We start from the raw sequence: 55,223 nt of genomic DNA on the forward strand, positions 1-55,223 counted from the left end.
ACGTTGCCGTGCCCGAAGATGCCGAAGCAGCCGGGGATCAGGCGCTGCTCGACGCCGTCGCGCTCGCTGTACTGGGCCGCCAGGAACCGGACGAGCGCCTGGGCGACGGTCAGCCGGACGGTCATGAACGCTCCTCCGTGGTCGTCAGCGGCAGCCGAGGGTCGATCTCCTGGGCGTCCCACGTGCCGCGGACCCATCCGTGGGCCGGGTCGTCGCAGATCAGCCACGCCCGGTCCGGGCTCGGCCCGGCCATGACGTTGAGGTAGTACAGGTCGTAGCCGGGCACGGCCATCGACGGCCCGTGCCAGCCGTGCGGGATGAGCACGGTGTCGCCGCTGCGCACCTCGGCGCACACGTCGATCTCGCGTCCCGGCCCCGAGGAGTAGACGCGCTGGTAGGCGATGCCCTCTCCGGCCGGGCCGGGTGCGACCTCGAAGTAGTAGACCTCTTCCAGCCGCGCTTCGCCCTCGCGCTCCTCGTCGTGCTTGTGCGGCGGGTAGGACGACCAGTTCGCGGCCGGGGTCAGCACCTCCACGGCGATCAGCTTGTCGGCATCGAACGCCTCGGGGGTGCAGAAGTTGTTGACCTGCCTGCTGGCCTGCCCGGCTCCGCGCAGCTCGACCGACACGCCGTCGGCCGGGCCGTACCGGGCCGCCAGCCTGCGGGAGGCACGGGCCGCAGGCAGTGCGAACCGGCCGCCCGCCACGGACGAGACGGTGACCCGTGCGTCGCGCGGGACGTACGCGAAGTCGGTGACCCGGGAGAACGCGCTCTCGCGCCCGGCCAGCTCGAAGGTCTCGCCGTCGCACTCCACCGCGCAGGCACCGGACAGCGGGAGGACCACCATCTCGTCCTCGCCGGTGTCGAAGCCGACGCTCCCACCCGCGGGCAGGTCGAGCACGCGCAGGCTGCTGTAGCCCCAGCCCGCGGTCTCCGGGGTGATGACGAGGGAGAACGTGCCGTCGGCCGTCTCACCTCTGCGGACCACGGGGCCGACGGTCGGCGTCTCGCTCACGAGCTCGGTCACAGCAGGCTCACCGCCGCATCCACGGCTCCGGCGACGTCGTCGTTCGGCGGGTAGAGCAGGGAACGGCCGATCACCAGGCCCTGCACCGTCGGCAGGGCCAGCGCCTTGCTCCAGCTCGCGAACGCGGCGTCCTGGTCGTCGGTCACCTCGCCGCCCAGGATCAGCGCGGGCAACGTCGTGGCGGCCATGGCCCGCTCCATCTCGTCGACGATCGGCACCTTCAGCCACGTGTAGGCGGACGTGGCTCCCAGCCCCGCCGCCACGCACGCCGCGCGGATCATGGCCTCGGCGGTGAGCTCGTTGCGCACGCGCCCGTCCACGCGGTGGGAGATGAACGGCTCGACCATCGCCATCAGCCCGTTGCGGGCCAGCTCGCCGACCGCACGCGCACCGGCTTCGAGCGTGGTGGCCGTGGCGGGGTCCTCCGGGTCGATACGGAGGAGCATCTTGCCGCCCTCGAACCCGGACGCCGCGATGCTCGGCACGTCGTAGGCGGTGAAGCGGTCGTCGATCTCGAAGCTGGTGCCTGCCAGCCCGCCCCGGTTCATCGAGCCGACCACCACCTTGCCGTCGAGGGCACCGAGCAGCAGGAGGTCCTCCAGGACGTCCGGGGTGCCGAGCACGCCGTTCACGCCGGGGCGGGACAGCGCGAGGCACAACCGGTCGAGCAGGTCGGCGCGGTCGGCCATCGCCAGCGGCCTGCCGCCGGCACGGAGCGCGCCCCTGGCCGGGTGGTCGGCGGCGATCATCATCAGCTTGCCGTGCTCGGCGAGCAGCGAGCCGGGCCTGCGCCGCCGTGCCGCGGCCTCGGCCACGGCACGGGGCCTGCGCACGCGGCTGTCGATCAGGTTGCGGAGCTGCTCCTCACGCACGGATGACCTCCCCCAGCCCCGCCTCGACCTCGTCGGTGGTGGGCATGGCGTCGGAACAGGCGAGCCGTCCCGCGACGATGGCGCCTGCGGTGTTGCAGAAGCGCATCGCCCGTTCGAGGTCCCACCCCGCCAGCAGCGCGTGGCACAGCGCCCCGCCGAACGCGTCACCGGCACCGAGCCCATTCACCACCTCGACGGGCACCGGCGGTACCTGCACCTCCTGCGTGCCGTCGGAGGCGAGTACCCCGGCGGGCCCCTGCTTGATAACGGCCAGTTCGACGCCGGAGTCGTGCAGGGCCTGGGCGGCGGCGCGGGGCTCACGGACCCCGACGGCGGTCTCGCACTCGTCGAGGTTGCCGACCGCCACCGTCACGTGGGGCAGCGCCTCCTGCATCCACCGGCGAGCCTCCTCACGGGAGGGCCAGAACATCGGCCGGTAGTCGAGGTCGAGGACCGTGATGCCGCTCTTGGCCCGCTCGCGGAGCGCGGCGAGCGTGGCGCCGCGGCTCGGCTCCTGGGAAAGGCCCGTGCCGGTCACCCAGAAGATGTCGGCGGACCGCACGGCGTCCATGTCGAGCTCGTCGGTGTGGATCTCGAGGTCGGGGGCTTTGGGGAGGCGGTAGAAGTACAGCGGGAAGTCGTCGGGCGGGAAGATCTCGCAGAAGGTGACGGGGGTGGGCAGCCCGGGCACCGCAGTGACGTACCGGTCGTCCACGCCGTAGCCGCGCAGCGCGTCGTGCAGGAACTCGCCGAACGGGTCCTCGCCGGTGCGGGTGATCACCGCGCTGCGCCTGCCGTGGCGTGCGGCGGCGACGGCGACGTTGGACGCGCTGCCCCCGAGGTACTTGCCGAACGTCTGCACCTCGCGCAGCGACACCCCGATCTGCAACGGGTAGATGTCCACCCCGATGCGCCCCATCGTGAGCACCTCGAGGGCGCTCGTGCGGTCGCTCCCGGCGTCTGGCGGTGCGTGCCCCGCGTCGGCCCCCGGCGTCATCGCTGTCCTCTCCGTTCGCGTCGTGCTCCGGTAGTGACCCGGGACACTCGGACAGATGTACTCTGACCTGTGTTACCTGTCAACACTTTGTCCTGACATAACTGTCGAAGGAGTACCCCGTGGAGCATTCGGGCCCGAGGGGCCTGATCCCGGAGGTGGGGTTGGATCGCACCAGCCCGGTGCCCCTGTACTTCCAGGTGGCGAGCCGGATGCAGCAGCTGATCGAGAGCGGCGGGATGCCGGTCGGGGGGCGGCTGGAGAACGAGGTGGAGCTGGCCGGGCGCCTCGGAGTGTCACGGCCGACGATCCGCCGGGCCGTGCAGTACCTCGTGGAACGGGGCGTGCTCATCCGCAAGCGCGGGGTGGGCACGCAGATCGTGCATCCGAAGGTCCGCCGCCCGGTGGAGCTCTCCAGCCTCTACGACGACCTGGCGAAGTCGGGACAGAAGCCGCACACGCAGGTCCGGACGCTGGAGGTGCGGCGCGCGCCGGACCACGTGGCGGAGGCGCTCGGGCTCGACGAGAACGCTCAGGTCACCTGGGTGGAGCGACTGCGGTTCGCGGACGGTGAACCGCTCGCCATCATGCACAACGCGGTGCCGGTGGACGTGCTGCCGCTACGGCGCGAGGACCTCGAGGGGCGAGGGCTCTACGAGCTGCTGCGGGCAGCGGGGTATGCACCGCGAATGGCCACGCAGGTGGTGGGAGCACGAACCGCGACCGCGGCCGAGGCCACGGTGCTCGAGGACGTCAGGGGTGCGCCGTTGCTCACGATGACCCGCACGGCCTGGGACGCGAGCGGCCAAGGCGTGGAGTACGGCTCGCACATCTACCGCGCGAGCCGGTACGCCTTCGAGCTGACGCTCTCCACCTGACACGGGCCGGCACCTGTGAGTGCCGGCTCGTCGTGAAGCTGTCGCACCACCGTCATGTCACCCCGCGGGGAGCCCGACGCAGGTGACCCGCCGGCCCTGCTGGGGCCCCGGCGTCACCTGTACCGGCGGCTCGGGGCCTCGTCCTCGTCGTCCGCCTCCGGAGCGTACGGGTCGACGTAGTCGTCTTCGGCCCCACCGTTGCGGGGTGCCGTCCCACTCCCGATCTCGCGCTGCAGCGCGTCGAGATCCATGGTGGGGGAGCTGTACTTGAGCTCTCGGGCCACCTTCGTCTGCTTGGCCTTGGCTCGTCCGCGCCCCATGGCTGGTCCCCCTTACAACAGGGAAGGGGCGGCCGGATAACTCGGCGGCCCCATTCACATCTCATCAATGTCCTGGTGACCACCGTACCTTGCGGATGGGGTCGTGTGCGATGTGGCACCAGTTGTGTGACTTCACACGCTCTCTGCCGCTCGGGCGCGTCGGAACCGGAGCGTCTGGATCAGCCGATGTCCGCAGGTGGAGACCGTGAAGGTCAGGCGCCGGCGCTGCGTCCGGCCACGGGCTCGGCCAACCGGATCAAGGCGACGAACGCCCCCAGCGCGGCCACCGCCCCCATCCCCAGCATCGCGGGCCAGCCGGCCACCTCGGCGACGAAGCCGCCGAGTGGGGGAGCCACCGCGGCGGCGACGTAGTTGGCGGTGTTGGACACGGCCATCGCGGTGGCGGCCCGGTCGGGCGGAGCGAGCTCCCCAGCAGCGGTGAAGACGAGGCCGTTCCAGCTGATCGCCACCGCGGCGGCGGGCACCAGCACGGCGGCGAGCACGGGTGCCGGTCCCGGTTCGAGCGCCGCGGACAGCCCGAACCCGACGGCCGCCACGACGGCGACGACGCGCAGGGGTCCGAGCCTGCTCGACACGCGGTCGGACCAGTAACCGTTCCCGAGCCTCCCCAGTGCGCCGAGCACCTGGGTCAGCGCGAGCAGCCCGCTGGACAGGCCGAGGTCGAGCCCGGAGCCGTCATGCAGCACCTCGACGAGGAAGACCGAACCGAGGAACTGGGGGACGACCAGCAGCAGGCCCGCGAGGCTCAGCCGCAGCAGCCGCCGGTCCGCCACCACGGTCATGACGCCGGTGGCCGGCCGGGTGCCGCGGGCGGGACGGCCCGGTGGCTCGCGAACCCAGATCGCCACCGCGGCCGCGGCGACGAGGCAGGTGACCGCCAGCGTCAGGAAGACGGCCGGGATCCCGCCTGCGGTGGCGATCGGCGGCAGCGCCGCGGCCGCCAGGGCCGCCCCCACCGGCACCGACGTCTGGCGGACGGCCATCGCCATCCCCCGGCGTTCGGACGGGAACCAGGTGAGCACCGCCCGGCCGCTGGCCGCGTTCACGCTCGCGCCGGAGGCGCCCGCGAGGACCAGGAGGGCGCCCGCGGAGAGCGGGCTGTGGACGAACGCCGCCCCGGCCAGCGCCGCGGCCGCCCCGACCAGCCCGACGCTCATCACCCCGCGCTCGCCGAACCGGTCGGCCGCCCCTCCCCAGGCGATCAGGGTGAGGACGAGACCGACGGAGATCGCTCCGATGAGGGTGCCGACCGCGGCGAGCCCGAGTCCGAAGTGGTCACGCAGGGCCGGGGTGACGGCGGAGAGCCCGAGGAAGTAAGCGGCTGTGGCGGCCTGGGCCGCGGTGCCCACCGCGAGCACCACCCACCGATACCCAGGGCCCCTCACCACGCGATCGACCCTAGGCGGTCATCCCGAAGGGCAGGAGCGTCTTCCCACGATGCGGACTGTGGGACGGAGCACGCAACGGCGTGGGCTCAGCCCCGCAGCCCGCCCCGGATCTGGGCGGCACGACCGGGGGGAGGGGCGTCGTCCTCGGGCGGCACCGAGGACGGGTCGACCGCCGCGGGTGCTGCGCGGTCCTCGGTGCCTGCCACCAGTTCGGCGTCCACCGGCACGGACCGCTTGAGCAGCGCGAGCGCCACCGGGCCCAGCTCGTGGTGCAGGGCCACCGTGCCGACCCGGCCGACGGGCCTGCCGTCGCGCAGCACCGGGTCGCCCGGCAGCGGCAAGCGCTCGTCGCCGCCGTCGAGGTGCAGCAGCACGAGCCGCCGCGGGGGCCGCCCGAGGTTGGCCACCCGCGCGACCGTCTCCTGCCCGCGGTAGCAGCCCTTCGTCAGGTGCACGGCCGAGCCGATCCAGCCGACCTCGTGCGGGATGGTGCGGTCGTCCGTGTCGACGTGCAGCCGGGGCCGCAGGGACTCCACGCGCATCGCCTCGAAGGCCATGGTGCCCGCCGGCCGTGCGCCTGCCGCCGTCAACCGGTCCCACCAGGCGGCCTGTGCCTCCCGCGGGACGAGCAGGTCGGCGGCATCGGTGCCCGGCCATCCCATCCGCCGCACCACCCCGCCGTCGGGCAGGGCAATTGCCCCCTGCGGTGCGGCGGGCACGGCGCAGCCCGCCTTCTCGAGCACGTCCGCCGTGGCCGGTCCGACGATGCTGAGCACCGCGAACTCGTCCGTGGCGTCGCGCGGTTCGACCTTCGACCAGAACACCATCTTCTGCAGATAGCCGAGCAGTTCGGGGACGTCGCCGGGCTCGGTGTCGAGGTACACGGTGTCCCGGGCGTGTGCGACCACCATGTGGTGGAGCACGCGGCCGTTGATGTCGAGGATGAGCGCTTCGGTGCCGGTATCGGCCGGTAGCTCGCTGACGTGCTGGCTCAGCAGCAGGTGCAGCCAGCTCAGCCGGTCCTCACCGGTGACGGCGATGACGCCGCGGTGCCCGCGGTCGACCACCGCGGCGGTGCGCGCCATCGCCCGCTGCTCGGCCAGCGGGTCGCCCCGGTGGGCGGGCACCTGCGGGTCGGAGTCGGCGCCGGGGAGCGTCTGGTCCGTGCTGGTCATGACAGCTCCTCTGGCGTGGTCTCGCGGCAGGTGCTGCACATTCCGGACAGCGCGACATGGGAGGGGTCGAGCTCGAAGCCGATGTCGCTGCGCAGCCGCCGGGTCAGACCGTCCATCAGGTCGGTCGGAGCCTCGGAGACGGTGCCGCAGGAATGGCAGACCAGGTGGACGTGCTGGTGTTCCTGCTCGGAGTAGGTGGGGGCGCCGTGTCCGAGATGGGTGTGGCGCACCAGGCCGATGCGCTCCATCAGGTCCAACGTGCGGTAGATCGTGGTGATGTTCACCGCAGGTGCGGCCCGCTGGACCTCGGCGCAGATCTGCTCCGGGGTGGCATGGCCGAGGGTGCGGACGGCGTCGAGGACCAACTGCCGTTGCGGAGTCATCCGAAGGCCCCGTTGGTGCAGTGTCCGGCGCAGCGCCGATGATCCGCCAGCTGGATCGAGCATCGACGGAGTGTCCACCGGTTCGATGGTAGGCCGTCGCGAGGTCCCTGTCCGGGTGCCCGTCGGGCGGCCGCTCACGAGCCACCGACGGGGTCAACTCTCCCCTATCGGTATGCTCCGTCAGGGTGAACGACCAGGTTCGGTGGCGAAGATCTACCTACCCTCGGCGAAATGCAGGGTGACCATACGCTCGGGAGGGGCCGACGATGACGACTGACCCGGGCGTGTCCGGCGCCCCACGGTTCGACGTCGTCCTCCGGGGATACGACCGCCGGCAGGTCGACGAGCACGTGGCTCGTCTCCAGCGCGCCGTCGCCAGGATGCGGGCCGATCTCGAACTGGCGCGCAGCCAGCCGATTCCCGTGGTCTCGTCTCCCTCCGGCGGCCCGTCACCGGGGCAGGCCCCGCCCGGTGCGCGGCCCCGGCCCACCCCGCGTCCGCGGCCCGGCGGCCCGATGCCGCACGGCGAGTCGCCCGACATGATCGGGAACTTCACCGATCGGATGCAGAGCATTCTGCAGGCCGCCGAGGAAGAGGCCGCGGAGATCCGCAAGAAGGCCAGGGTCGCCGCCCGCGCCGAGGAGGACAAGGTCCGGGCCCAGCTCGCCGACCTGGTCCGTCAGCGCGACGCGATGGTCGCTGAGCTCACGCGGATGCGCGGCCAGCTCGAGGGCATGCTGGCGGCGCCAACGGCCCGCATCACGCTGCCACCCCGCGACGGTGCACCGCAGGCCGCCCGGCCACGGGACACCGCCGTGCCGGGTTCGTCCCAGCCGGCCGGCTCCCACGGTGCACCGCACCAGGGGTCCTCCGCGTCCGCGCCCCCTGCCGCCGGACCGCCCTCCTCGGGCGCCCCTCGCGGCGCAGGCACGCCATCGGGCGGGCAGGCCGCCAGGAGTGGTGACGGCCCTGGCAGCCACGGCTCGAGGCCTGGCGGCGTACCCGCCGCCGACGGAGCGCAGGGCGGCCCGGCCCGGCCCGCGCAGGGCGCGCCCACCCGTTCCCCGTCCGGTTCGTCCGGCGGTACGCCGAGTGGATCGGCCCGCGCCGACGTACAGACCCTTCCCCCGCCGTCGAAGCCCGTCCCGCCGGGCGATCCGACCGGCGCGGTTCCCCACGTCGCAAGCGACCCGCGCCCCGTCGACCGTAGCTCTGCGGCATCCGGCAAGCCTGCCGCCCACCGGCTTCCCTCCGGCGGCTACCAGGCGGTCGGTGCGGCGGCGGGCGAGCAGTCCGGATCGATGCGTCCGACCACGGAACCCGAACCGGAGCCCAGCGAGCTGTTCCGCCCCCCTGCCGGGGGCCGCGAGGACAACGAGCCGCAGACCAGCGCGGTGCCGCACGCCACCCGCTCCGGCCCCGCTCCGGGGGCCGAGCGCACCACGGTCGTGCCGACCGTCCGGCCCGCCGACAAGCGCGGCCCGAGTGCCGGCGGCGACAAATCCGCCCGGAAACCGGTCCCCCCGGACTCAACCGTCAAGGTGAATTCGGTAAGGCCGCCGAGCGGCTCGGATGCAGGCAGGCCGGCCCCACCGCACGGCCCCGGTCAGGGCCGTTCGGAGCAGCAGAATGCGCCGTCCGACGAGGTGAAGGACGGTCGGCGCGGCGAACGCGGGCCAGGTGCGGGAGGCGGTTCCGATCGCTCGGGACGCTCCGCCTCGCCGTCACGTTCGGGTTGATTTCGATTGCGCACAGTGAGCTGAATTCGCGTACGGTCCGCATCCATGCAGCTGCCCCTTTCGACGAACGGGCTGGTCCCGGTGGGTGTGGGCGTAGTGGTCGCCCTCGCCCTCGCCCTCCTGATCGTGTTCGCGATGAGACGCAGGCGCCCAGTGGGCGCCCCACACATCCGGGATCGCGGTATGCGCGACTGGACCGGATTGGAAGCCCAGCACGTTCTCGCCCCGCCGCCGCCTTCGGCGATGCCGGCGGTCCAGTGGTCCACGGGCCTGGCCACGCCGCAGGCACCCAAGGACGCTCCGGTGCGCGGGTGGGCGGAGGCGGCGCCCAAGGGCTACCCGGACTCCGCCCCCGACACCGGCAACGTGTCCCGGGCGGCAGACGGGCCCTCAGGTGTCACCTACCCCGTCGCCGGACCGGGCACAGCCGCGGCGCCACCCTCCGCCCCGGCCGACAACAACCACACCGTGCGGCCGTTGCTCAGCTCGCTCGACGCTGCGTCGCGGAGCGGGTTGGGCTCCCGGACCAACGCGGCGGACTCCGCCGGTTCCGGCCGCACGGTGGCGGCTGCGGTGGCACAGGCGTTCGCCGTCCGTGCGGCGGCCGTCCGTAACGGTCGCCTGGAGCAGATTCCGGGCACGCCCGACCGGAACGGGTCCGCCGCTGTTTCCGCCACCCCGCCTGCGGCTGTCCCGCCGCACTCCGACCCGTCCGCGGCGAGCGCGCCGGTGCCCGCACAGCCGTCCACCGCGCAGGCCGACGTCCGCGACCGGCTGCTCGCGGTGCTGCTCGAGGATCCGGCCCGGGCGGTCGGTGCCACCGCCGAGCTGGAGGCGTGCCGAAGCCGGCTCCAGGACGTGCTGCACCGGCTAGCCAGCAGCGGTCTGCGCCCGGAGCAGCTCGCACGCCTCGTCGAGCTCCCGGTCGAGGAGGTACGCGCGATCCTCGCGTCAGCCGCCGGTTCCCCCGCTCACTAGCCGGCGATGCGGCTCAGCCGGGCCGAGAGGTGGGGCTGCAGGGGCTGGCCCTCCATCGCCCGCTCGTCGACGTAGGCCAGGTCCCCGCCCTCGACGAGCCCGTACAGCCGATGCGACGCCGTCACCTCCTTGGCGGAAGCCGTGCGCACTATCGCGTCGGCCTCGATCTCCCAGGACGTCAGGTTGCGTGCGCGGCCGTAGAAGATCTCGCTGATCCCGGTGGCGTGGGTGATGAGCACCTCGAGCTCGCCGTCGGGCTGAGGCCGCCAGAAGCCGGTCTCCCGCGCCGCAGAACGCAGCACCTCGCCGTCCGGGCCGAGCAGCCACGACCTGGACTCGTAGGACACGAACGGACGCCCGTCGTGGGCGAACACGATCTGCTGCCCGTAGGCGTACGGGCCGTCGATCGTCGGGTAGACGACCTCGCCCGCGCCGCGCCACACGCCGATCAGGGGGAGCAGGCCGAGGCACTGCTCGTGCAGGTCGGGGCCTTCCCGAAGGTTCGCGGTGTCGTCCGGGACCGGGAGGTCGTCGAAGCGGGGCCGGTTGCGCTGCGGTGAGTCGGGCGCGGCGTTGGCTGGACCGGTGATCTGGCCGGGCAGCTCGGCCTCCGGGCCCGTCACGGAGCGACCTCCCGGGTGACGTCAGGGGTGCCCGGTTCCGTCGTGAAGAGCCGCCGGAGCAGGTAGCCGGTGAACGCCGCGATGCCCGCGCTGGCCGCGATCAGCAGACCTGAGAAGAACCAGTTCACGGGCGCGCAGCTTAGCGTCTCGTGCGTGTGGCGAGCGGTGCCGGGCGTGGCACAGGAAGGCCCCGGGCGCCATGACGCGGCACACGGGGCCTTCCGGCTCGTTGCTGGTACTACGACGCCACCGCGACCTCGGCCTGGTGCAGGCCAGGGCCGTCGGCGCTGAGCACGGTCTCGCCGTTGCCAGAACGGGACAGTGCGCGCAGCGTCCACGTCCCGGGCGCCGCGAAGAAGCGGAAGTCCCCGCCTGCCGACGCGACAACCTCGGCGGTGAACTCACCCGTCCCGTCGAGCAGGCGGACGAACGCCCCGGGCACGGGCAGACCGTCGGCGACCACTCGGCCGGCGAGCACGGTCTCCTTGGTCAGGTCGGTACCCGGCGGCAGTGCGACCGCCTGGTCGGGCGCTCCGCACATCAGCGGGTCACCTCCAGCTCGATCGGCACGCCGACGAGGGAGCCGTACTCGACCCAGCTGCCGTCGTAGTTCTTGACGTCGCTCCGGCCGAGCAGTTCGTGCAGCACCACCCAGGTGTGCGAGCTGCGCTCGCCGATGCGGCAGTAGGCGATCGTCGCCTTGCCCTCGTCGAAGCCTGCCTCGCCGTAGAGCGCCGTGAGCTCCTCATCGGACTTGAAGGTGCCGTCCTCGTTGGCCGCCTTGCTCCACGGGATGTTGATCGCGGAGGGCACGTGGCCGCGCCGCTGCGACTGCTCCTGCGGCAGGTGCGCGGGCGCCAGGATCTTGCCGGAGAACTCGTCGGGCGAGCGCACGTCGACCAGGTTCTTCTTGCCGATCGAGTCGACGACCTCGTCACGGAAGGCCCGGATGCTGAGGTCCGGCTCCTGCGCCGTGTAGGTGGTGGCGCTGCGCTCGGCGACGTCGGAGGTGAGGGGGCGCCCGTCGAGCTCCCACTTCTTGCGGCCGCCGTCGAGCAGCTTGACGTTCTGGTGGCCGTAGAGCTTGAACTCCCAGTACGCGTAGGCCGCGAACCAGTTGTTGTTGCCCCCGTAGAGGACGACGGTCTCGTCGGTGCCGACACCCTTGGCCGACAGGAGCTGCTCGAACTGCTCCTTGGTGACGACGTCGCGTCGCACCGGGTCCTGGAGATCGGTGGTCCAGTTGATCTTGACGGCACCGGGGAGGTGGCCGCCGTCGAAGGCGGTGGTGTCCTCGTCGACCTCGAGGAAGACGATCCCGTCGGTGCCGAGGTTCTTCTCGGCCCAGTCTGCTGTGACCAGGACGTCCTGACGGCTCATGCGGTGGCTCCCTGTTGGTTGTTCTTCCGGAAACGGGCGATGACTGCGTACAACTCGCAGCCCAGGCAGAAGCCGAAGGCGGCGTTGAGGAAGGCGGCGGCCAGTGCGAGCGCGGTGGCGACGATGCCGAGGCCGGTGAGACCGGCGAGGTAACCGACAGTACCGATGACGGCGAACACCAGGCCGACGGTTTGCGAGAACCGCACAGGGGCGGCCTCTTCCCGCTCCGTGGGCGGTGTGAGCCGCGGTGCGACCAGCAGCCGGAACAGCACCGCGTACGGCGAGAACCGGAGGCCGGCGATCGAGCCGAGCGCGAACGCGAGTGCTTGTGCGCCCAGCAGCCAGCCGCTACCGCTGATGAGCACCAGCGCGAGAACGAGGGTGGTGAGTGCCGCCGAGAACCGGACACCGCGCCGATCGACGGGTGGATCGCGGCGCGCGGGGGTGGCGGGTCTGGACATGGGGATGCTCCTGAGGATGGGTGCGAGGGGACGCGGTTCTCAGGAGGTGCGACAGAGGCAGCTACCGACGCGGCACAGATCGACTGCGCGTCGTCGGGTCAGCGGCCAGCACACGGGGGCGAGGGTAACCGAGGATTGCGACTTTCGGGAGCGGGGTGTAGCTGCGCATATCGCCCGTGTGGTGGGGGAACGGCTCAGATCGGCCCCGTGCCGGTCAGGCGGGGCGCGATCGCGGCCTCCAGTTCGGGGAGCCGGGGTACGCCCGAGACACGGAGCAGCTCCGTCCCGTCCCGGGTGAAGGCGACCACCGTCGGCGTCCGCATCACCGAGAGTTCGCGGGCGACATCGGGGCGCTCGGCGACGTCGACCTCGCGGTGCACCACGCCGGGGCGGCGTGCGGTGAGCTCGGTCAGCAGCTCCGCCGTGCGGCGGCACGGGGTGCACACGGGGGAGGACAGCTGCAGCAACAGGACCTGGTCCGAGGCGGCGGGGGCGGCACCGGTGAGCGCCCATCCGCCGGACGTGGCGCCGCCGGTGCGCATCCGGCCGGCGCGGGCCCGCACCACCAGACCCACCACCGTGGCGAGCGCGAGCGTGCCCACCAGGACCAGGAGACCGGTGTCACTGATCATGCCCGGTGGCAACGCGACGGGTGCTCGGCTTAGTCCCGCTTGTCCGGATCAGGACGGTGTCGGCGCACCGAGGGTGAGGTTGCGGGCCGAGCCACTGATCTCGAGCTGCCCGTTGTTCGCCCGCAGCGCGGTGGGGGTGACCTGCAGCGGGAGCGAACCGGGGTCGATGCGCACGGTGAACAGCTGCTGCAGGGTCCGCTGGATCGCCTGCGGCACGGGCTGGTTGTCGTCGCCGAGGCGGATGTCCTGCGGGACGATCTGCGCCTGGCCGCCGTCCAGCTGCAGCTCGGCGATGACCGAGACCGGCGTCTCCTGGCCCAGGAACGAGCCGGTGCCCGAGAGCCGGGCGACGTTGTCGGGATCGAGCCGCGTGAGCGACGGATCGCCGCCGTCCTCGACGGCCTGCTGCAACGCCTCGTCGTCGAGCGAGTCGATGCGGAGGTCCTTGATGCCCGGCACGAGCCGTTCGACGTCGGTGGCCGACACGCTCACCGTGCCCTCGGCGTTTCCCACCTGCAGTGTCTTCGGGCCGGAGCCCAGCAGCATCGACAGCGGCGCCGTGACGTTGCGGAGCTGCGCCGAGACGTCGAGCTCTTGCAGCTGTCCGACGCGGATCCGGGTCGCGTCGACATCGATGCTGCGGTACCGGCCCGACAGCGCCTGCGTGAGGAACGGGAAGCCGTTGATCCGGACCGATGGGTCGTCCACGAGTCCGATCTGCTGGCGCATCTCCCGCGACACGGCCGACTCGGCGAGGGCGGCGGACCCGTAGTCGACGGCCACGAGCAGCCCGACCAGCACGAGCAGCCCGATGACCACGCGCTTCATCCGACCTCCGACCCTGGTGCCCGGCGCTCTGCCGGGGTGCGGGGTCCGACCGTAGAGCCGCCGCCGTCGGCGCGTTCGCCCGGGATGGCACTCGACGCGGCGGTGAGCGCCCACACGGCGATGCGCTCGGCGAGTTCGGGGCCGGTGCCGCTCTCGCCGTGGCCCTCACCCGGCTCGGTCCACAGCTCCGCGTGGCCCCCGGACGCCGCGACCAGGGCTTCGGCGTGCGCCGCGGAGAAGTAGTGGTCGCCCGCGAAGTGGACGAGCAGCAGCGGCACGGGAGCCACCGCCGAGACGACCTCGACCGGTGAGGGCGGCACCACCTCCCACGCCGAGTCCAGGCGCACGCCGAGCAGGCGGCCGACGGCGCGGCCGTGCGGCTGCTCCAGCAGCCAGTGCACCCGCCGCATCGCCGGGGTCTCGCGGGAGTACCAGCGCGCGGGGCCGCTGACGGCGACGACGGCGTCGGGACGGGCCGTGCCGGCGGTGGCCTGGCGCAGCGCCACCGCCCCGCCCAGGGAGAAGCCGACCGTGGCCACCCGGGAGTAGCCGGCGTCGCGGGCCCACCGCACGGCCGCGTCGAGGTCGAGCAGCTCACGGTCGCCCACGGTGGTGCGCCCGCCCGACTGCCCGTGCCCTCGCATGTCGAGCGCGACCACGGGCGCCTGCTTGCTGAGGGCTTCGAGCACCACCCGGGTGACGGGTCGGCGGGTGTGGTGGGTGAACCCGTGACACACGGCGATCGCCGTGTCCCCGCCCGGTCCTGGGAGGTGGATTCCGGAGAGTGAGACGCCGTCCGAGGTGGTCACGTTTAGCGCATGGTGCGTGACCTGCACCGCGCCGCTCTTCCGATCGGCCCTCACCCGGTTATCCTGCATCGATCCGCGTGATGTGTTCCGACCGGGTCACGCGGGTGTGAACGGTGCGTCAGCGTCGCCCGCCGTGATCGGACGAGGGGTGCCGCTCCGGCGCCTCGGCTCCCGGTGTGGAAAGGAGGCACCACGTGGAACTCCTTCTGCTGACCGCCGATCCCGATCCGGGATCCGTGCTGCCGGCCCTGACGTTGCTCCCCCACGGGGTCCGCACGGCCGCGCCCGAGGTGGCCGCGCTGCTGGACGCCGGCCCGCACGACGCCGTACTGGTGGACGCCCGCACCGATCTCGTGGCCGCGCGCAGCCTGTGCCGCCTGCTCGGCAGCACCGGCATGGACGTGCCGGTGATCGCGGTGCTCACCGAGGGCGGCCTGGTGGCGGTGTCGGGTGAGTGGGTCGTCGACGAGATACTCCTGCCCGGTGCCGGGCCGGCCGAGGTGGACGCGCGGCTGCGGCTGCTCAAGTCCCGCCCGGGCGGAGACGCCGGCCGCGACGGCGGCGCGCTGGTGCTCGGCGAGCTGGTGATCGACGAGGCCACGTACGCGGCCCGCCTGCGCGGCAGGCTGCTCGAGCTCACCTACAAGGAGTTCGAGCTGCTCAAGTACCTCGCGCAGCACGCAGGCCGCGTCTTCACCCGCGCGCAGCTCCTCCAGGAGGTGTGGGGCTACGACTTCTTCGGCGGCACCCGCACCGTCGACGTGCACGTGCGGCGGCTGCGCGCCAAGCTCGGCACGGAGCACGAGCAGATGATCGGCACCGTGCGTAACGTCGGCTACAAGTTCGTCCGGCCCAGCCGTGGCCACCTGGGCGCGCCCGCGGTCAGCATCGTCGACGACGACGGTGGCGACGACGGCGAGGAGACCGACCGGGTCAATGGTCGTGTCTCGGGTGTCGCCGGGCTGGCGTGATCGACAGCAGCTCCACGTCCTGTCCCGGGGTAGCGGGGTAGCGTCGCGTCCGTGACCGATCTGTCATGGCGTGCCGGGTTGAACCAGCCCACGATCGACGAGGTCACGGCCCTCGCGGCCGCGGCCACGAAGGCGGACGGCACGGCGCCGTTGGGCGAGCACGTGCTCCTGCACCTGTCCGACGACACGGCCGTGCACCTGCTCGCCCGGGATCCCGCCGGTGCCCTCGTGGGGTTCGCCCAGCTGGACCTGACCGACCCGGAGGAAGGCGGTGTCGCCGAGCTGACGGTGGATCCCGAGCACCGCCGGGCCGGCCTCGGCACCCGCATCGTCGAGAAGTTGCTGACGCGGACGGAGAACGGGCACCTCCGGATCTGGGCCCACGGGCAGCATCCGGGCGCGGTGGCCCTCGCCGCGCGCCTCGGGTTCACCCCTGCCCGGGTGCTCTGGCAGATGCACCGGAGCCTGCGTACCCCCGTCGCCGAGCCCGAGTTGCCCGCCGGGGTGCGGTTGCGCTCCTTCGTGATCGGTTCCGACGAGGCGGAGTTCCTGCGCGTCAACAACGCGGCGTTCGACTGGCACCCCGAGCAGGGCGGCTGGGACATCGAGCAGATCAGGATGCGCGAGACCGAGCCCTGGTTCGACCCGGCGGGCTTTCTGCTGGCGGTCGACGAGTCGGACCGGTTGCTCGGCTACCACTGGACGAAGGTGCACGACGGGCCGGGCGAGCACGGGACCGAGCCGATCGGTGAGGTGTACGTGCTGGGCGTCGACCCTGCGGCCTGGGGCAAGCGGCTGGGCGCGGCGCTCACACTCGCCGGGCTGCAGTACCTGCGCGACCGCGGCCTCGGCGAGGTGATGCTCTATGTCGAGGCTGACAACACCGCGGCTGTCCGGGTTTACGAACGTCTCGGATTCACCCTGTCGGGCACCGACGTTTCTTACGCGCGGTGACAAGCGTTCACCGCGCGGCAACCATTGTGGCCGAAGGCACGATCACGTCTCCGCAGGTCACAGCAAGATCACGGTGCCCGTTTGAGCGATTCATGGCCTATCGCCTTTACGCTGTTCACTCCGCGTTTACCTGATCGGGGGAGTGTGTCAACCCCGCTTACCTACCGTCGCTGACGTACGGCCACCCCGAGCCGTACGTCCCCGGTCAACGGGAACTCATGACGGAGGAACACAGGTGAAGACCGTGCGGCACGGAGCACGTGCCCGAATCGCCGCGGTGGGTATCGCCGCCAGCGGCGCCCTGCTCATCGCCGGCTGTGGAGCGGCCAACGAGTCGGCTCCGTCGGGCGATGCTGGTGGGTCGGCTGCGCCGAGCGTCTCCGGAACGATCGCCGGGGCCGGATCCAGCGCGCAGCAGGCTGCTCAGGAGGCGTGGATCGCCACGTTCACCGGCCAGAACGCCGACGCGAACATCACGTACGACCCCAGCGGCTCGGGTGCGGGACGCACCCAGTTCCTCGGTGGCGGAGTGGCCTTCGCGGGTAGCGACGTCTACCTCAAGCCGGAGGAGCTCACCCAGGCCAACGCGCGCTGCAAGAGCGATGTCGTCGAGGTGCCGGACTATGTCTCGCCGATCGCGGTGATCTACAACATCGAGGGCGTCAGCAACCTGCAGCTCGCTCCGGCCACCATCGCGCAGATCTTCGACCGGAAGATCACGAAGTGGAACGACCCGGCGATCGCCGCCGACAACCCCGGCACCACGCTGCCCGACCTCGCGATCACGCCGGTCAACCGCTCGGACAAGTCCGGCACCACGCAGAACTTCGCCGAGTACCTGAAGGGTGCCGCCGGCTCTGCCTGGCCGTACGACGTCAGCGACACCTGGCCGGTGCAGGGCGGGGAGGCCGCCCAGGGCACCTCGGGCGTCGTCGGTGCGGTGAAGGCCGGCAACGGATCGATCGGATACGCCGACGAGAGCCAGGCCCGTGACATGGGCCAGGCCAAGGTCAAGGTGGGCTCGGAGTACGTCGGCCCCACTCCCGAGGCCGCGGCGGCGGTGCTCGACGCCTCTCCCCGGGTGGACGGGCAGGGCCAGTCCGCCTTCGCCTACAAGCTCGCCCGGGACACCACCGCGTCGGGTACCTACCCGGTGGTGCTCGTGTCCTACCTGCTGGCCTGCTCCAAGTACCCGGACGCCGCCACGGCGGACCTGGTGAAGGCCTACCTGAACTACGTGGTCAGCTCCGACGGCCAGTCCGTCGCCGCCGACAAGGCAGGAGCTGCTCCGCTCAGCGACTCGCTGCGCTCGCAGATCACCCCGGCGATCAACGCCATCGCCGCCGGATCTTGAGCTCTTCGTCACCTAGCCGCCGGGACCGGGCGATTGTCACGATGACAGTCGTCCGGTCCCGCCGGTGTGTTCCTGCCCACCCGTAGAGGGGATGCCGTGACCACGACCACCGAGAAGGTCATCGCGAAGGCGCCGCCGAAACCGGTGCTGCAGTTGGGTGACCGAATCTTCGCCGGCTCCGCGAAGGGCGCCGGGATCCTCATCCTCGTGGTGCTCGCCGGCGTCGCCGCATTCCTCGTCGCGCAGGCGATGCCCGCGATCGTCGCGTCGCCCGCCGACCTCCCCGGCGGGAAGACCCTCGTCGCGTACATCGGCCCGCTGGTGTTCGGGACGATCCTCGCCGCGCTGATCGCGCTCCTGATCGCCACCCCGCTCGCGGTGGCGGTCGCCCTGTTCATCACCCACTACGCGCCGCGCAGGCTCGCCCAGGGCCTCGGCTACCTGATCGACCTGCTCGCCGCCGTGCCGAGCATCGTCTACGGCCTGTGGGGCGTCGCGGTGCTCGCGCCGGCCACGCTCGGGCTCTCCACGTGGCTCAACACCTACCTCGGGTGGCTGCCCTTCTTCGCCGGCCCGGTGTCGGTCACCGGCCGCACGATGCTGGTAGTCGGCGTCACCCTCGCGGTCATGATCCTGCCGATCATCACCGCGGTGGCCCGCGAGGTGTTCCTGCAGACCCCCAAGCTCCACGAGGAGGCCGCCCTCGCACTGGGCGCCACCCGCTGGGAGATGATCCGGATGGCCGTGCTGCCGTTCGGCCGGTCGGGGATCATCAGCGGCGCGATGCTCGGGCTCGGCCGCGCACTCGGCGAGACGATGGCGGTGGCGATCATCCTCTCCGCGTCCGGCGCCGTCACGTTCAACCTGATCAGCTCGGACAACCCGTCGACGATCGCCGGCAACATCGCGCTGCAGTTCCCCGACTCCACCGGGCTGGCCGTCAACACGCTCATCGCGTCCGGTCTCGTGCTGTTCGTGATCACCCTGCTGGTCAACGCGCTCGCCCGCTACATCATCAACCGACGCCGCGAGTTCTCGGGGGCCAACTGATGTCCATCGACACCGAGCGCCAGCAGAGCGGCGCACAGGTCACCGACCCACCGGTCCCGTCGCTCGTCCGCGCGGAACTTCCGACGTGGGCGCCATGGGCGGTGCTGGGCGGCTCGTTCGTCCTGATCGGCGCCCTGCTCGCGGCCACCGGTGGGTTCAGCATCGGCATGCTCGTGATCGCGTCGGCGGTGGTCTACGCCGTGGCCACGTACGTGCTGTCCCGAGTCGTCGAGGGCGGCCGCAAGGCCACCGACCGGCTCGTCACCATCGTGGTCACGCTGGCCTTCCTCATCGCGCTCGCGCCGCTGGTCTCCGTGGTCGTCACCGTGGTGGGCAACGGTCTCGCCCGGTTCGACGTCGAGTTCTTCAACTCCTCCATGCGCGGGGTCATCGGGGCGGGCGGCGGCGGGTACCACGCCATCGTCGGCACGCTGATCATCACGGCGCTGGCCGCGGTCATGTCGATCCCCGTCGGCCTGCTCACCGCCGTCTACCTGGTGGAGTACGGCAAGGGCAGGCTCGCCAGGGCGATCACCTTCTTCGTCGACGTCATGACCGGCATCCCGTCGATCGTGGCCGGCCTGTTCGCCTTCGCGCTGTTCGCGCTGTTCTTCGGCCCGGGCGTCCGGCTCGGCTTCGCCGGATCCGTGGCGTTGAGCGTCCTGATGATCCCGGTGGTCGTACGGGCCACCGAGGAGATGCTCAAGATCGTGCCGAACGAGCTTCGGGAGGCGGCGTTCGCGCTCGGCACCCCGAAGTGGCGCACGATCATGAAGGTGGTCATCCCCACCTCGATCGCCGGCATCGCGTCCGGCGTCACGCTCGCGATCGCCCGCGTCATCGGCGAGACGGCACCCCTCCTGATCGTGGCCGGCCTCACCACCGGCCTGAACTTCAACCCGTTCGAAGGGCGGATGGCCACGCTTCCGGTGTTCGCCTACACCTCGTACGCGGCGCCGGGCGTCCCCCGCGATCCCTACCTGGACAGGGCGTGGACCGCTGCGCTCGTCCTGATCATCATCGTGCTGGTGCTGAACCTCGTGGCGCGGCTGATCGCCCGCCTGTTCGCCCCCAAGACCCGATAAGAGGAGCAACAGTGGGCAAAGCGATCGACGCCAAGAACCTGAACATCTACTACGGCTCCTTCCTCGCCGTCGAGGGCGTCTCCATGGCCATCCGCCCCCAGACGGTCACCGCGCTGATCGGCCCGTCCGGCTGCGGGAAGTCGACCTTCCTGCGGTCGATCAACCGGATGCACGAGGTGATCCCCGGCGCGCGCGTCGAGGGCAGGCTGGAGCTCGACGGGAAGGACCTCTACGGGCCGGGCATCGACCCCGTCGGGGTGCGCCGCCAGATCGGCATGGTCTTCCAGCGCCCCAACCCGTTCCCCACGATGTCGATCTACGACAACGTCATCGCGGGCCAGCGGCTGAACAACAAGAAGATGAAGAAGGACGCCACCGACTCGCTCGTCGAGCAGTCGCTGCGGGGCGCGAACCTGTGGAACGAGGTGAAGGACCGCCTCGACAAGCCCGGCTCGGGCCTGTCCGGCGGCCAGCAGCAGCGCCTGTGCATCGCGCGTGCCATCGCGGTGCAGCCCGACGTGCTGCTGATGGACGAGCCGTGCTCGGCGCTCGACCCGATCTCGACGCTCGCGATCGAGGATCTGATCAACGAGCTCAAGATGGATTACACGATCGTCATCGTCACCCACAACATGCAGCAGGCCGCCCGGGTCAGCGACTACACCGGGTTCTTCAACATCGAGGGCACCGGCAAGCCGGGGCACCTCGTCGAGATGGACGAGACGAAGACGATCTTCTCCCAGCCCAAGGAGAAGGCCACAGAGGACTACGTCTCGGGTCGGTTCGGCTGATCACCGCGGCGGGACCGGGCGCGCTCAGATCGGGATCGCGTCCGGCTCGTCGCCGGTGACCGCGTAGACGGTCTGGTTGGCCACCACCACCGCGTGGTCGGCGAACCGCTCGTAGTACCGGGCCAGCAGCGTGATGTCGACGGCCACCGGCACGCCGTGCGGCCACGACGGGTCCATCAGCACGGTGAACATGTGCCGGTGCAGCACGTCCATCGCGTCGTCGTCGGCGTCGAGCTCAACGGCCAGCAGCACGTTGCGGGAGCGCACCACCTCCGCGGCCTTGAGCGCGAGCTGCACCGCGAGCGCTCCCATGCGGGCGAAGTCGTCCCGGACCTCGGGGGGCAGCGCCGGGCCGGGGTGACGCATGCACACCACCTGCGCGACATGCAGCGCGAGGTCGCCCATCCGCTCGATGTCGCTGGAGGCGCGGATGGCCGACACCACGGTCCGCAGGTCACCCGCGACCGGTGAGTGGAACAGCAGGGCGTCGGTGGCAACCTCCTCGACCCTGGCTCGCAGGCCGTCGATCGCCGAGTCGCCGTCGATCACCTGCTCGGCGAGGCGCACGCGCTGGTCGAGCAGGGCTGTGGTGGCACGGTTCAACGCTCCCGCCGCGGCACTGCACATCTGGCCGAGCAGCTCCGACAGCTCGCTGAGCAGGTACGGCAGCGGCAGAGGAGGCACAGCGGAAGAGTAGGGCCTTCCAGTGGGAGCAGAGATGAACGACCGGTGAAGCAGGACTGTCAGACTGTCAGCGGCCCGGGCATCCGGCCGGTGACCACGTAGACGATCCGGCGCGCGACGGCCACGGCGTGGTCGGCGTAGCGCTCGTAGAAGCGCGCCAGCAGCGTGATGTCGACGGCCGGCCCGACACCGTGGCTCCAGTGCCGGTCCATCAGCACCGTGAAGATGTGCCGGTGCAGGTCGTCCATGGCGTCGTCGTCGCTCTCGAGCTGCGCCGCGGTGGACAGGTCGCGGCTGCGGATCACATCGCCCGCCTTCAGCGCCAGTGCGACCCCGACCCGGCCCATCTCGGCGAAGTACGGAGCGACCTCGGCGGGGAGCACCGGCTGCGGGTGGCGGCGCCGCGCGGCCTGCGCCACGTGCAGGGCGAGGTCGCCCATCCGCTCGATGTCGCCCGCCCCGTGGATGGCCGAGACCACGATCCGCAGGTCGGTGGCCACCGGCGCCTGCAGCGCGAGGAGGGCGAAAGCCCGCTCCTCCGCCGTGGCCCGCAGGTCGTCCACCCTGATGTCCTCGGAGATCACCTCTTCGGCGAGCTGGAGATCGCACTCCAGCAGAGCGCGGGTGGCCTTCTGCATCGCGTCGGCGACCTGGGTGCACATGCCGGCCAGGGCTTCGGCAAGTTCGTCGAGCTGCTCCTGGTAGGCATCACGCATATACCGAGGGTAGAGGTGAGTCGGACATTTGGCTCTATGGGCAGGTGAACCAATGGTGAACGAAGTTCGCCGAATCACGGACATGTAGCGGTGGCCGCGGTGACGGCAGGCCCGTCGTCCTGCAGAGCGACCGGCTCGGCCGGTGCCCGGACCACGTCGTCGAACGAGCGGCCCAGCACGAGCTGCAACTCGCCGGAGGTGCCCGGGTCCGGAACCGACGTCGCGGAGGGAACGGTGCTCGCGAGCAGGGCGGCGGCGGCCGCCTGGTCGGGGGAGAATCGGATCACGGTCTGCGGGGTCGGCTGATCGGCGTTGCCGACCTCACCGACGCTGAAACCGAGCGAACCGAGTGTCTCTCCGACCTGACCGGCGAGGCCGGCCTTGTCCGACGCGTTGAGCACCGAGACCTTCACGTCGGCAGGCGACGGTCCGGTGTTGGCGGCGTCGGGGTCGCGGGCCTGCTCGGGCAGCGGGGAGTCCTGCCGCAACGCGGTGAACAGCTGCGCGGCGTCGGTGTCGCGGAGCACGGACCGGCCGGGGCTGTTGGGGTCGCTCGCCGTGGGCGCGACCGCGAACTGGATCCCCTCTGCGTCGAGCTTGTGCAGCGACGTGGCCAGCGCCAGCACCTCGTCGACCCCGGCGCCGTCGGCGACGACGGCCTTGCCGAGTGCGGGCCGAAGAGCCGCGAGCCGTCCGACGTCGAGCAGGCCGGCCCCGGCCACGGCCTTGTTCAGCACCGAGGCGAGCAACTGCTGCTGGCGTTCGATCCGCCCGGAGTCCGACGAGGGGTCGCCCTGCACCTCCGTTGCGCGCGCGAAGTCGGCGGCACGCACGCCCTCGAGCGTGGCGGCCCCGGCATCGGGCACGACCGGGCCGAGCACGCCGTCCACCACGGGTCTGGTGACGCAGACGTTCGCGCCGCCCACCGCGTCCGCCATCGCGCCGAGGGAGTCCAGGTCGACGCCGACGTACTTGGTGATCGCGAGCCCGGTCAGCTGCTGCACGACCCGGGTGACGCACCGGGGCCCTCCGACGTCGAGCGCCGACAGCAGGTGCGTCCTCGCCTGGGCAGGCTCGGTCTTGTCGAGGTAGGAGGCGGAGCCGGCGTCCCAGCGCTCGCAGGGGGGCCGGTTGATCTCGAGGTTGTTCGGGACGGACAGCACGGCGAGCGGGCCGCCGTCCGCCGGGATGTGGGCGACGGTGACGGTGTCCGCGTCGGCCCCGGTCGCCCCGGGGACGGCTCCGGGGGCGGCCTCGGTCGCCGCGGTCGCCGCGGAGGCGCCGTCCGACGCGACGATCAGCACGTTCTGGTCGCCCTGCTGGGCGTCACCGTCGACGACCGAGCTCGAGTCGGGGTCCAGTGCCGCCGCGTTGCGGATGGATGACTCGAGCCAGCCCTTCGTGCCCCAGCCGACCGTCGTCGTCGCGAACACCAGCAGTGCGGCCACACCGGCCAGCACCCGGCCCACCGTGATGCGGGGCCGGCGTCTCGGCACCACCTTCGGCTCCGGCTCCTCCTCGCCGTCGCGCGCAGGCAGGGAGAGGCCGGCATGAGCGGCGGTGAGCCTGGTCAGGGTCTCGTCGATGTGCGAGGCGCGGTTGCCCATCTCGGAGTCCCGGTCGGACCGGCGAGCGCGCTCGGCCTGCTCGCTGCGGTCCAACGCCCGGCTCGACCCGGTCGCGGACGAGGAGGGGCGGACCCGGGTGGTGCCCTGGTCGACGCCAGGACTGGAGATCGGCCCGCTTGTGTCGGGGTCGACGCGCGGGGCGGCGGCGCGGACGCGGGTGGTGGCCTCGGCGGGTGGCGGGGCTGGGAGGTGGCGGCGTCCGGGGTCGGAGATGGGGCCGCCGGTGTCGGGTGCGGTGCGGGGTGTGCCGGGTCGTCCGCTCGCCGGTGTGGGCGGTGGGGCGCTGCGGCGTCCCGGGTTGGAGATGGGGCCGCTGGTGTCGGGGTCGATACGCGGAGGCGTGGCGCGGACCCGCGTGGTGGCCTCGGTGGGTGGCGGGGGTGGGAGGTGGCGGCGTCCGGGGTCGGAGATGGGACCGCTGGTGTCGGGCGCCGTGCGGGGGATGCCGGGGCGGCCGCCTGCGGGCGTGGGCGGTGGGTCGTTCCGGCGTCCCGGGTTGGAGACGGGGCCGCCGGTGTCGGGGTGGATGCGCGGAGGGGTGGCGCGGACCCGGCTGGTGGCCTGGTCGACGGCGGGCGCCTGCGGTTGCGCAGGGCGGCGCGCGGCGGGTGGTGGCACTGCTGCCGGAGACCCGGACGGGGGTGTCCGGGGTCGGTGCGGGGGTGCCGGGTGGTCCGGCATCGGCCGGCTCCGGGTGCCGGCCCGGTCGGAACCATGGCGGGCGGGTGGCACGACACCGTGGCCGAGGTCGGTCCCCTGGTCGGGCACGGCGGCCCGACCGTGCCGGGCTCCCGGTCCGCGGCCAGGTTCGGCCGGATCCGCCGCGGGTGCGCGGTAGGGGGGAGGCGAGTCGGCCGCCCGCCTCCGCCGGCCCCCGCCCTCGCCGCGGCGGGGTGCGGGGTCACCGAGTGCGGGGCTCCAGGGCTCCACCGGCTCGCTCCGCGGCGAGCCCGCTGTCCGGGGTGCGTGCCGGCCGGCGTCGGAGGGAGGCCCGGGAGGTGGGGGGACGGCAGCGTGGCGCCCCGAGTCGGACGTGCCTCCGCCGTGCCGTGGTTCGGGCGGGTCCGGGAGGGCACGCCTGCCGGAACCGCGCGCCGGTGGAGAGCCCGGGGACCGGTAGGCGGATCCGTCGGCATCGTCCCGGCGTGTGGAATGCCGGGAGACGGGCGGGAGCGCACTGCCGGGATCCGAGCCGCGTACGTGCTGTCCCGGAGCCGCGGGCGGTGGCGGACGTCGGCCCGCCTCACGTTCCTCCGCGGCCCGCCGGCGCGCGGCCCGCCCGCCCTCCGGGGCCGGGGGAGCATCCTCCTCGGGCTCGGAGCCGAGCAGGCCGTGCCGCGAGAGGACGTCGTCGGGTTGCTCGGGGGCCCGCCTACGGCCGCCGGGTGGGGTGGAGCGCCGAGCACGGTGCGGACCGTCCTCCACGCCACCTCCTCGGGCACGAACAGGGGGCGGGCACGGGTGTCACCCGGACCCGCCCCCCCGTGGTCTCAATCGTGACCGAGCTTACGGAGCTGAACCGGTTCGATCACAAGCGGGTGTCGGCACGCGCGCCGGATCCCGGGATCAGGCGTCGACCACCTGCTGCTCCGGCGAGACGGACCGCTCCGGTGTGCTCGTCCCGGTATGCGACGGCGTTACGACCCGCGTGCTTCGCGCCGTACAGGAGCGTGTCGGCCATGCCGACGAGCCGCTCCAGACCGGCGACGGGGCCCGACGTGTGCGCCACGCCGATGCTCACCGTCACGCGCAGATCCCGGTCCAGCTCGTCCCAGGGATGCCGGTCGATCCGGTGGCGCGCGGCCTCGCAGATGCTCACGGCGTTCAGCAGGTCGCGGCCGGGGAGTACCAGCGCGAACTCCTCGCCCCCGTAGCGCGCGCAGAACGCTCCGTCGGGCAGGCCGGTGTCGAGCTCGGTGACGAGCCGCTGCAGCACGCGGTCGCCGAAGGGGTGGCCGTAGGTGTCGTTGATCTGCTTGAAGTGGTCGACGTCCACCAGCGCGATACAGATTCCGGCCGTGCGCGTGAACGACGGGTCGTCGAGCAGCGTGACCAGCCGTTCATCGAGGTAACGCCGGTTGTAGCTGTCGGTGAGGCAGTCCCGGCGGCTCTGCTCACGGGCCTCGGCGTGCTCGCGGCGGAGCCGGTCGAGCTCGTCCGGGACGTGTCCGCCATGCAGGAGCCGTACGGCGGTGCGCAGGTGCTGGTACGCCTGTTCCCAGCGCCCGGCCTCGGCGAGCTCCTCCGCGACGGCGGTGTGCCGCGCCGCGGCGTTGGCGGCGGTGGTGGGGGGCTCCGTCCTCGTCGGCGTTTCCGGGGGCGGTATCCCGTCCCGCGTGTCGTCGAGCGAAGCCGTACGCACCGTGACCACCACTCACCTCCCCGTTGCTGGTGGTGTCGTCGAGACGCATGGTGCTCTTGAGGCGACGCACCCGTTCGCGGGCGCTTCCACCCGTCCGAGCCGCTCGCCCTCTGTGATCATGTCACTACCAGTCGGAGTATCAGCCGCCGGAGTGCTCCAGCTCCGCTCCGAAGGGAACCGACGGGTCGTCGGGGTCGTCGAGCCAGTGCTCCGGCAGTACGACCCGCCCCGGCGATCCCTGACGCCCGCGGGGGCCGTCGGCCTCGGCCGGGAACTCCTGGTGCGCGTCGAGCTGGGCGAGCAACTCGTCGAGCTCGTCGATGCTGCTCACCAGGCCGAGCGCGCGGCGCAGTTCGGAGCCGACGGGGAAGCCCTTGAGGTACCAGGCGATGTGCTTGCGCATGTCGCGGATGCCCTTGTCGACGCCCATGTGCTCCTGCAGGAGCACGGCGTGGCGGCGCATGGTGGCCGCCACCTGGCCGAGGGTCGGCGGGGTGGGCAGCGGACGGCCGGCGAACGCGGCTTCCAGGTCGCCGAACAGCCACGGACGACCGAGGCAGCCCCGCCCGACCACGACTCCGTCGCACCCGGTCTCCGCCACCATCGCGACGGCGTCGGCCGCACTGAAGATGTCGCCGTTGCCGAGCACCGGCAGGTCGGCGGGCAGGGCGTCCCGGAGCCGGGCGATCGCCGACCAGTCGGCCGTGCCGGAGTAGCGCTGCGCCGCGGTGCGCGCGTGCAGCGCGACGGCCGCGACACCGGCGTCGACGGCACGGCGGCCGGCGTCGAGATAGGTGCGGCGCTCGTCGTCGATGCCGATGCGCATCTTGATCGTGACCGGGATCCGTCCGGCGTTGTCCACGGCGGCCCGGACGATGGACTCGAACAGCCGCCGCTTGTACGGCAGGGCCGCGCCACCCCCGCGCCGCGTGACCTTCGGGACGGGGCAGCCGAAGTTCAGGTCCACGTGATCGGCCAGGTCGCGCTCGGCGACCATGCGGACGGCCGCGCCCACCGTCGCCGGATCCACCCCGTAGAGCTGCATGGACCGCGGGTTCTCGTCGGGATCCATCGCGATCATCCGGAAGGTCAGCGGGTTGCGTTCCACGAGCCCGCGAGAGGTGATCATCTCGCAGACATAGAAGCCCGCCCCCTGCTCACGGCACAGGCGCCGGAACCCGGCGTTCGTGATGCCGGCCATCGGCGCCAGCACCACCGGCGTTTCGGACGCGTACGGGCCGATGCGCAGCGGCTTCGGGCGCGCGGAGACGGCAGTAGGGACACTCACGCTGCCCCATTGTCCTCCCCGTCAGAACCTGACGGTGATGCAGGCGGCCCGGCTGCCCGCCGTGCCTGCCACACCGGGCTCGACAGCGGTCGGCATGGCGTGGATGACGATCGACCCGGGCCGCCGGTCGCCGGGAAGCTGCCAGGCCACGGTGTTCTCCACGCGGCCCGTCCCGTCCTGGTCGGTGAGGAAGTCGAGCCAGATCTCGTTCTGGGGGTTGGCGTAGCGCGGGTCGACGCTGGGCTGCACGGGGTCGACGACGTTCTGGAAGTGCGGACCGGCGTCCGCGCCCGTCGCGCCACAGGGGTTGGTGTGGACGTGTGCGCCGTAGCGCCGGCCCGGCTCGAACCCGAGCACCTCCAGCCGGACATAGGTGATCCCTCCTCCGGACCTTGCGTCCACGGAGGCGAACGCCCCCACCTTCACCAACCTCTGGTCGTAGGTGATGGCGGGACCGGGCCCCGCGGTGAAGCTGGCGGCGACCTGGACGTTGCGCGAGCCGACCCCGGGAGGCGGGGACAGCGTGGCAGTGGCGGCGCTGCAACCGGACACCACCAGCGCGCCGAGGACTACGGCGAGAACGGATCGTGGGGAGCGCATGGGTCGAGAATGGGGCTTGACGTGCGGTAACGATGACCGGGTCCGGGTACTACGACCGAGTGACGCGCGCGCCCCGAACCGGGAGCCGTAGTCTGGTGCAGGCCGCCGCGCTCACCGCGCGGCGACGCCGGGGCCTCTAGCTCAACAGGCAGAGCAGCGGACTTTTAATCCGCGGGTTCAGGGTTCGATCCCCTGGGGGCCCACTAGGTCTGACCTGCTGTTCCCACCTCCTCGGGCAGCATGGCTGCCTGCGGATTCGTCCGGGTGGTCACAGAGTGGTCACCTTGAACTTTCAGGTGACGTCAGTGGGTTCGCCGTACAGCGCCTGCTCGACCTCGTCGAGCGTGAGGCCTTCACGAGGACTCGACCTTGGCGCTGAGCTGCGCGTCTGAGTCGGTTCTCGCGAACCTTCGTGCCGCTGTCCATGCTGGAAACCACACCCCGTTCCCCGAAGCCGACGGCAGCCTCCCCGCCGGCTACAAGTTCGGGCTCCACCGGGTCGAGCCGTGACCGCTCCACCACTGGCGGTGGTCGACTACGGCGTCGCCGTCCACGAGAGCGCGCACGTCGTCACCACGGCCTGCCTCGGGCTCCGGTTCAGCAACGTCGTGCTCACCCCGGGCCCGGACGCAGAGTTCGGAGGCCTGGTCCGCGGCGACCCCGACGAGCTCGAACGGCGACCCCTCCTCTACGCGGTCAGCCTCGTCGCCGAATCCCGGCTCACCGGGCAGCCCCTCGAGGTCCTGGCCGAGTCCTGCGGCTCCGTCGACGTCGCCTTGGCCGACGAGCTGGTCCGCACCATCCACCCGACCGGCGCGCACCACCTCATCGGCCGCGGCGACCGGCTCGTCACCGCCAACGCGCTCGCCATCACCACCGTCGCCGCCGCCCTCCGGGAACACGGCCGGCTCGACGAGGACCAGGTCCACGCCATCGTCCGCGCCACCCCGGCCGCGGCACAACCTCTCCAGGGAGAACCCCATGACCACCGACATCCGGACCCGCGAATGGAAGTACCGCTCGGTCCCGTTCGCACTCGCCCGTCAAGCCTCTGCCGCAGCCGTCGCCAAACACGACGCCGCCGCGCTCCAGGAGCTCGCCGCCGAGCAGGACGCCGACGCCGCCACCGTCACCGCCGCCGCCGCGAAGCTCGACCACGACCGGCTCGCCGCCGTCGTCGGGCACCTCCTGCTGGAGGACCTCACCCCGGACGGCGCGCTGACCGCAGCCCCTGCCCGGGGACGTTCATCGCGCCGGCCAAGCCCTCCACACCGGCACAGCGGGCGGAGCAGCAAGCACGAATCCGCAGGACCTATGTGGCCGGCCAGCAGCAGGCACGGCAGCGTCGCCTCGCGGCGGAGGCACGCCGATGACCATCGCGCAGCCGGCTGCCCCGTGGTTCGCAGAGGAGCTCCTCGACGCGGCCGACAGCGCCACAACCGCCGCGTTGTCCCCACCCGGTGACCCGTTCGACGTGGTCGCTGTCCGGGACGTCGTCGAGCAGTGGGCAGCCCAGCGCGGCACCAGCCGGCTCGTCGACCTCACCGTGGCGCTCGCCCTCTCCCGCGCCGAGAACCTCGAAGCATTCGCCAGGTTCGGCGGAGCACCCGAAGACGAGGTCGCCGACGCGATCCGGGAGTGGCTGTCTGAAGCGCGCTGACCACTTGTCTGGGCGGCTTTTCGCTGGACGCATCGGAGCCGTCCCCATCGATCCGGAGGTCTCGTCGTGGCCCGCGTCCGCCAGGCGCGCCGGTGTCGTGCTCGTCGGAGCGATAAGCAGCCGTGCCGCGCCTACTCGATCCGGGGTGGCACGACGTGCATGGCGCACGGCGGCTCGGTCCGGCGGGTCCGCCAGGAGGCGTCGATCCGGTGGGAGGAGCAACGGCTCCGGCGCGGGTTCGAGGTGTCGCGACAACGGTGGAGGGCGGAGTGGCGTCGGTGGCAGGCTCGTCGGATCGCTGAGACCGCTGTGCTGTTGGGCAAGCAGTGGTGGGAAGTCGACGAGCTCGACATGGTGTTCTGTCACCTCGAGCACGGGCGGCCGGAGCACTACTCGACCGCCCCGAAGTTCCGGATGGACCAGCGGTACGGCCGTCGTCTTCCGCGCCGTGTTGAGCAGAAACCGTGACCTCATCTGGCCGTGACCCATGCGACGAGAACCCCCGGTGCTTCCCCGCCCGGGGGTTCTCTCCTGTCTGGACTCGCGTCTCCGCTCCCACCCGTAGGGCTTTGCCGTGAGGATGAACCCGGCTCCGCTGTCCTGAGGTAGTCGGCGAGGTTGGTGGTGTGCAGCCCCGGGCGGACAAGTTCCCCCGGGGCTGTCTTGCGTCTCGGGGTGCGCGAGCCGCTGGCTGCCGCTCGGTGGACGACGTCAGGGGTACGCACTTCCGCGTACTCCTGTCTCGCGTCTCAGAGGTCGGTGGGCGCTCGGAGGAGCATGGCGGGACGAGCGACCAGGTGTGTGACGCGGCGGTGTTGGTGGATGTGGCCCGTGGGCTGCGGGAGGTGCTCGCCGAGATCGACGACCCCGCGGCAGAGTCCACGGCGCACCCGGGGACGAGGAGCCGGCTGGAGGGGGCGGCGGTCGCGGTCGATGTCGCAGCGGCCGGTGATCGCCCCCGGAAGCCGCGTCCGTAAACGATCGGTTTGACCCCGCGTCCGCGGGAGTCGGCGAGGTTGGGCAGCCTGACCGTGATGCACCCGGGTGCCACCGCCGTGGCAAGCGGGGGCCGAGCCGCGTCCGCGGCCCGGCCCCACCCACCCCCCAGGCCAGGGATCAAGCGTCGAGCGACTCGGGGCTCCCCAGCCCGGTTCGCGTCTGCCTGTCCCTCATTGGCTGTGCATACATTCGACCAAGGAGGGCATTCATCGTGCACAGCGATTCCTGCTCGGCGCCGTGCGTTTTCTGCATGCAGCACGGTCACGGGAACCGTCCAGAGTGGTGGAGGTGCTCACGCCGCCAACCGGCCGGCGTCGTCCCGTACTGCCGCCGGAACGCCCGTTCGAACGTACTGAGGTCGCGGAACCCGACGGCAGTCGCGACGCGCGATATCGGGAGGCGGTCGTACCCCGAGTCGGACAGCATCCTCTGGGCCGCGAGTAGCCGCTGCTCGCGGAGGTACGCACCGGGTGTGGTCCCGATCCGTTCGAACAGGGTGTACGCACGGCGGACCGACACGTGGTGCCGCCGCGCCAGCTCCTCGACCCGCAGCTGCGGGTCGGCCAGGTGTTTGCGAACGTGCGTCCGCATCACGTCGAGCAACACGCCCGCGGAGCCGTCCGCGCCCGGTACGGAGGGTGGTACGTCGCGCAGCGCCATCGCGAGCAGATCGACCGCGGCCCGCCCGGCGTCCCGCCGCTGCGGCGCGGTGAGGTCGTCGGCGACCTCGAACAGCCGATTCAGGTAGCTGGACAGCATCTGCATGGCCGGGGCCGCGGGGTCCATGCTGCGCGCACAGGCCTCGGTGATCTCGGTGGTGCGGAGCGGGAGCAGCTCGCGGGAGAAACACAAGGTCAGGGGCCGGGTCTCGGTCGACGAGAAGCCCCACTCCCACCGGCTACGCGTATCGTTCAGCACTCCCGCAGCGGGCGCCAACTCGAAGCAGCGGTCGTGCTGGCGGACGCGGCTCTGGCCGGTTTTGCATACGCTGAAGAACAGGTCGTCCGCCGACGCCCTCGCTGCCATCTGGGTGGTTCGGACCACCGACATCGGTCCCCAATGCCGCCACTGAGTCAGCGTCAGGGCCTCGTCCAGCTCCTGGAACGCCACCCGCCCGCGATAGCCGGGACGCGCCCGGGCGATCACCGGCACGAAGAACTTACCGGCGACGTCTTCCAACTCCTCACTGGAGTACTCGTGGATCTGCACGACCCGAGGCTAACTCCGGCATCGACCGCATCCGTTTCCACTGGCACCCCCTGGGCCGCGGCGGAGACCAGCATCCGCACATCCATGCGCTGCCGAATCTCGATGCGCACGTCTATCTGCCACGAGTGACCTTCGAGGGCGCGGTCCGCACTTGTATCGAGATGGGCGCTCCGCTGACTGTCGACGCGGCTGAGGCCATCCGCCACCTCGCAGTGACCGAGGCCCCACACATGTTGTACCGCTCGTGGAGCGACTGGCCCCCTGGAATCGAGAAGCCGTACCGGGCCTCCTCCGCAAACCCGTGAGGCGTCGCGTAGCACCTCTACCGGGCGTTGACCGAGTCCTGACCGGCTGCCACCTCGAGGCCCGCCGCTGCTCCCTCGATGCGGCGGCGGGTCACCGTCGACGCCGTCAGCTCCGAGTCGGGATCCTCAACCTCGGCGAGCACGGCCCGCAGTCCACGCGCAGCGGCGGCGAGCACGGCCGGGTCAACACCATCCATGCCGGGCACGGTAGGCGTCGACGCGGCAACTGCTAGAGACTCGCGTGCACCCCGGAGAAACAGACTCGCGTGCACCCCGGAGAAACCAGAGACCCCGGCCCGATGTGGGCCCGGGGGTCTCATGGTGCGAGGCGCGCCCGTTCAGCTTCCGCCCGCCGGCGCCAGCTGGACGAACGTCGTGCCGTGCCCGTACCAGCGGGTGCCGTTGATGAGGACGTCGAGCCCCCACTGCTCGGCGACACGTGCGAGCTCGGCGATCTCGTTGGTGCCGAGCCCATAGGGGTGACGAGGGCGGCGGGTTTCCGTCTCGGGTCCAGCCGGTGATGTGGTCAAGCCACCGGTAGGTGCCGCGGTCTTCCTCGCAGATCGACACGGCGCAGCGCCCGCGGGAGATCCAGTGCAGGCACTTCCCGTGGATCGAGTAGCGCAGCTTGTGGTGTTCGGCCCAGTCGACCATCTCTGCGCGGGAGTCCACCCAGATGTTGGGGCCGTAGGGCCAGCCGTCGTTGCTGATCCGATACCGGGGCCGCGGCGGTCGAGGTCAGCGAGCAGTTCGCGCTGCTCCGGAGTGATGTGCCGCCCTCAGCGCGCCTCGGGGAAGTGGAGCAGGTTCACGTTGCGGGTGCAGCCGTCACCGACGCAGCTGGTCATCGGGTCGCCTTCCGCTCGTAGTGGCCCTGACGCCACGTCAGCGGGGCTGGCGCGATGTACTCGACGTTCGGCTCGTCGGGGAACACCTCGGCGGTGTTGCGGGTCAGGTACGTGACGAAATCGTCGAGGTCTTCCGGTCACCGGTAACGAGAGGCCTGCCGAGGCGATCGTTCTCAGGATCAGGATCAGTGAGCCCGGCGCCAGGACCTGGACCGGCCAGCTCGCCGCCGCGAGCAGAACGCAGTAGGCCACCACGGGTCTGCGCTGGATCGCCCCGGCGAGGCCACGCCGTTTCGGTTGGTGCTCGGTGTCGGTTCCGGACATCGTGTCGCCTCCCTCGGCGCAATCGTCCACGCAGTCGTCGCCCCTGTTAATCGGCATGACCAGGTCAGCGGGCGATGTGAGGGTGCAGATCATGACCACTCAGGTACGCACGGCCGCCGGGACGGTTCGAGGACAGTGGGAAGGCGGGGTCGCCGTGTACCGCGGCGTTCCCTTCGCCGCGCCGCCGGTAGGGCGGGATCGATTCGCCGCTCCCCGCCTGCCGGTGCGGTGGGACGGGGTCCGTGACGGCACCCGGTTCGGACCGCCCCCGCCACAGCCGGGGAGGTCGACGGAAGGGGAGGACTGGCTGAACCTCGCCGTCTGGACGCCGGATCCCGGCGGGGCAGGGCTTCCGGTGGTGGTGTGGATCAGCGGCGGCACGTACCTCAACTGCGACACGGCCAACCCGCACCTCGCCGGTGCGACCCTGGCGGCCGCCGGCGCGGTGGTGGTGAGTGCCCACTACCGCACCGGGGCCGAGGGCTTCGCCCGGCTCGACGGGGCGCCGGACAACCGTGGTCTGCTCGACCAGGTCGCAGCACTGCGCTGGGTACACGACAACATCAGCGCCTTCGGCGGTGACCCGGGCAACGTCACCGTCTTCGGCCAGTCCGCAGGGGCCGGGTCGATCGCTGCGCTGCTGGTGATGCCGGCGGCGGCCGGACTGTTCCGCCGCGCGATCCTGCAGAGCCTCCCGGGAACGTTCTTCACCCCCGGCCTGGCAGCCGACGTCGCAGCGGAGGTCAGCGCCGAAATCGGCCGCTCGCCTCGGGTCGAGGACCTCGCCGAGGTCGCACCCGATGATCTCGTCGAGGCAGCCCGATCCGTGACCATCCGTCTCCCGCAGCAGGTCGGCCGGTGGGGCTCGGTGGCGTACACACCCACGCCGTTCTCCCCGGTGGTGGATGGTGAGGTCCTGCCGGCGTCCCCGTGGGCAGCGCTCGCCGATGGCGCGACCCGTGATGTCGACCTGCTCGTCGGGCATACCCGTGACGAGTTCAGCTTGCTCGCCGCCCGGCTCGGGGACATCGACGACGCCGGGGTGGACGTGTTGCTCAACGGGCTGACACCGACACCGGGCGCGCAGCGCTACCGAGCGGCCTATCCGTCCGCCTCGCCGAATGATCTGCGCGATACCGCCATGTCGGACTGGCTGTGGCGGATGCCGGCCCTCCACCTCGCTGAGGCGGCCCACGCCGGTGGAGCGCGGGTGTGGCTCTACGAGCTCTGCTGGGGGTTCGACTCCGTGGGTGCATCGCACAGCCTCGACACCCTGCTCGTGTTCGGCACCACCGAAATCGACACGGGGCTCACGGCAGCCGGACCGGACGCGGTGGCACAGGCCCGACACCTGTCGGGGCTGATCCGCGCCGAACATCTGTCGTTCGCCGCCAGCGGCAACCCCGGCTGGTCTCGCTACACACCCAACGAGCGCATCGCGCGCGTGTACGACACCGAGTCCACCCTCGCCCGGTATCCCGAGGAGCGGTCCCGCGGGATCTGGCGTGATCGACGGTTCGACGCCCTGGACCTGACGAGATGACGCCGAGCATCTGCGGCCGGCGCCTCGCCGCCGAGCTCAACTACTCCTCACCTGCTATTTCGTTGATTTTCAAGATTGTTTTCGGACCGCTGGTCACGCTCGCTGTGGACGACAATCGCTCAGGTGGCTGCTCGCGTCGAGCGCCGTCGGCCAGATGCGAACGCAGTGTCGTGCAACGCCTACGCGCCGGAGTTCGATAGTCGGTGAGTCGGCGTAGCTGCTTCGCATGCACCCGGCATTCATCTCTGGTCGACGAAAGGCAGCTCATGGTCAGGCAACCCTGCTCGAACCCGCTCATCCACCCTGCGGCGTGGCAGCGATGAGCCACCCGCAGACCGCGGGAGGGCCGTTCGAGCCCGGGGCCAGGCGGCCGTCACCTGCGGTGATCGCGGCCGTGCGGGTGTCGTGCCTCGCGGTGGCCGACCGGCCGGTCCGGCTTGCCGAGGTGTTCTACGCGCACCTGTTCGAGATGGCGCCGCAGCTGCGGGCGATGTTCCCGCCCGACCTGACCGGACAGATGCAGAAGATGAGTGACAGCCTGCTGAAAGTCATCGGGCAGCTCGACAGTGCGGACACGACGGCGCTGGAAGCCGCGCTGCGCCGACTCGGGGCCGATCACCGGATTCGCTTCCGGGTCGAGAACGAACACTATGGGTACATCGGCCACGCTCTGACCCGGGCGGTGCGGGATTTGTCCGGGCCGGGGTATTCGAGCTCCTTGAGCTCGTCCTGGATAGCGGTGTATCAGTGGGTTGCCACGCAGATGACCGCGGGCGCCCAGGCGGTGGACCCGCAAGCATCGCCGACGGATCGATCGATGCCCGCGGTGCCGCAACCTCGCTGGCCCCGGGAAGACGAGTTCGATCCTGCTTCCCGCCCGTACCACCCGCATCGGGCTGACAACTGACATGATCGCCGCAAGATCCGCGGATCCGTCCTGGTGAGGGCGAACAGCCGGATCTCGGAGCGTCGATCCGGAGGTGCCGCCCGCTGGCCGCGTGGCACCTGCCTCCTGTCGCCGACCTCCCCGTGCTCGTTCACAGCTTGTGGGCGGCCCGGCACAGTGAGTCGTACCTGACTGTCAGTACGCGGAGGAGAGCCAGATGTCATTGCCGAACGAATCGACGCGTTTCGCCGGCGCGCCGGGACCGACTCCCGAGCAGGACGCCGAGGACTTCGGTCTCCTCCTCCGCGAGGCGCGGGAGACCCAGGGCGTCAGCGCTGCCGAGCTGGCTGGACGCACGGGCGTAGCAGCGAGCGACGTCCTCGAGTTCGAAGCCGGGCGCGTCATCCCGGCCATGCCGCAGTTCACCACCTACATGAGGGCACTCGGCTTCATCGCCTAGTCATCGGACCTCGCGGTATGGCGTGAAGCCGGAGCTGCGGCCAGCCCGCCGCGTCCCGCAGGAACTGCCGGTCGTGGCTGGCCACCACCACCGCGGCCGGGGTCCCCGCCAGCGCCGCGGTCAGCTCGTCCACCAGCACGATCGACAGGTGGTTGGTCGGCTCGTCCAGCAGCACGACGTGTGGGCGGCCGGCGAGCAGGACGGCCAGGTCGAGGCGGCGCTGCTGACCGATCGAGAGGTCGGCCACCGGCCGGGCGGCATCGCGCGAACCGAGCAGGCCGAGCTGGGAGAGCGGCACCCGGTCGGACTCGTCGAGGCGGCCCACGCTGATGAGCCTGGACACCGCGGCGTCGTAGATCTCGAACGCACGGCGCCGCGACGGCGGCGGGGACTCCTGCCGGAGCAGCCCGATGCGGGCGTCGCGCTTGCGGTGCATGCTGCCGTCGGTCGGGTCGAGCGCGCCCGCGAGGAGGGCCAGCAAGGTCGACTTGCCCGACCCGTTGGGCCCGGTCACGACCAGGCGGTCGCCCGAGCGCAGGAGGGTGGAGCACGGACCGGTGAGCCGCCCGGTCACGGTGACGTCGTCGGCCCGCAGCAACGTGGCGCCGGGCACAGCGCCGAGGCGCGGAGCCTGGAACCGCAGTGGCGGCTCGGGGACGTCGACGACGTGTGCCTCGAGATCCTCCTGCCGCCGGTGCATCGCGCGCACCAGGGCGGGGGCCCGGGTGGCCCGGGTGTGCTTCCCGGTGCCCTTGGCCGGTCGCCACCCGGTGGAGAGCCGGTTCTGCGCCGCGGACAGATCGTCGGCGAGCCGTTGCCGCTCCGTCTGCTGGGCCCGGTGCTCGGCTTCCCATCGCTCGCGCTCGGCGCGGCCACCCTCCTGGTACCCGCGGTAGCCGCCGCCGTAGGTGCGGGGACGGCCGTCGCTGGTGGGGTCGAGGTCGAGCACGGCGGTGGCGACGTCGGCCAGCAGCGCGCGGTCGTGGCTGACCAGAACGACGGCGCCGGGGTGGGCCCGCAGGCGCGTGGTGAGGTGGTCGAGGCCGCCGGCGTCGAGGTGGTTGGTGGGCTCGTCGAGCAGCAGGATGTCGTGGCCGGCGCCGAGCAGGCAGGCCAGCCGGATCCGGTAGCGCTGTCCGACCGACAGCGTGGCGAGCATCCGGGAGCGGTCGTCGACGGCGCCGAGCGCGGCAAGCGACACCTCGACGCGGCGGTCGGCGTCCCATGCGTCGAGCGAGTCGACGGTCGCGAGCGCGGCGGCGTACTCCTCCTCGGCGCCGGGGCGGCCGTCGGCGAGTGCGCCGGTGGCGGCCTCGAACGCGCCGAGCGCGGCCCGGACCTCGGCCAGTTCGACGTCGATGAGCTCGCCGACCGAGCGGTCGTCGCCGATCGGCATCTCCTGGTCGGCGACCCCGAGGGAGCCGGACCGGCGGACCGTTCCCGCGTCGGCGCCGAGCCGCCCGGCCAGCACCTGCAGCAGCGTGGTCTTGCCGCGGCCGTTCTCCCCGACGACGCCGAGCCGGTCGCCTGCGGAGACGGTGAGGTCGACGCCGGTCAGAACCGGTCGGCCGCCACGTGTGACGTGCAGGTCGGTGGCGCCGAGATGAGCGCGTGAACTGATGGGTGGGGCGAGATCGATGGACATGCTTCCTCCACCCGCGCAGCCGGCAGCTGTCCGCGGGGCGGGACTGCCGGAAGCGCGAGGCACGATGTGACGGCGGACAGGGAGAAGCGCGACCCGGCCTCACCAGAGGAGTGCCGGCCCGCGCGCGTCCGCGCCGTCAGCGGAAGAAGTAGTGCCTCACGCGCCGGACGATAGCAGCGCAGCCGATCACGTTCGCCCGTTTTTCCGCGCGCCCGGCCGCCGCACCCCGCGGCAACCGGGCGACTCGCGGGGCCGGAACGGGCGACTCGCGGGCGCTGGATGGGCGACTCGCGGGGCCGGAACGGGCGACTCGCGGGGCGGGGCGAGCCGGTGTCAGCGATCGCGCTGCTCCTGGTGTGCCACGTCGGCGGCCCGCTGCCCGGCCCGGGCGGTCGGTGGGGTCGTCACGATGCGCAGGCTGAGGGCGGCGGCGAGCAGGTACAGGCATGCCTGAACCTGGAGCGCGACGGTGAGGCCCGCTCCGGTGCCGACCAAGCCGGCGAGGAGCATGCCGACAGCCTGGACGCCGCTGAAGATCGCGAAGAAGGTGCTCAGGACGCGCCCACGGCTGCCGGGATCGGTGTGGGTCTGCAGCAGGGTCAGGAGGCCGGTCATCGCCGCCATTCCCGGCACGCCTGCCGCGATGAACAAGGCGATATAGAGCCCGAGGTCGGTTGTCAGGGCGGGCGCGTTCCAGACCAGCAGCGACAGGGCCCCGAAGGCGGCGAGGGAGACCGACGCCAGCCGGGCGGGGCTCCATCGCTTGATCAGCACGCCGAGAAGTAGCCCGCCGGCGACGGCGCCGATGGCCTGCACACCCCGCAGGATGCCGACGTCGGTCTCGCTGCCGTGCAGGTTGTGGACGACGAAGAGGACGAACAACACGATGAAGGCACCCTGCGCGATCCCGGTGCACGCTGCGACGGCCATGACCCGACGCAGCACCGCGGTGGTGGCGACCACCTGCATCCCCTCGCGCCAGTCCGTCAGGAGCCGGGAGACGCTGCTGCCCTCGGCCTGAGGTGCTGCCGCGCCGCCGTCGACGCGCAGGCCGCCGGGTCGGCGCAGGGACCGGATCCCGACGACGAAGGTGGCAGCGGTCAGGAGGTAGAGGGCGACGACGGTCACCAGTACGCCCTCGATCCCGGTCAGGCCGAGCGCCAGCCCGCCGAGCGGACCGCCGATCAGGCGGGCCGCGTTGGACAGCACTCCCATCACCTGGTTGACCGTGGACAGGTCCTCGACCGGCACCAGCGCTGCGGCCGTGACGGCGCGACAGGGCTCGATCACGGTGCTCAGCACGGCCTGGACACCGACGATCAGGTACAGCAGCCACAGGTCGGCGTCGGTGTCCACGGCGAGGAGCCCGAGCAGGGCCACCGCCTGTCCGGCAGCCACCCCGGCCATCACCAACCAGGGGTCCAGGCGATCCACCAGCACCCCGGCCAGGGGGCCGACGAGGACCGTGGGCACCAGTTGCAGGGCGAAGACGGTGGCGGTGACCAGCGGCGAACCGGTCAGCTGCAGCACGAACAGCGGCAGGGCGATGAACATCATCCAGTCGCCGATCTCGGAGAGCAGGCCACCACTGCCCAGCCGCACCACACCGGGGCGCCGGGCCACCTCCAGCAGGGTGTTCACGACGGGTCGGCTCCGTCCTCGGCGCTCTGTCCCGGCTTCGGTGGCGTTTCCTCCGGGTCGACATCGGCATCGGCGTCATCCGGGTCGTCGACCACATCCGGGTTGAGGAACGCACGCAGCGTCACCTGGACGACACCGCTGTCCTGCGGAGCTCCGGCGCGGATCGGGCGCACGTAGGGCCGCAGCAGGCCGTCCACGGCGTCGAGCAGGTGCTGAAGCTCCTCCGGTGTGACCTGCAGGGAGTACGTGTTGTCGGCAGCGGCCTGCTGCCACTTCTCGGGCAGGAGGTCCCGGCGCGCCAGGTAGCGCTGGTGGAGGGCTTCGGTGTGCTGGGCGGACACGCTCTCCAGGACGGTCGCTGCGACCCTCGCGGCCGGGCCGTCTCCAGGTTCCACGGCGAAGCCGGCGGCGACTGCCTGCCACGGGCGGGTGCGGGCGTCGCCGTCGCCGGTCGCCGGCTCGACCAGCCCCACCTTCGCCAGCGCACGCAGGTGCCAGGAGCAGTTGGACGCGCTCTGGCCGACCACCGCCGCGCACTGGCTCGCCGTGCGCGGTCCCGCTGCCAGCAGGTGGTTCAGCAGTGCGTAGCGCACCGGCACCGCCAGCGCGGCCAGCGCTTCCTGTCCCAGTACCGCCCTCGGCGGCAGCTGCCGTTCTGAAGCCATGGCTTCAGAGTGAGGTGCGTGAGGGCAAGTGTCAAGCCGTCGCTTCAGAACTGGTCCGGACGCGGGACCGCGACCGGCGCCACCCGGAGATGCGCCCGGTGGTGGGCTGACGATTCGGATCGACACGCCCGTTCTGTGTGGAAACGGATCATCGAATAGCTGAGTCGCGTTTGTGCAGAGCGTTTTCACCCGTAGTGGGATTAGGGCAGCTGGGTGCTTGCGATAGCGGCCCGAACCGGTCCACGCTGGGCCTGCAGTGGGGCGCGAGCCGGTTAGGGCACACCGATCTGAGACTGATTCGCCCCTGCGGGGACCACCACGAACGATGAAACGGTGACGTCGCCACTCACCACCGCCGGCCGCCGGCAGCAGGAGCGGGCACCTGCGATCGGGGCTCTGGAGGGACGCAGACCAGGGGCCGCCGGGTGTCTCCCAGCCGGACCGAGCGGTGTGAGGGTGTCGGTCGTCCCTGACACCACCCTGGAGGTTGCGATGAGCACGAGGGATGTCCGGAACAATGACGCGAGCGGAACCACGAGCGTGCAGACCGTCGACCTGAAGTTCGAGGCGGTCGTCGTTCCTGTGTCGGATGTCGACCGCTCGAAGGCGTTCTACGGCAGCCTCGGGTGGCGGCTCGACGCGGATTTTCCCTTCGACAACGGTTTCCGGGTCGTCCAGCTCACGCCACCCGGCTCGGGCTGCTCGGTCCAGTTCGGCACGAACATCACCACGGCGCCGCCCGGCTCGGCCCAGGGCCTCTACCTGATCGTCTCCGACATCGACGCTGCCCGCGACGAGCTCGCCGCCCGGGGTGCCGAGGTCAGCGAGGTGTTCCATGCCGGAGAGCCGGGCGCCCAGTACGAGCCCAAGGGCACGAGTGGTCGGGTCGGTGGGCACGCGCCCGACAACACCAGCTACGGCACCTACGCCACGTTCGCCGATCCGGACGGCAACGTCTGGCTGCTTCAGGAGGTCACCACCCGGCTTCCCGGGCGCGTCGATGCCGCTGAGACGTCGTTCCGCTCGGCAGGTGACCTGGCGAGCGCGATGCGGCGGGCGGGGGCCGCGCACGGTGAGCACGAGAGGCGCACCGGGCAGCCCGATGAGGACTGGCCCGCCTGGTACGCCGCCTACATGCTGGCGGAACAGGCCGGGACGGAGCTGCCGACGTGAGCGACTACGACGTCATCGTCCTCGGCGGCGGGGCGCCCGGTGAGCACTGCGCCGCGGCGATGGCCGCGGGCGGGCTGCGCGTCGCCGTGGTCGAGCGAGAGCTGGTGGGAGGCGAGTGCTCCTACTGGGCGTGCATCCCGTCGAAGTCGCTGTTGCGCCCCGGTGAGGCGGTGCAGTGTGCGCGCGAGGTCGGCTCGACCTCGCAGGTCGACGTGGACGCCGCGCTCGCCTGGAGGGACTTCATGGTGTCGGACTACTCCGACGCCGGCCAGGAGCGGTGGCTGACCGACCACGGCATCGACCTCCTGCGCGGTACGGGCCGGCTGGCCGGCACCGGTGTGGTCGAGGTCGACGGCGTCCGCCACACCGCGGAAAACATCGTCGTGGCGACCGGATCGGATCCGATCGTGCCTCCGATCCCGGGACTGCGTGAGCTCGATGGCGTCTGGGGCACCCGCGAGGCGACGAGCATGAAGGCGGTGCCGCGCCGCCTGCTCGTGCTGGGTGGCGGGTCGGCCGGCGTGGAGCTTGCGCAGGTCGTGCGCCGCCTCGGTGGCGAAGCGGTGCTCGTCGAGGGCGCTGACCGCGTGCTTCCCCGTGAGCCCGCGCCGCTGGGCGAGGCGCTCGGCGAGGCCCTGCGCCGGGACGGGATCGAGCTGATGCTCGGCAGGCACGCCACCGCCGCGCTGCGGGAGGGTGATGAGTACGTCCTGCAGTTCGATGGCGCTGCGGACCTGCGGGGCGACCGGTTGCTCGTGGCGACCGGCCGGCGCCCACGCGTCGAGGGGATAGGCCTCGACACGGTCGGCGTCGAGGCCCGTCCCCACGGGATCCGGGTCGACGAGTACATGCGCGCAGGCGAGGGCCTCTGGGCGATCGGTGACGTCACCGGTATCTGGCCCCTCACCCACGTCGGCGAGTACGAGGGTGACGTGGTCGCGGCGAACATCCTCGGCGGTACGCGTCCCGCGAACTACGAAGCCGTTCCGCGAGTCACCTACACCGATCCGCAGGCCGCGGCGGTGGGCGCCGTCGAGGCGCAGTACAGCGCCACGGCCCCGTTGTCGGAGGTGCCGAAGACCGCCACCTACACACACGACTACGCCGAGTCCAACGGGTTCCTGACGCTGCTCAGCGACGGCGAGCGACTGACCGGCGCCTACGCGCTCGGGCCCGACGCCGGCGAGTGGCTGCAGCAGGCGACGCTCGCCATCCGCGCACACGTCCCGCTCCACGTGCTGAGCGACACGATCCAGCCCTTCCCCAGCTTCTCGGAGATCTACGACGCAGCAGTGAAAGCGCTCCGCATGCAGGTCGAGGACGTGCCGAGGTCGGCCGGACCGATGGACGCGCAGGTAGCGGGCCTGTCGGGGTGACGGAGGACAGATGAGCAGCGCAACCAAGCAGGTCTCCACCCAGCGCGAACCGGAGCTGGCCGGACAGACCGTCGTCGTGATCGGCGGCAGCGCGGGAATCGGGCTGGAGACGGCTCGACGCGCCCGGTCGGAGGGTGCGGATGTCATCCTCACCGGACGCAATCCCGACCGGCTCGACAAAGCGGCGCTGGAACTCGGCACGCACCGTAGCGCGGCCTTCGACGCGAACGACCCGGCTTCCCTTGAGAGGTTCTTCCAGGATCTGCCGGACCCGATCGACCACGTGATGGTCACGGCAGGCGGCCCGCACTACGGGCCCCTGCTCGAGATGGACTCGGACCAGGTGCGCGAGGCGATCAGCGAGCACATGGTGCTCGCCCTCGCGGTCGCGCGCAGCGCCGTCGGGCGGATGCGGCCCGGGGGCACGCTGCTTGTCATGGGCGGCACCGGCGCCCGGCGGGTCGGTCACGGCCTCGGGATCGCCTCCGCCACCACCGCCGCGATGCCTCCGTTCGTGGCGGCCCTCGCGCTCGAGGTCGCGCCGGTTCGTGTCAACCTCATCGCCGCAGGCTTCGTCGACACCCCGTTGTCGGCATCGCTGCTCGGAGGTCGACTCGAGGATCGCCGCAACGAGCTACGCGCGACGCTGCCGATCGGCCGCGTCGTCGGTCCGGCCGACGTCGCCGCGCTCGCCGTCCACATCATGAGCAACACGGCGCTCACCGGCGCGACGTACGACATCGACGGCGGGCAGCAGTTCGTCTCATGAGGTTCCTGCGCATGGGCTGCGCTCATTGCCCTGGGGGGGTATACCTCGCCGAACCGTGTCGTCACAATGCCATGGCATGAGTCACGACCGGTACCAAGATCCGCCGGGACCGCCGCCTCGTTGTGGTCCCGCGACAGGTCGCCAACCGGACCGACCACATCCCGGCGCGTACCAGCAGCCTCCGCAGGGGCCGGGAGGCCATCCCCCTCGGCACCAAGGCCCTGGCGGATACGGCCGGCCGCCCGGTCCCGCCGAACCGCCCACGACACCGGTTCCTCGGCAGACTCACCAGCCCACCCGGTACTACGAGCAGCCACCACCACCGGCTCCCACGCCCTATGAGCAGGATCCCGACCTGCACCAGCGCGAGCGACCACCAGCGCAGTACCAGCCGGCGGCTGAGCCGTACGAACCGCAGCCACCCTCTCGTGACTCCGCCGGCCAGGCGTATCGGGAGCCCGAGGAATCTCCTCTCGACTACCAGCGTGAGCGCGATCGACGCGCCGACCGCGCCACCCTCATCGCCAACACCGTCCGAGTGGTCACGGCTCTCATCGCACTCGTTTTCGTGCTGCACATCGTGTTCACCCTGTTCGGCGCCAACCCGGACAGCGGCGTGGTCGCCTTCGTCTACGGCACGGCGAAGATATTCGTGATCGGCTTCGGAGACGTCTTCACTCCCGGCGATGCCACGATCGGCCTCATCGTCAACTACGGCCTGGCGGCGATCGTCTACCTGGTGGTCGGGCGGGTCATCCACCGGACACTCCGGAACCGCTGAGCGCCCGTTCGGGGGAGGGCCGCACGACTCAACGATGGGAGTCCCCTGAGCCACCGGCCCTCGGTTCGTCGGCTCAGTCAGGCGATCCACTCCGTGGTGGACGTGTCGGCCACCAGTGGCGACCGGCATGACCACTGCGCCTGCCAGTCCTCCACGTCCTCGCAGTAGGTGCAGAGGTTGAGCAACAGCATCAGGTGGTCATGATCGAACACAGGCTTCCACTTCGGACCAGGAACTTTCCTCAGGCCGCATCGAGAGCACGTCACGCCGGCGCCCCTGTCCCGTCGGTGCTCCTCAGTCCGTTCATCCCTGCACTCTCTCTCGCGCTCGCTGCCACTCGTCATCGCTGCCCCGTACGGACAGTCGGTAGAGTTTCTGCCTACTTCCGTCGGTTTCGAGTGTGAGAATGCAGACTCTGCGTCCCGAAGGCGAGATCCTGGTCCGGGACCAGGGCGAGATCCGGAGCGAGCCGGGTGAGCAGTTCGAGAACGATGCGGACCTCCATCCCTCCTGGGGACGGAGATCGCCGGCGCGAAGTTGGTGGACGACGCGACTCGATCTCGGGGAGTGTCCAGCCTCATGGCCGATGCGAAGATCCAGAAGTTGCGGGCGCTGGCGGGGCTGGCGACGCCGATGGCACTGCGCGTGGCGGTCACGCTGCGCCTCGCCGACCGCCTGACCGGCGACGGCGCCACCGCCGCGGATCTTGCCGCGCAGACCGGAACCGATCCGGCAGCGATGACCCGGCTGCTGGACCACCTCGTGACGGTGGGCGTCCTCGATCGCACCGGCGACTGCTACCGGACGACCGAACTCGGCGACCATCTGCGAGAAGTCGCCGACAACGGCCTGCTCGACGAACTCGACATGACGTCGGCCATCGGCCGCGCCGAACTCGCGTTCGTGGAACTCCGGCACACGATGGAGACCGGGCGGGCCGCCTACCCGCAGCGCTACGGCCAGGACTTCTGGGCCGACCTCGCGGCGACCCCTGCCCTGCAGCGGTCCTTCGACGCCAAGATGACCCGCCGCTTCCGCGAGCATGCCCCGACGATCGCCCACCGCTTCGACTGGCGCCGCTTCCACACCATCGTCGACGTCGGTGGCGGGCAGGGCACGGTGCTCAGCGCCATCCTCCAGGCACATCCGGCCGTTCACGGCCGGCTGGTCGACCTCGCGCCCACCGCAGCCCGGGCCACGCAGGAATTCGCCGCCGCCGGCCTGAGTGGTCGGGCCCGCGCGGTCGCGGGCAGCTTCTTCGAACCCCTTCCGGAGGGCGCCGACGCCTACATCCTGTCGGACATCCTCCACGACTGGGACGACGAGCAGGCCGGCATGATCCTGGCTCGCTGCGCCGAGGCCGCCGGGTCCGACGGTGTCATCCTTGTCATCGAACCCGTTCGCGGGCTGGGTGCCGACACCGCCATCGATCTCTCGATGCTCGTCTTCTTCGGTGGCCGGGAACGGAGCATCGCCGAACTCGTCGAACTCGCCGCAGGCCACGGTCTGGAACTGGCATCGACCACGCCGGTCACAGAAGGACGCACCCTGCTCGAGTTTGCTGCCAAGGGATGACCAGTTCGGCTTACGAGCAACTGCTCGCCTCCCATTATGCGAAGTCATGGGGTTCCCCAGGTGCGCGAACTGCGCCCGCACCCGGTCCGCGCCGACACGAGCTTCCCGAGGAGTTCGCCATCTTCGAGTTCGCGCCCGATGGCGAACGTCGGACGTGGGTCTACGCCACCTGCGGCATGGCCCAGCCCGGTGACGACCGGATGCTCGAACTTCATCTGTTCGGCCCTCGGCCTGCGTGGGAACTGGTAGAGATTCTCACGGTGGTTGCGCATTACCATCGGACCGGAAGCGCTCTCGACGTTGGGCACACGGTCAACCTGGGTCGGCCGTGGCTGGACGATTCGGCCTGCGATCATGCCCTCGTATCGCTGCCCTATCTCGATGGTCCGAACCTCGAGAACTTGGCACTGCCCGATGGCTCGGCGGTCGCGTGTGAATGGCTGATCCCCGTCACCTCCGCAGAGGTGCAGTACAAGAACACGCACGGGTTGGAGGCGCTCGAGGGACGGTTCGAGGCCAGCGGATTCGATTACCTCGACCCGGACCGACCCAGCGTCTGCTGAACGATCCTACTGCCCACCGTGTTGCCGACGACGAACACGGCGGGCCGAGTACGGCCACCCGTCCCCTCGCCCGGCCCCGGCGGCCGATGCGCGGCCCGGTACCCGCACGTCGCGACGAGCCCGCCAGATGCACGGGCTCTGCACCTCCGGGGCCCGGATGTGGCGGCCGCGACATGGGCTTGTGACGTCGTGCTCGCCCGGGCGCCTCGGGCTGTGATCCGCATAACATGATGCGGCGAGCAACGCCAGCCTTGACTTTTGGGTTACTGAACGTTTTCCTCCTCTTGGGGAGGAGTGAACTAATGACGTCGATACTCATCTTTATTGCTGGAGCAGCGCTGCTGATTTACAGCGCCGAAAAGTTGATCGTGTACGTGGTCGGAGCAGCGAGCGGTCTGCACGTGTCCGTGTTCCTGCTCGCCATCATCTTCACCGGAATCGAGTTCGACGACGTCGCCCTCGGGGTCGCCCTGAACCTCGAAGACCTCAGTGGCGTTGCTCTCGGCACCGTTTTTGGAACGGCGATATCGATGACCGGGATCGTGCTCGCACTTGCCGCGATCATCGCGCCTACCAGGGTGAACATCTCGCGCGACTACATCATTCTCTTCGCAGTGTCCCCGCTGGTGATGATCCCGTTCGTTCTGGCCGGTCCTCTCACCGCCGTTCACGGCGTAATCCTCGTGCTCCTGTTCGTGCTCTTCATCGGCTATGTCGCCACCCGGGAGCTCAGGAGTACTACACCTGTCTTCCGCAATGCGGAGATCCTCGAGAAGATCGAAGTGGGTGGCGGTGGCGGACGGCCTTCGTCGGGCGCCGACGAGCCCATCGAGAATCTCACGAGCAAGCCCCCGTTCGAAGTGACGGTGCCCTTCAACAGGACACGCAGGCTCCCCGGCTGGGCCGGTATCGGACTGGCCCTCATCGCGCTCGCCGGCCTCATCCTCGGTGCCTACGCCACCAGCATCGGAACCGAGGGCATCCTCGAGGAGTACGCGATCGAGGGCGCCCTGTTCGGCGCCACCATTGCCACCCTCGTGCTCACGCTCGAGGACATCTTCCTGACCGTCGTGCCGGCCCGTAGAGGTGCGCCCGAGATCGGGATCGGCAACGTCATCGGCAGCGTCGTCTTCGGGGTGACCGGAAAGCTGGGCATCATCCTGCTCGCGGGCGGCAGCATCGTCGTCGACGACGAGGTGATCTCCTGGCATCTCCCGGTGCTCGTCGTCATGACCGCCGTCGCGGCGTACTTCATCTACAGCGGCCGCCTCAGGCGCTGGCACGGGTTCGTGTTGCTGGCGCTCTACATCGCCTACTGGGTCATCAGCTTCACGATGTTCGGGGAGGCCCCGATCGAAGCCGACTGACACCCGGCCGCAGGTAGCAGAGGGACCGAGGTGGTGCAGGCCGCCTGACGGCGAGACGAGGCAGAACGGGTCTGTCGCGGGCTCGCCGTCAGGCCAGGTAGCCGCGCCCGAACGCATCCGGCCCCGTCACGATCCGTGGATCTTCCTGGCGGACGATCGGCCAGTACTCGATGAGATGGTGTTCGACAGGCGCGCCGGTCACATCCGAGGCGTCGAATGCTTCGCGACGGCTGCGGGCGCTGACACGTACTCGTATCCAGGACGAACCGGCCGTCGAGATGGTCAGGCTCGAGTACACGTAGTTCTCCACAACGAGGAATGACTGACTCTCACAGTAGAGGTCGCGCTCCCCGGCGGCCTCCGCTCGGAAATCTCTGTGGTTTGGCCCCGGAGAGCTGGGTAGCCGGGTGAAGGTTACGTCGACTGGCCCCCACCGGGTCCCGCAGATCACACTCATCCAGTTCTCTTCGCCGACGGTGAGCCACCCATCTGCACTATCTGGCAGGGGATCGTCCTGTCCGGATGCGCCGCGAAGGGTGTACCGGCCATCGCGGACGGTGACTTCGACCCTGATGGAGCCATCCTTCACCACCACGCTCGAGATTCTACTTCTGAGCGGATCCGCGTCCTCGGTCGGGCACCAGTTTCCCGCATGCAATTACTGTTGTGCGCGCGAGGGAAATTGAGATAGGCCTCGTCATCGTGGAGACAGTGGACCGGTCTGCGCAAAAGTAGGAGCTCAGACGCTGTGCGTGCCCTCGACCGTGTGATCGCGACGGCCACCCGAACGGCAGGCCCCCAGTCTGGGCCGATCGGGGATGGCGGGATGTTTGCCTTCATAGGCGGTTCTGCCAGTGGTCCTGGACCCCGTCGCCTGGCACCGTGAAGAGAACGGTTCCGACGGCTGGAGGGGATGGGACGGATGGCCGGACGTGTGAGTGATCTGTTCGGACGGATTCGCGATGCCCTCCGACGGCTCGACGAGCTCGAGCAGCGGCGGGCCCTGCTCGACCGGCCCTGGGAGGAGGAGTTCCTCCACTGGGCTGCCGACGGGAGCCTCCACGGCAACCGGCTGCCCCCGGTCGCGAAGCACCGGCGCGGTCACAGCACCACGACCGGCGGATGGTGCCCGTGCGCGCACTCCCATCCGGTGCGGCCGTAGCGCAGGTCACGCAGCTTCGCCGGTGGTCACCAGGTCGATGAGGTGTCCAACTGGCGGCGAACGTCGTCGAACAGGAGGGCGAGCCGGAGGGAGCCGAAGGTGGCGGTCGCGTGGTGCAGCGCATCGAACACGGCGACCGCGGGGTCCGGGTGCGTCGCGGCGGCCAACGCGGGGAACGCCACGGCCTGCTGCAGCCGGTCGGAACCTTGCCCGTCCGCTGAGCTGACCGCCCGGTATCGGATGTGCTCGTCGGCCCACAGCGCCTGCCACGAGGCCTGATCGTCGTCGAAGGGCGCGGGCAGGGGCTGCCCGGAGTCGAGTGCGGCCAGAGCCGGGGCGATCCAGGCGATCTCATCGAGGCCGGCTTCGACGAAGGCGCGGCGGGCCGCCCACCGGGCGAGCGCACGCCGGTGCGGTGCCTCGGCGGCCGCGACGGCCTCGGCGAGAGCCCGGTCCAGCAGCACCAGCGTTCGTGCGGAGGGGATCTCCCCCAGCGGACCAGGGGGTCTGGTCCCGCGCCAGAGCAGGTTCTCGCGCCGCTGCCGGCCGCGTTCGGCATCGCGGTGCCCGCGGCGGTGGTCGGCCTCGGCCCGCTGTACCCGGACCTGCGCGGGATCGAGGTTCTGCGCGTAGTCGTGCCAGTACCGAGCCACCTCGCCGGTCTGCCGCAACACCTGGTCCGGCCGGGCGGCCGTCGGCCAGAACTGCAGCAGATAGCGATCGGGCGCAGGTACGCCGTCACGGCTCGTGTCTGCGGCCTTGCCGGCGTCCATGCCGGAAGCGCAGTAGCGGACCCGGTACACGCCGGGGGCAAGCGCAAGAGGCCCGACCGCGGAACCCAGGCACTCAACCAGGCTGGTGGCTGACGAGCGCGCCACGAACGCGACCTCGACCACCTCTTCCCACTCCTCGCCCACCGGTGGCGGCCCGTCGTGCTCCTCGACCACGAACGGGACCAGGCCGGTGTGCAGACCGGTGATCAGCCACATACCGCCCGCCTCGGCCGCCCCGCACAACCCGTTGACCTGGCCGACGAAACACGAGGCAAGATCGAAGGTGTCCAGGCCATCCGCTCCCTCGATATAGGCCTGCGAGTAGCTGACGTGGATATCGCCTCTGAACAGGGTCCGCACGGGAGCATTCTGCTGATCACCGGCCGCAAGCGATCAAGGACCCGCGTGGTCAGGTCTTGCGCACCCGAGGCGGAACGATCATCTTCCGGACGTCGACCAGCAGGAGCGCCGCCAGGCCGATCAGCGGGAACAGGGTGAGCTGCACGAGCCCCGCGCCCTGCCACCCCATCCCGGCGACGAGCCTCGCGAAGATCAGTCCGGAGAATGCGGCGGCCACGTAGTACGTGAGGATGAAGAGCCCTGCGCCCCGTCCCACCTGCTCGGGCCGGACGGCTCGCTGGAGAACCGTGCTGCAGTTGGTGAACAGGACGCCGCTGGCGAAGGTGCCCATCAGGAAGGCGAGCACGTACTGGGCCGCGGCCCCCTCGGCGAACTGGTACGCCGCGAGCGCGGTGAGTGACGAGCCGACGAAACCGACGGCCAGGAGCAGGCGCTGGTCGACGCGGTCCGCCAGCCATCCCACGGGAAGCGCGGTCATGGCGCCGAAGCCGACGAGCGACGCCGCGAGGGCGGCCTGTCCCGCACTGAACTCGAGTTCCTCGCGGAGGAAGGTGGGGTACAGGCCCAGGAACCCGTAGAAGACGAGCCCCGACACGGCTGACGTGATGCCCAGAGCGAGGGCGTTCCGGTTGTAGGGGGACGCGGGGACGTGCTCGTAGGACGCCGTGTCGGTGGTGCCGTCGCGCCCGGCCACCGCCTCGCTCATGGCGCGGGGGATGGCGATCAGCAGGACGACCGCCATGATCAGCCCCGCTCCTCCGAACACGAAGAACGGGGTGCGCCAGCCGCCCGCGGCCGTCGCCAGGCTCTGCCCGATGATCGGCCCGAGGAACACGCCCAGGCCGAAGGCGAGACCGATGAAACCGGCTGCCGAGGCGCGGCGATGGAAGAAGTAGGCGCCGATGATCGCGTAGATGGCCGTGGCCTGAACGCCCTCGCCGACGCCGCTGAGGAGCCGGTAGAGGGCCATGTCCGCGAATCCCGCGGCGAACGGGATGGCGATCGTGGCGAGCGAATAGACCAGGACGCTCACGACCACGATCATTCTGCGCGGCAGCCGGTCCAGCAGGTATCCCGCCGGGAGGCCGGTGAGGGCGAGCCCCAGGGTGAATCCCGTGGCCAGTAGCCCTGCCTGGTCGAGCGAGAACCCGAACTCCTGACGGATCTCCGGCAGCAGTGGATAGAAGACCTGCCGGTCCATCGCGTTCAGCATGTACGACAGGCAGAGCACCGTGAAACCGATGATCAGGGCGGCCGACGTGGCCCGAGGGCCCGGCGTTGACGTGTTCTGTGCGTGTGTGCGACCGGGGACCGTCGGCTGCGCCATCGAAGCTCCGTTCTCGGTGTCCGCTGGGCGGACACTCGTCCGTTGCCGGGTTCGCGTAGAGTGACCGAGTTGCCGAGGCGCCGTCAAGGGGCCGCCGCAAGTCGATACCCAGGCTCGACCCGCAACCCGCGAATTGCCCCGCACGGCCCTGCCGCCACCAGGCCGCCGGCCGTGGTGCCGTTCATGGAGTGGGGTCCGGGATCAGGGAGGCGCGGACAAGTGCGCTCCGCGAGTGCTCAATCTTCGCCGGGCCGCAGCACCGCCAACACGGTCCGCATCAGGATCTTGAAGTCCAGGCGCAGCGACCAGTTCTCGATGGAGAAGTTGTCGTATTCGGCCCGGTCGGCGATGGAGGACTGACCGCGAAGGCCGTGCACCTGCGCCCAGCCGGTGATGCCGGCCTTCACCCGGTGCCGATCGCCGTAGCTACGCACGTTCATGTCGAACAACTCGACGAATCCGGCCGCTCGGGGCGCGGACCGACCAGCGCCATCTCGCCCCGCACCACGTTGATCAGCTGTGGTAGCTCGTCCAGCGACGTCTTCCGCATCAGTTTGCCGATCCGGGTACGCCGGTCGTCGCCCTCCACGCAGGCGGCTCAGGCCGGGGTAGATGGGCCGGAACCCGTTCAGCGGCGCACCGCAACCGACATACCCATTCCAGGGCGTGCCGTTTTGTACAGCCGCATCAACGGGACGAGTGAACCCCGAGACACCGGGTAGCGGGCGAAGGCGTGACCATCCCGCGGACCGCGCTCGGACTTTCCGCCGGTCCTTCACAGGGCGCCATTCATGCACCGATTCATGCGACGGTGTCGGAGGGCGGGCGGTACTCGCGCAGACGCCGGCGGGGAGCCGCCCGGCAGGCCGTGGTGCCGCTCACGGAGTGGGGGTCCGGAGATCAGAGCGGCGCTATGGTCAACAACAACGAAGAGGGGGTGCTCGGGTGCCTGGGTCGACCGGTGCAGGACCTTCAGGTCAGGCGGAGTTCGTCGTGGTCGGTGCCGGCACCGCGGGCTGCGTCATCGCTTCTCGCCTTTCGGAGAATCCCGACAATCAGGGGCTGTTGCTGGCGGCGGGGCCGTTCGAGGGCCCCGCCGCCACGGCGGTGCCGGCTGCGGCGGCGTCCCTGTGGGGAACTGCGGTCGACTGGGCCTTCAGCAGCGAGCCGCAGGCCGGTCTCGACGGAGCCGTCGTGCCGTACCCCCGGGGCCGCCTGCTGGGTGGATCGAGCAGCATCAACGCAATGGCGCACATTCGTGCGCATCGGTCGAGCCATGACGACTGGGTCAGTGGCGGGTGCCCCGGGCTGGGGTTATGACGACCTGCTGCCCTACTTCCGCCGTAGTGAGCACGCAGGCGGAGCCGACACCGCGAATCGCGGCGTCGACGGAGCGATGCAGGTGGCAGCGCTGCCCGAGGTGAGCCCCTTCAATCTCGCCACCCGTGACGCCGTCCTGCAGGCGGGGCTCCCGTTCGCCGACGACATCAACGTGCCCGACCAGGACGGCGCGGGGTGGCTGGAGAAGAACATCGTCGACGGCGCACGCCAGTCGGCGGCTGACGCCTCCATCCGCCCGGTTCCGGCTGATCGCCCCAATCTGACAACGGGAGATCGGCGGGCAGCCGGCGCCGGCCGAATGGCGCGACAAGGAGTTCCGGCCCGGCGTGGACGTCCAGGATGGCGACCAGTTGGAGCGCTACCTCAGGGAGGACACGCACAGCGCCTGCCACCCTGCGGGGACCTGCCGGATCGGCGACGACGAGCGCGCCGTGGTCGACAGTGACCTTCGCGTCCGCGGCGTCACGGGCCTACGGGTCGCCGCCGCGTCGGTGATGCCGTCGGTGGTGGGCGCGAACATCAACGCAACCGTGCTGGCCATCGCCGAGCGCGCCGCCGTTCTCATCGGGGGCGGGTGCTGATCAGATCGGCCCTTCGGGCGGTTGCCTCAGAGTTGCCGGAGGCACCACCCGAGCCACGCACCGCCCCCGAGTACCACGACGGCTCCGACGACAAGGGAGCTGACCGCGATCAACATCACCCCGATGGCGATGACGACCGCTGCGACGCACAGACTCAGTACGAGTGTCGGCCTCACACGACCAGCATGTCGCAGCCGACGGTCGTCGGAAGGGTGCCGCGGCGGCACTGGTCCGTTCGGGCTAGCGATGCCGGGGGAGAGGCCTAGGCCGGTCGGCCGCCGGAGAAAATCGTGACGTGCGACCATCCCCGCCGTGACGAGACCTGTGATCTTCGTCGGTGGACCGCTCAACGGGCAGGTTGCCGAGCGGACCGGTGCGAAGTGGGACCAGTATCGCGACGACTCCGGACAGCCGCTCTCGAGGGAGATCGGCGACAAGGTCATGCGCCAGCAGCCGGCCAGCGAGCGACAGCACTACTACCTGGCCTTCATCGCCGGGCAGCGCGAAGCTCTCGCCGAATGGGCCTACGTCCACCTGCCCCTCATGGGCTACTACACCGCCGCCGGCACCTGGAACGCGAGTCTCAGCGCCGCGGTGGACGTTTTGCAGAGGGTGGCGGCCAAGGAGTAACGGGACCACATCCGGTGCGGATCCTCGGGCTCGGCCCGAGCCTGCCTCGGTTGAGGTGGTGCGGCCTCCCGCTACGCTGTAGCGTTGTGCTGTCACCGTGCCGAGCAGGCCGGTGACCCGCGGGGAGGCCTCGGCTCGCATCGAATGGAGCCCGAGCCGCCTGCCTCGGCCCTGGGTACCCGTGCTGTCGGTCATGCTCCCGCCACGGATCTGGTTCTCAGGCCTCCCCGGTCGCCACCACGCCATTGGCATGGTCGTTGGAGTAAAGCTATGAGCCCACGTCAGCCGCTGGTCGGTCTTCCCGGTCGAGGCGACCCCCACCTGCGGGTGGACGTACACCGGCACACCGGTGCCGGTTTCGCCCTCAGCGTGGAGGGCGCGCTGGAACGGGCCACCGCACCGGTGCTGGCCGGCTGCCTGCAGCGGCTGCTCGCCGTCGCTCGCCCACCCGAGAGCATGGTGGTCGACCTCGCCCGGGTGACCTTCATCGACCTCGGCGGCCTGAAGGTCCTGCTCGACGCGGCGCGGTGCGCGATCGAACGCGGCTGCTCACTGCGCCTCACCGACTGCAGCCGTCCCACGGTGCGGCTGGTGCGTATGGCGACGGGGTTCGACGTTGCCCTCGACGTTCGGGAAAGACCTGCCGAGCGTCCGTCCGACGGGACTGCCCGAGCGGGGTTTCCGCTGGTGAGCGTCTGACTCGAAACGCAACCGCGTGGCCGCAAATGCCAGGAGCCCGCCTCCCAGAGGAAGGCGGGCTCCTGGCAGAACAGGTGGATCAGATGACGCGGACCCCGGTGGCCTGGGGGCCCTTGGCGCCCTGGCCGACCGTGAACTCCACGCGCTGCCCCTCGTCGAGGCTGCGGAATCCGCCGGCGTCGATCTCGGAGTAGTGGACGAAGACGTCAGCGCCGCCGCCGTCGGTGGAGATGAAGCCGAAGCCCTTTTCGCCGTTGAACCACTTGACTGTTCCCTGTGCCATGGTGACTGCTCCTCGCAGGTAGAGGGGCTCCGCACTGTGCGAAGCCCGGCCGGCAACAGCGGCCTGCCCTGCGTCGTCTTGACACCGGGCCGGCCACCGCTTCGTTCCTGCGGGCGTGCAACACACGAACACCGAAACTCAACGACCTACTTACCTAACTGCCGAACCCATCGATTCGTTCCGTGAATCGCAAGAAATTTTTTCCTGTGCTGCGGGCGGTCGGCGCGGACCATGGCGCGCGACCGTCAGCCGGCGGTCGTGGCCGGGTCGGCGGTGAGCCGGGCCAG

58 protein-coding genes, 1 tRNA gene and 2 pseudogenes (2 of these 61 cut by a window edge) are annotated in these 55,223 nt (G+C 71.0%); 26 read left to right on the forward strand and 35 right to left on the reverse strand.

All coding sequences use genetic code 11. The features are described from left to right. The 4 genes in view from iolD to iolC are tightly spaced (each overlapping or abutting the next) and all read right to left on the reverse strand, a layout consistent with a single transcriptional unit that may run on beyond the window. Nucleotides 1-125, reverse strand: partial view of a 3D-(3,5/4)-trihydroxycyclohexane-1,2-dione acylhydrolase (decyclizing) gene (gene iolD / locus AC5L35_RS20885; protein WP_495061350.1) — the 5' end (the start) only. It extends 1,783 nt beyond the left edge of the window; the window shows 125 of its 1,908 coding nt (coding positions 1-125); the start codon lies at nucleotides 123-125; its stop codon lies off the left edge, out of view. Next, nucleotides 122-1,027: a 5-deoxy-glucuronate isomerase gene (gene iolB / locus AC5L35_RS20890; RefSeq protein WP_495061351.1), complete on the reverse strand. Its 906-nt coding sequence runs from the start codon at nucleotides 1,025-1,027 to the stop codon at nucleotides 122-124. Before iolB ends, iolD begins: the two co-directional genes overlap by 4 nt. Next, complete coding sequence (locus tag AC5L35_RS20895) at nucleotides 1,024-1,899, reverse strand: Cgl0159 family (beta/alpha)8-fold protein (RefSeq protein ID WP_495061352.1); 876 nt, start codon at nucleotides 1,897-1,899, stop codon at nucleotides 1,024-1,026. The genes iolB and AC5L35_RS20895 overlap by 4 nt, the downstream gene beginning before the upstream one ends. Beyond that, the gene (gene iolC, locus AC5L35_RS20900) at nucleotides 1,892-2,896 is read right to left on the reverse strand and encodes a 5-dehydro-2-deoxygluconokinase (protein WP_495061353.1); all 1,005 of its coding nucleotides are present in this window, start codon (nucleotides 2,894-2,896) and stop codon (nucleotides 1,892-1,894) included. The genes AC5L35_RS20895 and iolC overlap by 8 nt, the downstream gene beginning before the upstream one ends. A 119-nt stretch (nucleotides 2,897-3,015) precedes the next feature. Here iolC and AC5L35_RS20905 point away from each other — a divergent pair, with 119 nt between their 5' ends. Continuing rightward, nucleotides 3,016-3,771: a GntR family transcriptional regulator gene (locus tag AC5L35_RS20905; protein ID WP_495061354.1), complete on the forward strand. Its 756-nt coding sequence runs from the start codon at nucleotides 3,016-3,018 to the stop codon at nucleotides 3,769-3,771. A gap of 113 nt (nucleotides 3,772-3,884) precedes the next feature. Here AC5L35_RS20905 and AC5L35_RS20910 read toward each other — a convergent pair whose 3' ends face one another. From AC5L35_RS20910 to AC5L35_RS20925, 4 genes are all read right to left on the reverse strand, one after another. Beyond that, a complete protein-coding gene (locus tag AC5L35_RS20910; RefSeq protein WP_346282162.1) occupies nucleotides 3,885-4,091 on the reverse strand; it encodes a DUF3073 domain-containing protein in 207 nt (68 codons plus the stop codon). Nucleotides 4,092-4,303: 212 nt separating this feature from the next. Then, a complete protein-coding gene (locus AC5L35_RS20915; RefSeq protein WP_495061355.1) occupies nucleotides 4,304-5,500 on the reverse strand; it encodes an MFS transporter in 1,197 nt (398 codons plus the stop codon). Between the two features lie 86 nt (nucleotides 5,501-5,586). After that, nucleotides 5,587-6,675 carry a CAF17-like 4Fe-4S cluster assembly/insertion protein YgfZ gene (gene ygfZ, locus AC5L35_RS20920; protein ID WP_495061356.1) on the reverse strand — a complete coding sequence of 363 codons (1,089 nt, stop codon included), beginning with the start codon at nucleotides 6,673-6,675 and terminating at the stop codon, nucleotides 5,587-5,589. Then, a complete protein-coding gene (locus AC5L35_RS20925; RefSeq protein WP_495061357.1) occupies nucleotides 6,672-7,121 on the reverse strand; it encodes a Fur family transcriptional regulator in 450 nt (149 codons plus the stop codon). Before AC5L35_RS20925 ends, ygfZ begins: the two co-directional genes overlap by 4 nt. A gap of 203 nt (nucleotides 7,122-7,324) precedes the next feature. Between AC5L35_RS20925 and AC5L35_RS20930 the strand changes: the two genes are divergently transcribed. After that, nucleotides 7,325-8,797 (forward strand): DivIVA domain-containing protein, encoded by a 1,473-nt coding sequence (locus AC5L35_RS20930; protein ID WP_495061358.1) that lies wholly within the window; start codon nucleotides 7,325-7,327, stop codon nucleotides 8,795-8,797. A gap of 45 nt (nucleotides 8,798-8,842) precedes the next feature. Beyond that, complete coding sequence (locus tag AC5L35_RS20935; RefSeq protein ID WP_495061359.1) at nucleotides 8,843-9,775, forward strand: hypothetical protein; 933 nt, start codon at nucleotides 8,843-8,845, stop codon at nucleotides 9,773-9,775. Here the strand turns inward: AC5L35_RS20935 and AC5L35_RS20940 are convergent. The 8 genes from AC5L35_RS20940 to AC5L35_RS20975 form a co-directional block, all read right to left on the reverse strand. Next, the gene (locus tag AC5L35_RS20940) at nucleotides 9,772-10,377 is read right to left on the reverse strand and encodes a heme-binding beta-barrel domain-containing protein (protein WP_495061606.1); all 606 of its coding nucleotides are present in this window, start codon (nucleotides 10,375-10,377) and stop codon (nucleotides 9,772-9,774) included. The two genes, AC5L35_RS20935 and AC5L35_RS20940, sit on opposite strands and share 4 nt — an antisense overlap. 17 nt (nucleotides 10,378-10,394) lie before the next feature. After that, a complete protein-coding gene (locus tag AC5L35_RS20945) occupies nucleotides 10,395-10,526 on the reverse strand; it encodes a hypothetical protein (RefSeq protein WP_495061360.1) in 132 nt (43 codons plus the stop codon). Nucleotides 10,527-10,636: 110 nt separating this feature from the next. After that, complete coding sequence (locus AC5L35_RS20950) at nucleotides 10,637-10,939, reverse strand: DUF1416 domain-containing protein (RefSeq protein WP_495061361.1); 303 nt, start codon at nucleotides 10,937-10,939, stop codon at nucleotides 10,637-10,639. Beyond that, nucleotides 10,939-11,778: a sulfurtransferase gene (locus tag AC5L35_RS20955; protein ID WP_495061362.1), complete on the reverse strand. Its 840-nt coding sequence runs from the start codon at nucleotides 11,776-11,778 to the stop codon at nucleotides 10,939-10,941. The genes AC5L35_RS20950 and AC5L35_RS20955 overlap by 1 nt, the downstream gene beginning before the upstream one ends. Next, nucleotides 11,775-12,239 (reverse strand): DUF4395 domain-containing protein, encoded by a 465-nt coding sequence (locus AC5L35_RS20960; protein ID WP_495061363.1) that lies wholly within the window; start codon nucleotides 12,237-12,239, stop codon nucleotides 11,775-11,777. Before AC5L35_RS20960 ends, AC5L35_RS20955 begins: the two co-directional genes overlap by 4 nt. A 194-nt stretch (nucleotides 12,240-12,433) precedes the next feature. Beyond that, entirely contained in the window at nucleotides 12,434-12,871 is a 438-nt protein-coding gene (locus AC5L35_RS20965) for a thioredoxin family protein (protein WP_495061364.1), read from the reverse strand. A 48-nt stretch (nucleotides 12,872-12,919) separates the two neighbouring features. Further along, on the reverse strand, nucleotides 12,920-13,699 hold the full coding sequence (locus AC5L35_RS20970) for an LmeA family phospholipid-binding protein (RefSeq protein ID WP_495061365.1): 780 nt from the start codon (nucleotides 13,697-13,699) through the stop codon (nucleotides 12,920-12,922). Then, nucleotides 13,696-14,508, reverse strand: coding sequence for an alpha/beta hydrolase family protein (locus AC5L35_RS20975; protein ID WP_495061366.1), 813 nt, complete (start codon nucleotides 14,506-14,508; stop codon nucleotides 13,696-13,698). The genes AC5L35_RS20970 and AC5L35_RS20975 overlap by 4 nt, the downstream gene beginning before the upstream one ends. Before the next feature lie 194 nt (nucleotides 14,509-14,702). On the opposite strand from AC5L35_RS20975, the gene AC5L35_RS20980 reads away from it, so the two are divergent. The 6 genes from AC5L35_RS20980 to pstB all read left to right on the forward strand — a co-directional run bounded on the left by AC5L35_RS20980 (nucleotide 14,703) and on the right by pstB (nucleotide 20,713). Next, complete coding sequence (locus tag AC5L35_RS20980; protein ID WP_495061367.1) at nucleotides 14,703-15,479, forward strand: winged helix-turn-helix transcriptional regulator; 777 nt, start codon at nucleotides 14,703-14,705, stop codon at nucleotides 15,477-15,479. A 51-nt stretch (nucleotides 15,480-15,530) separates the two neighbouring features. Then, complete coding sequence (gene mshD / locus AC5L35_RS20985) at nucleotides 15,531-16,433, forward strand: mycothiol synthase (protein WP_495061368.1); 903 nt, start codon at nucleotides 15,531-15,533, stop codon at nucleotides 16,431-16,433. A 244-nt stretch (nucleotides 16,434-16,677) separates the two neighbouring features. Further along, nucleotides 16,678-17,787 carry a phosphate ABC transporter substrate-binding protein PstS gene (gene pstS / locus AC5L35_RS20990; RefSeq protein WP_495061607.1) on the forward strand — a complete coding sequence of 370 codons (1,110 nt, stop codon included), beginning with the start codon at nucleotides 16,678-16,680 and terminating at the stop codon, nucleotides 17,785-17,787. Between the two features lie 96 nt (nucleotides 17,788-17,883). Beyond that, complete coding sequence (pstC, locus tag AC5L35_RS20995; protein ID WP_495061369.1) at nucleotides 17,884-18,837, forward strand: phosphate ABC transporter permease subunit PstC; 954 nt, start codon at nucleotides 17,884-17,886, stop codon at nucleotides 18,835-18,837. Nucleotides 18,838-19,004: 167 nt separating this feature from the next. Continuing rightward, nucleotides 19,005-19,922 carry a phosphate ABC transporter permease PstA gene (pstA, locus tag AC5L35_RS21000; RefSeq protein ID WP_495061608.1) on the forward strand — a complete coding sequence of 306 codons (918 nt, stop codon included), beginning with the start codon at nucleotides 19,005-19,007 and terminating at the stop codon, nucleotides 19,920-19,922. Nucleotides 19,923-19,933: 11 nt separating this feature from the next. Then, on the forward strand, nucleotides 19,934-20,713 hold the full coding sequence (gene pstB, locus AC5L35_RS21005) for a phosphate ABC transporter ATP-binding protein PstB (protein ID WP_495061370.1): 780 nt from the start codon (nucleotides 19,934-19,936) through the stop codon (nucleotides 20,711-20,713). Between the two features lie 24 nt (nucleotides 20,714-20,737). Here the strand turns inward: pstB and phoU (AC5L35_RS21010) are convergent, their stop codons facing one another. From phoU (AC5L35_RS21010) to AC5L35_RS21035, 6 genes are all read right to left on the reverse strand, one after another. Then, the gene (gene phoU / locus AC5L35_RS21010; RefSeq protein WP_495061371.1) at nucleotides 20,738-21,397 is read right to left on the reverse strand and encodes a phosphate signaling complex protein PhoU; all 660 of its coding nucleotides are present in this window, start codon (nucleotides 21,395-21,397) and stop codon (nucleotides 20,738-20,740) included. Nucleotides 21,398-21,456: 59 nt separating this feature from the next. Beyond that, complete coding sequence (gene phoU / locus AC5L35_RS21015) at nucleotides 21,457-22,113, reverse strand: phosphate signaling complex protein PhoU (protein WP_495061372.1); 657 nt, start codon at nucleotides 22,111-22,113, stop codon at nucleotides 21,457-21,459. Between the two features lie 74 nt (nucleotides 22,114-22,187). Beyond that, nucleotides 22,188-24,509 (reverse strand): LCP family glycopolymer transferase, encoded by a 2,322-nt coding sequence (locus AC5L35_RS21020; RefSeq protein ID WP_495061373.1) that lies wholly within the window; start codon nucleotides 24,507-24,509, stop codon nucleotides 22,188-22,190. Between the two features lie 760 nt (nucleotides 24,510-25,269). Continuing rightward, the gene (locus AC5L35_RS21025; protein WP_495061374.1) at nucleotides 25,270-26,103 is read right to left on the reverse strand and encodes a GGDEF domain-containing protein; all 834 of its coding nucleotides are present in this window, start codon (nucleotides 26,101-26,103) and stop codon (nucleotides 25,270-25,272) included. A 139-nt stretch (nucleotides 26,104-26,242) separates the two neighbouring features. After that, on the reverse strand, nucleotides 26,243-27,391 hold the full coding sequence (dusB, locus tag AC5L35_RS21030) for a tRNA dihydrouridine synthase DusB (protein ID WP_495061375.1): 1,149 nt from the start codon (nucleotides 27,389-27,391) through the stop codon (nucleotides 26,243-26,245). Between the two features lie 21 nt (nucleotides 27,392-27,412). Further along, entirely contained in the window at nucleotides 27,413-27,991 is a 579-nt protein-coding gene (locus tag AC5L35_RS21035) for a superoxide dismutase (protein WP_495061376.1), read from the reverse strand. Between the two features lie 130 nt (nucleotides 27,992-28,121). On the opposite strand from AC5L35_RS21035, the gene AC5L35_RS21040 reads away from it, so the two are divergent. After that, nucleotides 28,122-28,194: transfer RNA gene (locus AC5L35_RS21040), tRNA-Lys, on the forward strand. A gap of 273 nt (nucleotides 28,195-28,467) precedes the next feature. On the opposite strand, the gene AC5L35_RS21045 is transcribed toward AC5L35_RS21040, so the two are convergent. Further along, complete coding sequence (locus AC5L35_RS21045; RefSeq protein WP_495061377.1) at nucleotides 28,468-28,920, reverse strand: hypothetical protein; 453 nt, start codon at nucleotides 28,918-28,920, stop codon at nucleotides 28,468-28,470. Nucleotides 28,921-29,360: 440 nt separating this feature from the next. Between AC5L35_RS21045 and AC5L35_RS21050 the strand changes: the two genes are divergently transcribed. Next, nucleotides 29,361-29,651, forward strand: a complete 291-nt coding sequence (locus tag AC5L35_RS21050) for a hypothetical protein (RefSeq protein WP_495061378.1) — start codon at nucleotides 29,361-29,363, stop codon at nucleotides 29,649-29,651. Nucleotides 29,652-30,911: 1,260 nt separating this feature from the next. On the opposite strand, the gene AC5L35_RS21055 is transcribed toward AC5L35_RS21050, so the two are convergent. The 3 genes from AC5L35_RS21055 to AC5L35_RS21065 form a co-directional block, all read right to left on the reverse strand. Further along, nucleotides 30,912-31,859 (reverse strand): helix-turn-helix domain-containing protein, encoded by a 948-nt coding sequence (locus tag AC5L35_RS21055; RefSeq protein ID WP_495061379.1) that lies wholly within the window; start codon nucleotides 31,857-31,859, stop codon nucleotides 30,912-30,914. Nucleotides 31,860-32,181: 322 nt separating this feature from the next. Continuing rightward, complete coding sequence (locus AC5L35_RS21060) at nucleotides 32,182-32,361, reverse strand: hypothetical protein (protein WP_495061380.1); 180 nt, start codon at nucleotides 32,359-32,361, stop codon at nucleotides 32,182-32,184. Nucleotides 32,362-32,502: 141 nt separating this feature from the next. Continuing rightward, entirely contained in the window at nucleotides 32,503-32,694 is a 192-nt protein-coding gene (locus AC5L35_RS21065; protein ID WP_495061381.1) for a hypothetical protein, read from the reverse strand. A gap of 733 nt (nucleotides 32,695-33,427) precedes the next feature. On the opposite strand from AC5L35_RS21065, the gene AC5L35_RS21070 reads away from it, so the two are divergent. The 3 genes from AC5L35_RS21070 (at nucleotide 33,428) to AC5L35_RS21080 (ending at nucleotide 36,225) form a co-directional block, all read left to right on the forward strand. Further along, nucleotides 33,428-34,879 (forward strand): carboxylesterase/lipase family protein, encoded by a 1,452-nt coding sequence (locus tag AC5L35_RS21070; protein WP_495061382.1) that lies wholly within the window; start codon nucleotides 33,428-33,430, stop codon nucleotides 34,877-34,879. Nucleotides 34,880-35,198: 319 nt separating this feature from the next. Next, complete coding sequence (locus tag AC5L35_RS21075; protein ID WP_495061609.1) at nucleotides 35,199-35,786, forward strand: globin domain-containing protein; 588 nt, start codon at nucleotides 35,199-35,201, stop codon at nucleotides 35,784-35,786. Nucleotides 35,787-35,982: 196 nt separating this feature from the next. Continuing rightward, nucleotides 35,983-36,225: a helix-turn-helix domain-containing protein gene (locus AC5L35_RS21080; protein WP_495061383.1), complete on the forward strand. Its 243-nt coding sequence runs from the start codon at nucleotides 35,983-35,985 to the stop codon at nucleotides 36,223-36,225. On the opposite strand, the gene AC5L35_RS21085 is transcribed toward AC5L35_RS21080, so the two are convergent. The 3 genes from AC5L35_RS21085 to AC5L35_RS21095 form a co-directional block, all read right to left on the reverse strand. After that, nucleotides 36,215-37,870: an ABC-F family ATP-binding cassette domain-containing protein gene (locus AC5L35_RS21085; RefSeq protein ID WP_495061384.1), complete on the reverse strand. Its 1,656-nt coding sequence runs from the start codon at nucleotides 37,868-37,870 to the stop codon at nucleotides 36,215-36,217. The two genes, AC5L35_RS21080 and AC5L35_RS21085, sit on opposite strands and share 11 nt — an antisense overlap. 333 nt (nucleotides 37,871-38,203) lie before the next feature. Continuing rightward, complete coding sequence (locus AC5L35_RS21090; protein ID WP_495061385.1) at nucleotides 38,204-39,511, reverse strand: MFS transporter; 1,308 nt, start codon at nucleotides 39,509-39,511, stop codon at nucleotides 38,204-38,206. Then, nucleotides 39,508-40,176 (reverse strand): helix-turn-helix domain-containing protein, encoded by a 669-nt coding sequence (locus AC5L35_RS21095; RefSeq protein ID WP_495061386.1) that lies wholly within the window; start codon nucleotides 40,174-40,176, stop codon nucleotides 39,508-39,510. Before AC5L35_RS21095 ends, AC5L35_RS21090 begins: the two co-directional genes overlap by 4 nt. 492 nt (nucleotides 40,177-40,668) lie before the next feature. Here AC5L35_RS21095 and AC5L35_RS21100 point away from each other — a divergent pair, with 492 nt between their 5' ends. The 7 genes from AC5L35_RS21100 (at nucleotide 40,669) to AC5L35_RS21130 (ending at nucleotide 47,780) form a co-directional block, all read left to right on the forward strand. Continuing rightward, nucleotides 40,669-41,349: a VOC family protein gene (locus AC5L35_RS21100; RefSeq protein WP_495061387.1), complete on the forward strand. Its 681-nt coding sequence runs from the start codon at nucleotides 40,669-40,671 to the stop codon at nucleotides 41,347-41,349. After that, a complete protein-coding gene (locus tag AC5L35_RS21105) occupies nucleotides 41,346-42,725 on the forward strand; it encodes a dihydrolipoyl dehydrogenase family protein (RefSeq protein WP_495061388.1) in 1,380 nt (459 codons plus the stop codon). Before AC5L35_RS21100 ends, AC5L35_RS21105 begins: the two co-directional genes overlap by 4 nt. Before the next feature lie 10 nt (nucleotides 42,726-42,735). Continuing rightward, nucleotides 42,736-43,494, forward strand: a complete 759-nt coding sequence (locus tag AC5L35_RS21110) for an SDR family oxidoreductase (protein WP_495061389.1) — start codon at nucleotides 42,736-42,738, stop codon at nucleotides 43,492-43,494. 538 nt (nucleotides 43,495-44,032) lie between these two features. Next, nucleotides 44,033-44,275 (forward strand): hypothetical protein, encoded by a 243-nt coding sequence (locus AC5L35_RS21115; RefSeq protein ID WP_495061390.1) that lies wholly within the window; start codon nucleotides 44,033-44,035, stop codon nucleotides 44,273-44,275. A gap of 579 nt (nucleotides 44,276-44,854) precedes the next feature. Beyond that, nucleotides 44,855-45,850, forward strand: a complete 996-nt coding sequence (locus tag AC5L35_RS21120; protein WP_495061391.1) for a methyltransferase — start codon at nucleotides 44,855-44,857, stop codon at nucleotides 45,848-45,850. Further along, the gene (locus tag AC5L35_RS21125; protein ID WP_495061392.1) at nucleotides 45,847-46,413 is read left to right on the forward strand and encodes a suppressor of fused domain protein; all 567 of its coding nucleotides are present in this window, start codon (nucleotides 45,847-45,849) and stop codon (nucleotides 46,411-46,413) included. Before AC5L35_RS21120 ends, AC5L35_RS21125 begins: the two co-directional genes overlap by 4 nt. A gap of 302 nt (nucleotides 46,414-46,715) precedes the next feature. After that, nucleotides 46,716-47,780 carry a sodium:calcium antiporter gene (locus tag AC5L35_RS21130; protein ID WP_495061393.1) on the forward strand — a complete coding sequence of 355 codons (1,065 nt, stop codon included), beginning with the start codon at nucleotides 46,716-46,718 and terminating at the stop codon, nucleotides 47,778-47,780. Nucleotides 47,781-47,868: 88 nt separating this feature from the next. On the opposite strand, the gene AC5L35_RS21135 is transcribed toward AC5L35_RS21130, so the two are convergent. After that, nucleotides 47,869-48,375, reverse strand: coding sequence for a hypothetical protein (locus AC5L35_RS21135; protein ID WP_495061394.1), 507 nt, complete (start codon nucleotides 48,373-48,375; stop codon nucleotides 47,869-47,871). Nucleotides 48,376-48,714: 339 nt separating this feature from the next. Between AC5L35_RS21135 and AC5L35_RS21140 the strand changes: the two genes are divergently transcribed. Further along, nucleotides 48,715-48,942 carry a hypothetical protein gene (locus AC5L35_RS21140; protein WP_495061395.1) on the forward strand — a complete coding sequence of 76 codons (228 nt, stop codon included), beginning with the start codon at nucleotides 48,715-48,717 and terminating at the stop codon, nucleotides 48,940-48,942. A 26-nt stretch (nucleotides 48,943-48,968) separates the two neighbouring features. Here AC5L35_RS21140 and AC5L35_RS21145 read toward each other — a convergent pair whose 3' ends face one another. From AC5L35_RS21145 to AC5L35_RS21155, 3 genes and pseudogenes are all read right to left on the reverse strand, one after another. Next, on the reverse strand, nucleotides 48,969-50,075 hold the full coding sequence (locus tag AC5L35_RS21145) for a hypothetical protein (protein ID WP_495061396.1): 1,107 nt from the start codon (nucleotides 50,073-50,075) through the stop codon (nucleotides 48,969-48,971). A gap of 49 nt (nucleotides 50,076-50,124) precedes the next feature. After that, nucleotides 50,125-51,402 (reverse strand): MFS transporter, encoded by a 1,278-nt coding sequence (locus tag AC5L35_RS21150; protein ID WP_495061397.1) that lies wholly within the window; start codon nucleotides 51,400-51,402, stop codon nucleotides 50,125-50,127. Between the two features lie 236 nt (nucleotides 51,403-51,638). Next, nucleotides 51,639-51,952, reverse strand: a pseudogene (locus AC5L35_RS21155) (sugar transferase). Between the two features lie 62 nt (nucleotides 51,953-52,014). Between AC5L35_RS21155 and AC5L35_RS21160 the strand changes: the two are divergent. From AC5L35_RS21160 to AC5L35_RS21175, 4 genes and pseudogenes are all read left to right on the forward strand, one after another. Beyond that, nucleotides 52,015-52,927 (forward strand): annotated as a pseudogene (locus AC5L35_RS21160) (GMC family oxidoreductase N-terminal domain-containing protein); the annotation flags it as partial. A gap of 88 nt (nucleotides 52,928-53,015) precedes the next feature. Beyond that, nucleotides 53,016-53,324: a GMC oxidoreductase gene (locus AC5L35_RS21165; protein ID WP_495061610.1), complete on the forward strand. Its 309-nt coding sequence runs from the start codon at nucleotides 53,016-53,018 to the stop codon at nucleotides 53,322-53,324. Between the two features lie 312 nt (nucleotides 53,325-53,636). Next, complete coding sequence (locus tag AC5L35_RS21170) at nucleotides 53,637-53,954, forward strand: hypothetical protein (RefSeq protein WP_495061398.1); 318 nt, start codon at nucleotides 53,637-53,639, stop codon at nucleotides 53,952-53,954. A gap of 270 nt (nucleotides 53,955-54,224) precedes the next feature. Then, a complete protein-coding gene (locus AC5L35_RS21175) occupies nucleotides 54,225-54,653 on the forward strand; it encodes an STAS domain-containing protein (RefSeq protein WP_495061399.1) in 429 nt (142 codons plus the stop codon). A gap of 79 nt (nucleotides 54,654-54,732) precedes the next feature. Here AC5L35_RS21175 and AC5L35_RS21180 read toward each other — a convergent pair whose 3' ends face one another. Continuing rightward, nucleotides 54,733-54,936, reverse strand: coding sequence for a cold-shock protein (locus AC5L35_RS21180; protein ID WP_169398467.1), 204 nt, complete (start codon nucleotides 54,934-54,936; stop codon nucleotides 54,733-54,735). A 245-nt stretch (nucleotides 54,937-55,181) separates the two neighbouring features. Continuing rightward, nucleotides 55,182-55,223, reverse strand: partial view of an acyl-CoA desaturase gene (locus AC5L35_RS21185; protein WP_495061400.1) — the 3' end only. The gene runs 933 nt beyond the window's last position; only the last 42 of its 975 coding nucleotides appear in the window; its start codon lies beyond the right edge, outside the window; its stop codon occupies nucleotides 55,182-55,184.

It is taken from the genome of Pseudonocardia sp. OZ21, assembly GCF_059359135.1.

What these genes read in the sequence shown, in the direction of transcription:
- iolC (WP_495061353.1), bottom strand. Translation starts at nt 2,896, where the DNA reads ATGACGCCGGGGGCCGACGCGGGGCACGCACCGCCAGACGCCGGGAGC.
- AC5L35_RS20910 (WP_346282162.1), bottom strand. Translation starts at nt 4,091, where the DNA reads ATGGGGCGCGGACGAGCCAAGGCCAAGCAGACGAAGGTGGCCCGAGAG.
- ygfZ (WP_495061356.1), bottom strand. Translation starts at nt 6,675, where the DNA reads ATGACCAGCACGGACCAGACGCTCCCCGGCGCCGACTCCGACCCGCAG.
- AC5L35_RS20925 (WP_495061357.1), bottom strand. Translation starts at nt 7,121, where the DNA reads ATGCTCGATCCAGCTGGCGGATCATCGGCGCTGCGCCGGACACTGCAC.
- AC5L35_RS20930 (WP_495061358.1), top strand. Translation starts at nt 7,325, where the DNA reads ATGACGACTGACCCGGGCGTGTCCGGCGCCCCACGGTTCGACGTCGTC.
- AC5L35_RS20935 (WP_495061359.1), top strand. Translation starts at nt 8,843, where the DNA reads ATGCAGCTGCCCCTTTCGACGAACGGGCTGGTCCCGGTGGGTGTGGGC.
- AC5L35_RS20950 (WP_495061361.1), bottom strand. Translation starts at nt 10,939, where the DNA reads ATGTGCGGAGCGCCCGACCAGGCGGTCGCACTGCCGCCGGGTACCGAC.
- AC5L35_RS20955 (WP_495061362.1), bottom strand. Translation starts at nt 11,778, where the DNA reads ATGAGCCGTCAGGACGTCCTGGTCACAGCAGACTGGGCCGAGAAGAAC.
- AC5L35_RS20960 (WP_495061363.1), bottom strand. Translation starts at nt 12,239, where the DNA reads ATGTCCAGACCCGCCACCCCCGCGCGCCGCGATCCACCCGTCGATCGG.
- AC5L35_RS20965 (WP_495061364.1), bottom strand. Translation starts at nt 12,871, where the DNA reads ATGATCAGTGACACCGGTCTCCTGGTCCTGGTGGGCACGCTCGCGCTC.
- AC5L35_RS20970 (WP_495061365.1), bottom strand. Translation starts at nt 13,699, where the DNA reads ATGAAGCGCGTGGTCATCGGGCTGCTCGTGCTGGTCGGGCTGCTCGTG.
- pstA (WP_495061608.1), top strand. Translation starts at nt 19,005, where the DNA reads ATGCTCGTGATCGCGTCGGCGGTGGTCTACGCCGTGGCCACGTACGTG.
- phoU (WP_495061372.1), bottom strand. Translation starts at nt 22,113, where the DNA reads ATGCGTGATGCCTACCAGGAGCAGCTCGACGAACTTGCCGAAGCCCTG.
- AC5L35_RS21035 (WP_495061376.1), bottom strand. Translation starts at nt 27,991, where the DNA reads ATGCGCTCCCCACGATCCGTTCTCGCCGTAGTCCTCGGCGCGCTGGTG.
- AC5L35_RS21050 (WP_495061378.1), top strand. Translation starts at nt 29,361, where the DNA reads ATGACCATCGCGCAGCCGGCTGCCCCGTGGTTCGCAGAGGAGCTCCTC.
- AC5L35_RS21060 (WP_495061380.1), bottom strand. Translation starts at nt 32,361, where the DNA reads ATGGATGGTGTTGACCCGGCCGTGCTCGCCGCCGCTGCGCGTGGACTG.
- AC5L35_RS21070 (WP_495061382.1), top strand. Translation starts at nt 33,428, where the DNA reads ATGACCACTCAGGTACGCACGGCCGCCGGGACGGTTCGAGGACAGTGG.
- AC5L35_RS21075 (WP_495061609.1), top strand. Translation starts at nt 35,199, where the DNA reads ATGAGCCACCCGCAGACCGCGGGAGGGCCGTTCGAGCCCGGGGCCAGG.
- AC5L35_RS21080 (WP_495061383.1), top strand. Translation starts at nt 35,983, where the DNA reads ATGTCATTGCCGAACGAATCGACGCGTTTCGCCGGCGCGCCGGGACCG.
- AC5L35_RS21085 (WP_495061384.1), bottom strand. Translation starts at nt 37,870, where the DNA reads ATGTCCATCGATCTCGCCCCACCCATCAGTTCACGCGCTCATCTCGGC.
- AC5L35_RS21095 (WP_495061386.1), bottom strand. Translation starts at nt 40,176, where the DNA reads ATGGCTTCAGAACGGCAGCTGCCGCCGAGGGCGGTACTGGGACAGGAA.
- AC5L35_RS21100 (WP_495061387.1), top strand. Translation starts at nt 40,669, where the DNA reads ATGAGCACGAGGGATGTCCGGAACAATGACGCGAGCGGAACCACGAGC.
- AC5L35_RS21110 (WP_495061389.1), top strand. Translation starts at nt 42,736, where the DNA reads ATGAGCAGCGCAACCAAGCAGGTCTCCACCCAGCGCGAACCGGAGCTG.
- AC5L35_RS21120 (WP_495061391.1), top strand. Translation starts at nt 44,855, where the DNA reads ATGGCCGATGCGAAGATCCAGAAGTTGCGGGCGCTGGCGGGGCTGGCG.
- AC5L35_RS21125 (WP_495061392.1), top strand. Translation starts at nt 45,847, where the DNA reads ATGACCAGTTCGGCTTACGAGCAACTGCTCGCCTCCCATTATGCGAAG.
- AC5L35_RS21130 (WP_495061393.1), top strand. Translation starts at nt 46,716, where the DNA reads ATGACGTCGATACTCATCTTTATTGCTGGAGCAGCGCTGCTGATTTAC.
- AC5L35_RS21150 (WP_495061397.1), bottom strand. Translation starts at nt 51,402, where the DNA reads ATGGCGCAGCCGACGGTCCCCGGTCGCACACACGCACAGAACACGTCA.
- AC5L35_RS21175 (WP_495061399.1), top strand. Translation starts at nt 54,225, where the DNA reads ATGAGCCCACGTCAGCCGCTGGTCGGTCTTCCCGGTCGAGGCGACCCC.
- AC5L35_RS21180 (WP_169398467.1), bottom strand. Translation starts at nt 54,936, where the DNA reads ATGGCACAGGGAACAGTCAAGTGGTTCAACGGCGAAAAGGGCTTCGGC.